Origin of the sequence: Nocardioides pymetrozini, from assembly GCF_046058985.1 — a bacterium.
Lineage (GTDB): Bacteria > Actinomycetota > Actinomycetes > Propionibacteriales > Nocardioidaceae > Nocardioides.
This window is the reverse complement of record NZ_CP175556.1, coordinates 2,622,898-2,677,401: the sequence shown is the minus strand read 5'-3', so window position 1 is coordinate 2,677,401 and position 54,504 is coordinate 2,622,898. Positions and strand designations below refer to the sequence as shown.

At 72.4% G+C, this 54,504-nt stretch carries 51 protein-coding genes and 1 other RNA gene (1 of these 52 only partly in view); 38 read left to right on the top strand and 14 right to left on the bottom strand.

Annotated elements, in window-relative coordinates; translation table 11 throughout:
• Window positions 1–1,054, bottom strand: partial view of a flavin-containing monooxygenase gene (locus ACJ5H2_RS13040; protein WP_408895834.1) — the 5' portion only. It extends 470 nt beyond the left edge of the window; 1,054 of the gene's 1,524 nt are visible here — the first part of the coding sequence; it begins with the start codon at window positions 1,052–1,054; its stop codon lies beyond the left edge, outside the window.
• Between the two features lie 207 nt (window positions 1,055–1,261).
• Between ACJ5H2_RS13040 and ACJ5H2_RS13035 the strand changes: the two genes are divergently transcribed.
• Genes ACJ5H2_RS13035 through ACJ5H2_RS13005 form a run of 7 tightly spaced genes read left to right on the top strand, consistent with a single transcriptional unit; the run spans window position 1,262 to window position 8,993 of the window.
• Entirely contained in the window at window positions 1,262–1,918 is a 657-nt protein-coding gene (locus ACJ5H2_RS13035) for a hypothetical protein (protein WP_408895833.1), read from the top strand.
• Window positions 1,911–3,269 (top strand): glutamine synthetase family protein, encoded by a 1,359-nt coding sequence (locus tag ACJ5H2_RS13030; RefSeq protein WP_408895832.1) that lies wholly within the window; start codon window positions 1,911–1,913, stop codon window positions 3,267–3,269. Before ACJ5H2_RS13035 ends, ACJ5H2_RS13030 begins: the two co-directional genes overlap by 8 nt.
• The gene (locus tag ACJ5H2_RS13025; RefSeq protein WP_408895831.1) at window positions 3,269–4,030 is read left to right on the top strand and encodes a gamma-glutamyl-gamma-aminobutyrate hydrolase family protein; all 762 of its coding nucleotides are present in this window, start codon (window positions 3,269–3,271) and stop codon (window positions 4,028–4,030) included. Before ACJ5H2_RS13030 ends, ACJ5H2_RS13025 begins: the two co-directional genes overlap by 1 nt.
• Complete coding sequence (locus tag ACJ5H2_RS13020; protein ID WP_408895830.1) at window positions 4,027–5,649, top strand: class I adenylate-forming enzyme family protein; 1,623 nt, start codon at window positions 4,027–4,029, stop codon at window positions 5,647–5,649. The genes ACJ5H2_RS13025 and ACJ5H2_RS13020 overlap by 4 nt, the downstream gene beginning before the upstream one ends.
• Window positions 5,646–6,431: an enoyl-CoA hydratase/isomerase family protein gene (locus ACJ5H2_RS13015; protein ID WP_408895829.1), complete on the top strand. Its 786-nt coding sequence runs from the start codon at window positions 5,646–5,648 to the stop codon at window positions 6,429–6,431. The genes ACJ5H2_RS13020 and ACJ5H2_RS13015 overlap by 4 nt, the downstream gene beginning before the upstream one ends.
• Window positions 6,428–7,525, top strand: a complete 1,098-nt coding sequence (locus ACJ5H2_RS13010) for a Zn-dependent alcohol dehydrogenase (RefSeq protein WP_408895828.1) — start codon at window positions 6,428–6,430, stop codon at window positions 7,523–7,525. Before ACJ5H2_RS13015 ends, ACJ5H2_RS13010 begins: the two co-directional genes overlap by 4 nt.
• A 13-nt stretch (window positions 7,526–7,538) precedes the next feature.
• Window positions 7,539–8,993, top strand: coding sequence for an aldehyde dehydrogenase family protein (locus tag ACJ5H2_RS13005; protein WP_408895827.1), 1,455 nt, complete (start codon window positions 7,539–7,541; stop codon window positions 8,991–8,993).
• Window positions 8,994–9,031: 38 nt separating this feature from the next.
• On the opposite strand, the gene ACJ5H2_RS13000 is transcribed toward ACJ5H2_RS13005, so the two are convergent.
• Complete coding sequence (locus ACJ5H2_RS13000) at window positions 9,032–9,667, bottom strand: TetR/AcrR family transcriptional regulator (RefSeq protein WP_408895826.1); 636 nt, start codon at window positions 9,665–9,667, stop codon at window positions 9,032–9,034.
• A 182-nt stretch (window positions 9,668–9,849) separates the two neighbouring features.
• On the opposite strand from ACJ5H2_RS13000, the gene ACJ5H2_RS12995 reads away from it, so the two are divergent.
• Genes ACJ5H2_RS12995 through ACJ5H2_RS12985 form a run of 3 tightly spaced genes read left to right on the top strand, consistent with a single transcriptional unit; the run spans window position 9,850 to window position 13,467 of the window.
• Entirely contained in the window at window positions 9,850–11,319 is a 1,470-nt protein-coding gene (locus ACJ5H2_RS12995) for an MFS transporter (protein ID WP_408895825.1), read from the top strand.
• Between the two features lie 37 nt (window positions 11,320–11,356).
• The gene (locus ACJ5H2_RS12990; protein ID WP_408895824.1) at window positions 11,357–12,115 is read left to right on the top strand and encodes a hypothetical protein; all 759 of its coding nucleotides are present in this window, start codon (window positions 11,357–11,359) and stop codon (window positions 12,113–12,115) included.
• Window positions 12,112–13,467 carry an NAD(P)/FAD-dependent oxidoreductase gene (locus tag ACJ5H2_RS12985; RefSeq protein WP_408895823.1) on the top strand — a complete coding sequence of 452 codons (1,356 nt, stop codon included), beginning with the start codon at window positions 12,112–12,114 and terminating at the stop codon, window positions 13,465–13,467. The genes ACJ5H2_RS12990 and ACJ5H2_RS12985 overlap by 4 nt, the downstream gene beginning before the upstream one ends.
• Here the strand turns inward: ACJ5H2_RS12985 and ACJ5H2_RS12980 are convergent.
• Complete coding sequence (locus ACJ5H2_RS12980; protein WP_408895822.1) at window positions 13,453–14,085, bottom strand: TetR/AcrR family transcriptional regulator; 633 nt, start codon at window positions 14,083–14,085, stop codon at window positions 13,453–13,455. The genes ACJ5H2_RS12985 and ACJ5H2_RS12980 overlap by 15 nt on opposite strands.
• Before the next feature lie 107 nt (window positions 14,086–14,192).
• Here ACJ5H2_RS12980 and ACJ5H2_RS12975 point away from each other — a divergent pair, with 107 nt between their 5' ends.
• From ACJ5H2_RS12975 to ACJ5H2_RS12920, 12 genes are all read left to right on the top strand, one after another.
• Complete coding sequence (locus ACJ5H2_RS12975; RefSeq protein WP_408895821.1) at window positions 14,193–15,851, top strand: helix-turn-helix domain-containing protein; 1,659 nt, start codon at window positions 14,193–14,195, stop codon at window positions 15,849–15,851.
• Between the two features lie 145 nt (window positions 15,852–15,996).
• Window positions 15,997–16,671: a fumarylacetoacetate hydrolase family protein gene (locus ACJ5H2_RS12970; RefSeq protein ID WP_408895820.1), complete on the top strand. Its 675-nt coding sequence runs from the start codon at window positions 15,997–15,999 to the stop codon at window positions 16,669–16,671.
• A gap of 31 nt (window positions 16,672–16,702) precedes the next feature.
• Window positions 16,703–17,503 carry a cyclase family protein gene (locus tag ACJ5H2_RS12965; protein WP_408895819.1) on the top strand — a complete coding sequence of 267 codons (801 nt, stop codon included), beginning with the start codon at window positions 16,703–16,705 and terminating at the stop codon, window positions 17,501–17,503.
• 26 nt (window positions 17,504–17,529) lie between these two features.
• The gene (locus ACJ5H2_RS12960; protein WP_408895818.1) at window positions 17,530–18,417 is read left to right on the top strand and encodes an ABC transporter substrate-binding protein; all 888 of its coding nucleotides are present in this window, start codon (window positions 17,530–17,532) and stop codon (window positions 18,415–18,417) included.
• A complete protein-coding gene (locus tag ACJ5H2_RS12955; RefSeq protein WP_408895817.1) occupies window positions 18,378–19,289 on the top strand; it encodes a branched-chain amino acid ABC transporter permease in 912 nt (303 codons plus the stop codon). Before ACJ5H2_RS12960 ends, ACJ5H2_RS12955 begins: the two co-directional genes overlap by 40 nt.
• Window positions 19,286–20,278: a branched-chain amino acid ABC transporter permease gene (locus tag ACJ5H2_RS12950; RefSeq protein ID WP_408895816.1), complete on the top strand. Its 993-nt coding sequence runs from the start codon at window positions 19,286–19,288 to the stop codon at window positions 20,276–20,278. The genes ACJ5H2_RS12955 and ACJ5H2_RS12950 overlap by 4 nt, the downstream gene beginning before the upstream one ends.
• Window positions 20,275–21,003 carry an ABC transporter ATP-binding protein gene (locus ACJ5H2_RS12945; protein WP_408895815.1) on the top strand — a complete coding sequence of 243 codons (729 nt, stop codon included), beginning with the start codon at window positions 20,275–20,277 and terminating at the stop codon, window positions 21,001–21,003. The genes ACJ5H2_RS12950 and ACJ5H2_RS12945 overlap by 4 nt, the downstream gene beginning before the upstream one ends.
• Complete coding sequence (locus ACJ5H2_RS12940; RefSeq protein ID WP_408895814.1) at window positions 20,996–21,703, top strand: ABC transporter ATP-binding protein; 708 nt, start codon at window positions 20,996–20,998, stop codon at window positions 21,701–21,703. Before ACJ5H2_RS12945 ends, ACJ5H2_RS12940 begins: the two co-directional genes overlap by 8 nt.
• Window positions 21,700–22,266 (top strand): hypothetical protein, encoded by a 567-nt coding sequence (locus ACJ5H2_RS12935; RefSeq protein ID WP_408895813.1) that lies wholly within the window; start codon window positions 21,700–21,702, stop codon window positions 22,264–22,266. The genes ACJ5H2_RS12940 and ACJ5H2_RS12935 overlap by 4 nt, the downstream gene beginning before the upstream one ends.
• Entirely contained in the window at window positions 22,263–23,816 is a 1,554-nt protein-coding gene (locus tag ACJ5H2_RS12930; protein ID WP_408895812.1) for a class I adenylate-forming enzyme family protein, read from the top strand. Before ACJ5H2_RS12935 ends, ACJ5H2_RS12930 begins: the two co-directional genes overlap by 4 nt.
• Window positions 23,813–24,733, top strand: coding sequence for a fumarylacetoacetate hydrolase family protein (locus ACJ5H2_RS12925; protein WP_408895811.1), 921 nt, complete (start codon window positions 23,813–23,815; stop codon window positions 24,731–24,733). The genes ACJ5H2_RS12930 and ACJ5H2_RS12925 overlap by 4 nt, the downstream gene beginning before the upstream one ends.
• A gap of 2 nt (window positions 24,734–24,735) precedes the next feature.
• Window positions 24,736–25,896 (top strand): thiolase domain-containing protein, encoded by a 1,161-nt coding sequence (locus ACJ5H2_RS12920; protein WP_408895810.1) that lies wholly within the window; start codon window positions 24,736–24,738, stop codon window positions 25,894–25,896.
• 35 nt (window positions 25,897–25,931) lie between these two features.
• On the opposite strand, the gene rnpB is transcribed toward ACJ5H2_RS12920, so the two are convergent.
• An RNA gene (gene rnpB, locus ACJ5H2_RS12915) (RNase P RNA component class A) lies at window positions 25,932–26,304 on the bottom strand.
• A 52-nt stretch (window positions 26,305–26,356) separates the two neighbouring features.
• Here rnpB and ACJ5H2_RS12910 point away from each other — a divergent pair.
• Genes ACJ5H2_RS12910 through ACJ5H2_RS12900 form a run of 3 tightly spaced genes read left to right on the top strand, consistent with a single transcriptional unit; the run spans window position 26,357 to window position 27,353 of the window.
• Window positions 26,357–26,803, top strand: coding sequence for a tetratricopeptide repeat protein (locus ACJ5H2_RS12910; protein ID WP_408895809.1), 447 nt, complete (start codon window positions 26,357–26,359; stop codon window positions 26,801–26,803).
• A 39-nt stretch (window positions 26,804–26,842) separates the two neighbouring features.
• Entirely contained in the window at window positions 26,843–27,037 is a 195-nt protein-coding gene (locus tag ACJ5H2_RS12905; RefSeq protein ID WP_408895808.1) for a hypothetical protein, read from the top strand.
• Between the two features lie 4 nt (window positions 27,038–27,041).
• The gene (locus ACJ5H2_RS12900) at window positions 27,042–27,353 is read left to right on the top strand and encodes a hypothetical protein (protein WP_408895807.1); all 312 of its coding nucleotides are present in this window, start codon (window positions 27,042–27,044) and stop codon (window positions 27,351–27,353) included.
• Between the two features lie 28 nt (window positions 27,354–27,381).
• Here ACJ5H2_RS12900 and ACJ5H2_RS12895 read toward each other — a convergent pair whose 3' ends face one another.
• Window positions 27,382–28,641 (bottom strand): NADH:flavin oxidoreductase/NADH oxidase family protein, encoded by a 1,260-nt coding sequence (locus tag ACJ5H2_RS12895; RefSeq protein ID WP_408895806.1) that lies wholly within the window; start codon window positions 28,639–28,641, stop codon window positions 27,382–27,384.
• Window positions 28,642–28,723: 82 nt separating this feature from the next.
• Here ACJ5H2_RS12895 and ACJ5H2_RS12890 point away from each other — a divergent pair, with 82 nt between their 5' ends.
• The 3 genes from ACJ5H2_RS12890 to ACJ5H2_RS12880 all read left to right on the top strand — a co-directional run bounded on the left by ACJ5H2_RS12890 (window position 28,724) and on the right by ACJ5H2_RS12880 (window position 31,594).
• Window positions 28,724–29,353, top strand: a complete 630-nt coding sequence (locus ACJ5H2_RS12890) for a TetR/AcrR family transcriptional regulator (protein ID WP_408895805.1) — start codon at window positions 28,724–28,726, stop codon at window positions 29,351–29,353.
• Between the two features lie 31 nt (window positions 29,354–29,384).
• Entirely contained in the window at window positions 29,385–29,963 is a 579-nt protein-coding gene (locus tag ACJ5H2_RS12885) for an HhH-GPD-type base excision DNA repair protein (protein WP_408895804.1), read from the top strand.
• 134 nt (window positions 29,964–30,097) lie between these two features.
• A complete protein-coding gene (locus tag ACJ5H2_RS12880; RefSeq protein WP_408895803.1) occupies window positions 30,098–31,594 on the top strand; it encodes an RNA polymerase sigma factor in 1,497 nt (498 codons plus the stop codon).
• 93 nt (window positions 31,595–31,687) lie between these two features.
• On the opposite strand, the gene ACJ5H2_RS12875 is transcribed toward ACJ5H2_RS12880, so the two are convergent.
• A complete protein-coding gene (locus ACJ5H2_RS12875; protein WP_408895802.1) occupies window positions 31,688–31,909 on the bottom strand; it encodes a hypothetical protein in 222 nt (73 codons plus the stop codon).
• 293 nt (window positions 31,910–32,202) lie between these two features.
• Between ACJ5H2_RS12875 and ACJ5H2_RS12870 the strand changes: the two genes are divergently transcribed.
• Window positions 32,203–34,317, top strand: a complete 2,115-nt coding sequence (locus tag ACJ5H2_RS12870; protein WP_408895801.1) for a type IIA DNA topoisomerase subunit B — start codon at window positions 32,203–32,205, stop codon at window positions 34,315–34,317.
• Between the two features lie 10 nt (window positions 34,318–34,327).
• Entirely contained in the window at window positions 34,328–34,699 is a 372-nt protein-coding gene (locus tag ACJ5H2_RS12865; protein WP_408895800.1) for a hypothetical protein, read from the top strand.
• A 148-nt stretch (window positions 34,700–34,847) separates the two neighbouring features.
• Here the strand turns inward: ACJ5H2_RS12865 and ACJ5H2_RS12860 are convergent, their stop codons facing one another.
• From ACJ5H2_RS12860 to ACJ5H2_RS12845, 4 genes are read right to left on the bottom strand one after another with little or no spacing between them, the layout of a single operon-like run.
• On the bottom strand, window positions 34,848–35,342 hold the full coding sequence (locus ACJ5H2_RS12860; RefSeq protein WP_408895799.1) for a beta-class carbonic anhydrase: 495 nt from the start codon (window positions 35,340–35,342) through the stop codon (window positions 34,848–34,850).
• Window positions 35,343–35,352: 10 nt separating this feature from the next.
• Window positions 35,353–37,071: an MFS transporter gene (locus ACJ5H2_RS12855; RefSeq protein ID WP_408895798.1), complete on the bottom strand. Its 1,719-nt coding sequence runs from the start codon at window positions 37,069–37,071 to the stop codon at window positions 35,353–35,355.
• The gene (locus ACJ5H2_RS12850; protein ID WP_408895797.1) at window positions 37,068–37,784 is read right to left on the bottom strand and encodes an LppX_LprAFG lipoprotein; all 717 of its coding nucleotides are present in this window, start codon (window positions 37,782–37,784) and stop codon (window positions 37,068–37,070) included. Before ACJ5H2_RS12850 ends, ACJ5H2_RS12855 begins: the two co-directional genes overlap by 4 nt.
• Window positions 37,785–37,788: 4 nt before the next feature.
• A complete protein-coding gene (locus tag ACJ5H2_RS12845; RefSeq protein WP_408895796.1) occupies window positions 37,789–40,260 on the bottom strand; it encodes a DNA topoisomerase (ATP-hydrolyzing) subunit A in 2,472 nt (823 codons plus the stop codon).
• Between the two features lie 103 nt (window positions 40,261–40,363).
• Between ACJ5H2_RS12845 and ACJ5H2_RS12840 the strand changes: the two genes are divergently transcribed.
• Genes ACJ5H2_RS12840 through ACJ5H2_RS12825 form a run of 4 tightly spaced genes read left to right on the top strand, consistent with a single transcriptional unit; the run spans window position 40,364 to window position 45,645 of the window.
• Window positions 40,364–43,087, top strand: coding sequence for a GNAT family N-acetyltransferase (locus tag ACJ5H2_RS12840; RefSeq protein ID WP_408895795.1), 2,724 nt, complete (start codon window positions 40,364–40,366; stop codon window positions 43,085–43,087).
• A gap of 42 nt (window positions 43,088–43,129) precedes the next feature.
• Entirely contained in the window at window positions 43,130–43,699 is a 570-nt protein-coding gene (locus ACJ5H2_RS12835; RefSeq protein WP_408895794.1) for a DUF5998 family protein, read from the top strand.
• The gene (locus tag ACJ5H2_RS12830) at window positions 43,692–44,843 is read left to right on the top strand and encodes an alkaline phosphatase family protein (protein WP_408895793.1); all 1,152 of its coding nucleotides are present in this window, start codon (window positions 43,692–43,694) and stop codon (window positions 44,841–44,843) included. Before ACJ5H2_RS12835 ends, ACJ5H2_RS12830 begins: the two co-directional genes overlap by 8 nt.
• A gap of 34 nt (window positions 44,844–44,877) precedes the next feature.
• The gene (locus ACJ5H2_RS12825; protein WP_408895792.1) at window positions 44,878–45,645 is read left to right on the top strand and encodes a hypothetical protein; all 768 of its coding nucleotides are present in this window, start codon (window positions 44,878–44,880) and stop codon (window positions 45,643–45,645) included.
• On the opposite strand, the gene ACJ5H2_RS12820 is transcribed toward ACJ5H2_RS12825, so the two are convergent.
• On the bottom strand, window positions 45,646–46,326 hold the full coding sequence (locus ACJ5H2_RS12820) for a thymidine kinase (RefSeq protein ID WP_408895791.1): 681 nt from the start codon (window positions 46,324–46,326) through the stop codon (window positions 45,646–45,648).
• Between the two features lie 129 nt (window positions 46,327–46,455).
• On the opposite strand from ACJ5H2_RS12820, the gene ACJ5H2_RS12815 reads away from it, so the two are divergent.
• From ACJ5H2_RS12815 to ACJ5H2_RS12805, 3 genes are read left to right on the top strand one after another with little or no spacing between them, the layout of a single operon-like run.
• The gene (locus ACJ5H2_RS12815) at window positions 46,456–47,799 is read left to right on the top strand and encodes a hypothetical protein (protein ID WP_408895790.1); all 1,344 of its coding nucleotides are present in this window, start codon (window positions 46,456–46,458) and stop codon (window positions 47,797–47,799) included.
• Window positions 47,766–48,110: a hypothetical protein gene (locus ACJ5H2_RS12810; RefSeq protein WP_408895789.1), complete on the top strand. Its 345-nt coding sequence runs from the start codon at window positions 47,766–47,768 to the stop codon at window positions 48,108–48,110. The genes ACJ5H2_RS12815 and ACJ5H2_RS12810 overlap by 34 nt, the downstream gene beginning before the upstream one ends.
• The gene (locus ACJ5H2_RS12805; RefSeq protein WP_408895788.1) at window positions 48,070–49,692 is read left to right on the top strand and encodes a M3 family metallopeptidase; all 1,623 of its coding nucleotides are present in this window, start codon (window positions 48,070–48,072) and stop codon (window positions 49,690–49,692) included. Before ACJ5H2_RS12810 ends, ACJ5H2_RS12805 begins: the two co-directional genes overlap by 41 nt.
• A 1-nt stretch (window position 49,693) precedes the next feature.
• On the opposite strand, the gene ACJ5H2_RS12800 is transcribed toward ACJ5H2_RS12805, so the two are convergent.
• From ACJ5H2_RS12800 to ACJ5H2_RS12790, 3 genes are all read right to left on the bottom strand, one after another.
• The gene (locus ACJ5H2_RS12800; RefSeq protein WP_408895787.1) at window positions 49,694–50,863 is read right to left on the bottom strand and encodes a PQQ-dependent sugar dehydrogenase; all 1,170 of its coding nucleotides are present in this window, start codon (window positions 50,861–50,863) and stop codon (window positions 49,694–49,696) included.
• Window positions 50,864–50,914: 51 nt separating this feature from the next.
• Window positions 50,915–51,802, bottom strand: coding sequence for a 3-methyl-2-oxobutanoate hydroxymethyltransferase (panB, locus tag ACJ5H2_RS12795; RefSeq protein WP_408895786.1), 888 nt, complete (start codon window positions 51,800–51,802; stop codon window positions 50,915–50,917).
• A gap of 107 nt (window positions 51,803–51,909) precedes the next feature.
• Window positions 51,910–52,368, bottom strand: a complete 459-nt coding sequence (locus ACJ5H2_RS12790; RefSeq protein WP_408895785.1) for a VOC family protein — start codon at window positions 52,366–52,368, stop codon at window positions 51,910–51,912.
• 66 nt (window positions 52,369–52,434) lie between these two features.
• Here ACJ5H2_RS12790 and ACJ5H2_RS12785 point away from each other — a divergent pair, with 66 nt between their 5' ends.
• On the top strand, window positions 52,435–54,486 hold the full coding sequence (locus tag ACJ5H2_RS12785; protein WP_408895784.1) for an NAD(+) synthase: 2,052 nt from the start codon (window positions 52,435–52,437) through the stop codon (window positions 54,484–54,486).
• Window positions 54,487–54,504: the final 18 nt, after the last annotated feature.

The following is a 54,504-nucleotide window of genomic DNA, read 5'->3' as shown; positions in this document are numbered from 1 at the left end:
TGACGATGACGTCGGCCTCGAGCGTCCTCCCGGACTTCAGGAGGATGCCCTCCGCGGTGAACCGCTCGATCTCGTCGGTCACCACGTCGGCGTTGCCCTCCCGGATCGCCTCGAAGAAGTCACCGTCGGGCGTGGCGCACAGGCGCTGGTCCCACGGGCTGTACGGCGGCGCGAAGTGGGTGTCGACGTCGAAGCCGGCCGGCAGCTCCTTCGCGGTCATGCTGCGCAGGAGCTTGCGTCCGAAGGTGGGGAACCTGACGAGCACCGTGACGATGAGGTGGTCGCGCCAGATGTTCTTGATCCGGGTGAGGCGGTAGCCGAGCCTCGTGCCGAAAACCTTCAGCAGGAGCTGGGCGATCGTGTCCACCCGGGGCATCGATGCGACATAGCTGGGCGTGCGCTGGAGCATGGTCACGTGGGCCGCGGCCCCCTCGCCGGTCAGCATCGCGGGCAGCATCGTGACGGCGGTCGCACCGCTGCCGACGATGACCACGTGCTTGCCGCTGTGGTCGTAGTCCCGGGGCCAGTGCTGCGGGTGGAGGATGTCGCCCCGGAAGTCCTCGCGACCCGCGAAGTGGGGCTCGAAGCCCTCGTCGTACCTGTAGTAGCCGGTGCCGCTGAAGACGAAGCCGGCCCTGACCGTCTTGTGGGTCTCGGTGCCATCCTCGTCGGTCACCGTCACGCGCAGGGTCCACTGCGCCTCCTCGCTGGACCAGTCGGCGGCGGTGACGCGGTGGCGCAGGCGCAGGATCCTGTCCAGACCGAACTCGGCGACCGTCTCCTCCATGTAGCCGCGGATGAGGTCGCCGCCCGCGATCGCCTCCTCGTGCAGCCACGGCTTGAACTCGTAGCCGTAGGTGTGGACCGAGTCGTCGGACCGGATGCCCGGGTAGCGGAACAGGTCCCAGGTGCCACCGATCGCGTCGCGCCCCTCGAGGAGCAGGAGCTTCTTGTCCGGGAAGTCGTCCATCAGGTACTTCGCGGCACCGATGCCGGAGAGTCCGGCGCCGATGACGACGATGTCCGCGGTCTCGGTGGTCGTCTCGTGCTTCATCGCTGCGCCCTTCAAAGTTAGTCAGTTGATTAGGTCTGATGACCAAGTGTGTGGCAGGGATCACCCGCCGTCAAGGGGCGAGCCCGCCGCGATCTCTGGTGAACGGATCCGGGCAGGTGGTTGACAAGGAGTGATCCACGTCCCACCATCATGGTCAAACGTTCGAGTCATATGACTAAGAACGCGCACCAGCCCGGAGGACGAGGAATGACCGAGAGCACGACGATCGAGGCGCCACCGCCGCAGCGCAGGGCGACGACACGGGTCGGCGTCGAGGAGGACGGGACCCCGCTGGTCCGTCTCGTCGGGCGCACCCTGCGCGACGCGACGACCGCCGCCGGGCCCGACCCCCTGGCCGGACTCTCGGGCAGGGTCGGCATCCGGTCCCATGACACCCCGCAGGCCGTGACCGTCGCCCTCGGTGCGGGACTCGTGGAGGTGACCAGCGGGATCCTCGCCGAGCCCGACGCGAGCGTGGTGGTCGACCTGCACGCGCGCTTCGCACCGACCCAGGAGCCGGTCGGCGACGCCGAGCTGGCGGCCGCCCTGCTGGACGCGCTCCGCCTGCCGCTGCCTGCCTGGCGAGAGGCGGCGGCACACTTCTGGTCGGTCACCCGTGCGGTCCCGGGCATCCCGGACGTCCTCGTGGTCGAGGCCTTCGGACCGGACGGTCCCGAGCACGGTCGCTTCGGTGAGGGAACGACGACCTATGGGATCGCCGGGCCGGCCGACCTGCTCGCCGGGGTCTTCTGCGGCGCCGACGACCTCCTCGCCTCCCTGGCCGCCGGCGTGCAGGTCCGCGGCACCCTCGCGCAGCTGTCGGTGATGACGGCCGCCTCGTGGAAGGTTCGCCTCGATGTCTGAGCTCACCCTGCCCGCGCCCACGGCGCACCGGAAGGCCGTGCGCCTCGAGGCGACCAACCACGAGGGAAGCCTGCTGGGCAAGAACGTCTCACCGGCGAAGTTCGAGGCGGGCAAGGAGTCCGGCTTCGCCTTCGCCGACATCCTGTTCGCGATCGACCTCAGCAACGAGATCGTGCTCGGCGACGCCTTCCCCGACTGGCGCGGCAACCTCTACGACATCCAGATGGTCCCGGACCTCGCGACCCTCGTCGAGTGGAGGCCCGGCCTGGACGCGGTGATCGGCGACTACTGGCTCCAGGACGGCACGCCCGTCCCGATCTGCCCGCGCAACCTGGTCAAGCGACTGGTGGCGCGCCTGGCCGACCTGGGCTACGACGTCACGGTCGCCGTCGAGATCGAGGCGACCCTGTTCGAGGAGTCCGTCCAGGAGGCCCGGGCGCGCGACTACCAGGACCTGACGCCCCTCGGTGGCAGCACCGGGGCGACGTACCATCTCGCGCGGTCGAGCGACTGGGTCGCCTACATGGAGGCGGTGGTGGACCGGCTCGACCGGGTCGGCATCGCGTGGGAGGCGTGGACCGACGAGGCCGCGCCGGGCCAGACCGAGCTCAACCTCGCGCCCACCGACCCGGTGCGCCTCGGCGACGGCTGGGCCCGGGCCCGGCAGGTGATGCGCGAGGTGGCCCACGACCAGGGCCACACGGTCTCGTTCATGGCCAAGCCCACGGCCGGGTTCGGTCAGGGTGCCCACATCAACATCTCGCTCCAGCGCGACGGGGTGAACGAGTTCTACGCCGAGGACGGCCCCTCCGAGCCGATGCGGCACGCGGTCGGCGGGCTGCTCGCCACGATGGAGGGCAACACGTCCATCGCGCTGCCCCAGATCACGTCCTACCGCCGTCTGGTCGACCTGACCGGTCCGCCGACCACGGTCAGCTGGGGCGTCAACAACAAGACCGCGGCAGTCCGGGCGCTCACCGGTCACCCGAGGTACTCCCGGCTGGAGTACCGCCTGCCCGGCGCCGACGTGAACCCCTATCTGGCCCTCGCGGGCGTGCTCGCCGGCGTGCTCGCCGGCGTCGAGCGCCGGATCGAGCCGCCGGAGCAGGTCACGGAGATGGCGTGGTGCCTGCCCGAGAGCTGCGGCCTGCGGCGGATCCCCGACACCATGTCCAAGGCCGGGGCCGCGCTGGACGCTGACCCGCTGCTGCGCGCCTATCTCGGCGACGAGTTCGTCGACTTCTGGGTGGCCTCGCGCCGGTGGGAGTGGATGGAGTTCCACACCAAGGGCGGCGACCCGTTCGCCGAGCTCTCCGCATGGGAGTCCCGACGCTACTTCGAGTTCCCGTGATGAGGCCGCTGATCGGCATCACCGGACGCCGCTTCCGGCTCTCCCTCATCGAGGGCTCCGACGAGAGGTACGGCGACCGGTGCATCGACACGTCGATGTCCGACTTCGCGACGAGGATCGCCGACGCCGGCGGGCTCCCCGTCCAGCTGACCTACGACACCGACCCGGATGCCGTGTGCGCGTGGCTGGCCGGCGTCGTCATCACGGGCGGCCAGGACATGCATCCGGCCTGCTGGGGCGGGGACACCGCCGTCGTCCGCGGCGTCGACCCGCGCACCGACCCGATGGTCCACGACCGCGAGCGCGACGAGTACGAGGTGGCCGTCGTCCGAGCCGCGCTCGACCGGGGGATCCCGGTGCTGGGCGTGTGCCGGGGCCTGCAGGTGCTCAACGTGGCCCTGGGCGGCACCCTCGTCGCCGACCTTCCTGCGGGACCCGTGAGCCATCTGTCCGAGGAGTGTGCGCCGACCGACGGGACCGTCGACCATCTCGTCGCCTTCGAGCCCGGCTCGATCGCGGCCGGGCTGTTCGACGGTGACGTCGTCACGAACTCCTGGCACCACCAGGCCGTCGACCGCTGCGGCGTCGGCGTCGTGGTGACCGGCCGGACGAGCGACGGCGTCGTCGAGGCGATCGAGGTGCCCGGGCACCCGGTCCTCGGCGTGCAGTGGCATCCCGAGTGGATGAAGAGCTCCGATCCCACGCTGAGCTGGGTCGTCCGCGAGGCGGTCCGCTTTCTCGACCTGAGGACCGACCAGTGACCACGCATCAGGCGCGCCCGACCCCTCAGCCCGTCGTCCCCGCCGAGCGGATGGGCGAGGAGCCCTCCGTCCCGACCCTCACGGGCCTGCTGGCGCAGCGTGCCGCGGACGCGGGGGAGCGAGAGTTCCTCCGCTTCGGAGAGTGGTCCTGGTCGTTCGCGGAGATCGACGCGTGGACCTCACGGCTGGCGCACCGGATGATCGCGGTCGACGGTGTGCGGCCCGGCGACCGGGTGGCGATCATGCTGCCGAACGTCGTGCACTGGCCCGTGGTGTGGCTGGCCGCCCTCAAGGCGGGGGCGGTCGCCGTACCGGTCAACTGCGGCTACCAGCGCGGCGACCTCGACTTCGTGCTGCGCGACTCCGGCGCGCGGGTCGTGTTCACCGACGCAGAGCGCGCTGGCCTGGTGACCGAGGTGGTGGCGGGGGAGTCGGAGCTCGCCGGCGTCGCGGTGGTCGACGTGGCAGACGACGGCTCCGAGCGCTTCCCCGACTCCGCCCCGCCGATCCCGGCCGAGGTGGGCACGCTCGCCAACCTGCAGTACACCTCGGGCACCACGGGCTTTCCGAAGGCCTGCATGCTCACGCACGGCTACTGGGTCCGACTGGGCTGGATCTGCGCCGCCGTCGCCGGCCTCGGCGCGGACGACGTGCTCCTGACCGCCCAGCCCTTCTCCTACATGGACCCGCAGTGGAACACCGCGCTCGCGCTGACCGTGGGCGCGCCGCTGGTCGTGCTGCCGCGCTTCTCCGCGTCGACCTTCATGGCCGACGTGCGACGCAGCCGCGCGACCTTCTTCTACGTGCTCGGCTCCATGCCGACCCTCCTCTTCAAGCAGCCGCCGTCGCCGGACGACCGCGACAACGACCTCCGCGCGGTGTTCTGCTCCGGCATCCCGGTCGCGCTCCACGCCCAGCTCGAGGAGCGGTGGGGCGCGCCGTGGCGGGAGGTCTACGGCATGACCGAGTCCGGGATCGACCTGTTCAGCCCGTTCGACGACACCGCGGCGGTGGGCAGCGGCAGCCTCGGTCGGCCGGTGGCGACCAAGCAGGTCCGGGTCGTCGACCCCGCCGACCCCTGCGTCGACGCCGCCCCCGGCGAGCCGGGCGAGCTCGTCGTCTCCGGCGTCCCGATGATGGGCGGCTACTGGAACCGGCCCGACGCCACCGCGGCCACGCTGCGCGACGGCTGGCTGCACACCGGCGATCTCGTCGTACGCCGCCCCGACGGCGGCGTCCAGCTCGTCGGCCGGATCAAGGACATGGTCCGCCGCGGCGGCGAGAACGTCGCCTGCGCCGAGGTCGAGGCCGCCCTCGAGCGGGACGACCGGGTCGTCGCGGCGGCCGTCGTCGCCGTACCGGACGAGGTGCTCGGCGAGGAGGTGAAGGCCTTCGTCCAGCTCCGGGACGGGGTCCCCGCCGACCGGGCCACCGCCCAGCAGGTCCTCGACGGTGCCGGCGCGCGGCTGGCGCGCTTCAAGGTGCCTCGCTACGTCGAGTTCGTCGCCGACCTCCCCCGCACCCCCTCCGAGCGCGTCTCCAAGCCCGCCCTCAAGGCCCGCGCGGCGGAGCAGCCCGGGACCACCCACGACTTCGCCCGACCGAGGAGCCGAGCATGACCGCCCCCACCACTCCTGCAACCCAGCACATCGCCGTCGACGTCGTCCGCGACGTCGCCGTGCTCACCCTCGACCGGCCCGAGAAGCTCAACGCGCTCACCGTCGCCATGCGCCGACGCCTCGCCGCGCTCGTGCGGGAGTTCGGCACCGGCCGGCGCGTGCGGGGGATCGTGCTCACCGGCCGTGGGCGCGCCTTCTCCGCCGGCGAGGACCTGACGCAGGCACCGACGACCGAGGCGGAGGTCCACGAGGCCTTCGAGAGCTTCCACGACGTGACCCGCGCCGTCCTGGAGACGCGCGTCCCGGTCATCGCCGCGGTCAACGGGCTGGCGGTCGGCGGCGCCTCCGAGATCACCCTGTGCTGCGACGCACGGGTCGGCACGGAGGCCACCGAGTACTTCCAGCCGGAGAACGCCCGCGGCCTCACCATCTCCAACGCCACGAGCCTCCTCCTGCGCCGGCTGGTCGGGAACCACGCCCTGCGCATGGTCATCGGGTCCGAGCGGATCGGGTCCGCCGAGGCGCTGCGCATCGGCCTGCTGGACGAGGTCGTCGAGCCCGGCGCGCTCGTGGAGCGAGCCGTCGACACGGTCCGCGCCTGGACGCCCCAGGGCGGCACGACCGCCCTCCACCTCGCGCTGCTGCGGCCCCGGACCGCCGAGGTCGAGGCCGCCTTCGAGCGCGAGGACCGCGCTGCCCACGAGGCCTGGACGAGCGGGCTGCTCACCGCCGGCGTCGCCGGCTTCTGGAACACCAAGCAGACCGAGGAGACCACCGCATGATCACCACCCGAGCCGCCGTCCTCACTGCGGTGAACGAGCCCCTGGAGCTGACCGACATCCGGGTGGACGACCCGGAGCCGCACGAGGTGCGGGTCGCGGTCACCCACGTCGGCCTGTGCCACAGCGACCTGCACTACATGACCGGCACCGTGCCCACCGAGGTCCCGGTCGTGGTCGGTCACGAGGTGGCCGGAGTCGTCGAGTCGGTCGGCTCCGCGGTCACCTCCCTGCACCCCGGCGACCGCGTCACCGGCGCCCTCACCCCGCCGTGCGGCGGCTGCGTGAACTGCGACGCCGGGCACTCCACCCAGTGCCTGCGCCTCGACGAGGTACGCCGCCGCCAGCGGCCGGCCTTCCAGACCGTCGACGGCCGGCCGATCGAGCGTCTCGCCGCGATCGGCGCGTTCTCGCAGCACATCCTCCTGCGGGAGAGCGCGCTGGTGCGGCTGCCCGACGACGTACCCCTCCAGGTCGGGTGCCTGCTGTCGTGCTGCATCGTCACCGGCGTCGGAGCGGTCTTCCGCGGCGCCGAGGTGCGCCCCGGCAGCACCGTCGCCGTGATCGGCTGTGGGGGTGTCGGCTCCGCCATCATCCAGGGCGCGCGGCTCGCCGGTGCCTCGGCGATCGTTGCCATCGACCTCGACGAGGACCGGCTCAAGGCCGCCCGCGCGTACGGCGCCACCCACGTCGTCAACGGCGGCGACGGCGACACCGTGGCCGAGGTCCGGCGACTGCTCGGCGACGGCGTCGACTACGCCTTCGAGGCGGTGGGCTCGGCCCACACCGCGCAGACCGCCCTGGCCCTCGTCCGGGCGACCGGCACCGCCTGCCTCGTCGGCATCGCGCCGATGGGCACCGAGCTCACCGTGCCGGCCCTGGACTTCTTCTTCCAGGAGAAGCGGCTCATCGGCTCCTACATGGGCTCGGGCCAGGCCCGCGAGGACATCGCCCAGTTCGCGCGCCTCTACCAGCAGGGCCGGCTGCTGCTCGACGAGATGGTGACCCGCGTCGTGCCCTTCGCCGAGATCAACGAGGGCTTCGAGGCCATGAAGTCCGGTGACGTCACGCGCATCGTCGTCGACCTGCGCTCCTGAGAGGAGACCCACCATGAACGACAGCACCATCCCCCAGCCGAGGAACTACATCGCCGACGAGTGGTGCGAGGGGACGACGGGCGACGCCTGGAACCTCGACCCGAACACCGGCGAGCCGATCCACCGCACCGTGAGCACGGCTCCCGACGACGTCGAGCGCGCCCTCCACCACGCCGAGCAGTGCTACGACGTCGGCCGCTGGGACGAGGCGGCGCGCGAGGAGCGGGCGGCGGTCCTCGACCGCGTCGCCGACCTGCTGGACAGGCGTGCGGAGGTCATCGCACGCACCGACGCCCTCACCAGCGGTACGCCGATCGGCGTCACCCGCCTCGTCGCCGCCTTCCTTCCGCACCGGATCCGCGCCACGGCGGAGGACCTGCGCCGGATCCCGCGGGTGACGGCCCTCGAGGCAGGCGGCCGCGACGTCCGCCTGCACAAGGTCCCGTGGGGCCCGGCCGCGATCCTCACTCCCTGGAACGGGCCGAGCTTCATCCCCGCCGCCAAGGTCGTCAGCGCCGTCGCTGCCGGGTGCCCGGTGATCCTCAAGCCCTCCGAGCATGCGCCCGGCAGCGCCCAGGTGGTCGTCGAGTGCTTCGTCGAGGCCGGGCTGCCGGCCGGCGCTCTGCAGCTCGTGCACGGCGCGGGTGACGTCGGGGCCCGGCTGAGCGGGGACCCGCGCGTCAAGATCGTGTCGTTCACGGGTGGTCCCGGCGCGGGCCGGGCGATCGCCCGCGCCGCCGCCGAGGACTTCAAGGTGCTCCAGCTCGAGCTCGGCGGCAACAACCCCGTCGTCGTACTCGACGACGCGGACGTGGACGTCACCGCCGACGGCATCCTCGACGGGATGACGAAGCTCAACGGTCAGTGGTGCGAGGGGCCGGGCAAGGTGCTCGCTCCGCCGGCCCTGGTCGCGCCCCTCGTCGAGGCGCTGACGGAGCGGATCTCCAAGCTCGTGGTCGGCCACTCGCTCGACGAGGACGCGCAGGTCGGCCCGATCTCCAACCGGCCGCACCTCGAGACGCTGCGCGCCCGCGTCGAGGGGCTCCGCGACCTCGGTGCCGAGATCCACCAGCCCGCGCGGCTGCCCGAGCTCGCCGGCTGGTTCCTCTCGCCCACCGTCGCCGTGGGCGCCGACCCGACCCGCGCCACGGCCGAGCTGTTCGGGCCCGTGGTCTCCGTGCACGCCGTGGACTCGGCCGAGGAGGCCCTCCGGGTCGCCAACGCGAGCCCCTCGGGTCTCGACGCCTACGTCTTCGGCACGGACACCGACCGCGCGATCGAGGTCGGGGCGCGCATCGTGGCCGGCGAGGTGCGGGTCAACGGGGCGAAGGTGGCCGACCTCGGCGACGACTCCGCCCAGAGCTTCTGGGGTCCCGCGGGCATCGGTGGCCACGGCCCGGCGGAGTCGGTGCGGGTCTTCTGCGGCGACCGTGTCGTCGGGGTCGACTCGCCGGACCTGCCCCTCTGAGCAGCGTCGGGGGAGCGCGCCCGGGCCGCGACCGGCGCTCAGGCCCTGGTCGCGCGCCTGCGCCGCGCCGGCTTGGCGCCGGCGGCGGCGAGCCGAGCCGCGAGCCAGGTGTCGAGCACGGAGCAGTTGATCTCCATCTGCGCCCGCGCGACCGTGGCGTCGCCGTAGGTGAGCCAGTTGACGGCGAAGCCGTCGGCCAGCGTGGCGAGCACGTAGGCGACCTCGTCGATGACCTCGGGCGCCACCGGATCCGCTGCAGCGGCCTCGGTGAGCGCCTTGCGCAGGGCGTCGAACGCCTGGTCGTAGACGGCGATGCCGCGGGCCCCGTGCTGCCGGCGGGCCCAGCTGACGAGCTCGAACGTCGCGGCGGTGAAGCTGGGCGAGTCGAGATAGCACTCCATGACGCCCCGCAGGATCGCCTGGCTGGCCTCCGGCAGGGTGGTGTGCGGGTCGCTGCCCTCGATCACCTCGCGGTACCTGCCCGTGACGAACTCGTAGACGTCCGCGAACAGGTCCTCCTTCGAGTCGTAGCAGTAGTGGAGCATGGCCACGTTCGCCTGGGCCTGCTCGGCGATCCGGCGCGTGGTGGCGCCGTCGATCCCGTTGCCGGCGATGACCTCGACGGCGGCGTCGATGAAGTCGCGACGTCGCTGTGCGACCGGGATCCGTGCCATCGGGGCCTCCAGGTGGGTGGGCGCCGCGAAGTTGGGCGCTTGTCTAAGTCATTGCCGAGCGTAGCAGCCGGACCGCGAGCAAGAACTTGGTCAAACAACTTGGTCATACATCTTGATCGAATGACTAAGTTCGGCCTAGCGTATGAGCCGGATCACATCGCCCGCCCGATCGGAGACCACGCATGACCCAGACCCACGAGGCGCCCGGAAGCGGCCGCCGTACGCCGGCAGCGCGGCAGTCGGGCAGAGGGACGCTCGTCGGCATCGGCGCACTGCTCGTCGTGCTGACCAACGCGGTGATCTTCATCCTCCCGCCGCTGCTGCCGGTCATCCAGGCGCAGTACGGGCTGGCCACCGTCGCCGAGACGACCTGGCTCTACACGGTCCTCACCCTCGGCGGTGGTGCGGGCTTCATCCTCCTGCCCCGTCTCGCCGACCTCCACGGCGACCGGTTCGCGAACGTCGCTGCGGCCGCCTTCCTCACGGTCGGGGCGTTGGTCCCGGCCGTCGGCGACTCCTACCCGACGCTGCTGGTCGGCTGCTCGCTGATGGGCTTCGGCGGGGCGGCTCAGGTGCTGCCCCTCGGCTTCCTGCGCCGCGGCCTGGGGGAGGGCGGCATCGCGGTCGCGGTCGGCGTCCTGGTCATCGGCACCGGGGTCGGCATCGTCGCCGGGATGGTCGGCGGGGGGCTGATCGTCCAGAGCCTGTCGCTGCAGAGCTTCTTCGTGGTCCTCACCGTGATCGGTGCGGTGACCACGCTCGCGTCGTACCTGCTGATCCCGAACGCGCCGCCCGCCGAGCGGGGCGGCCGCATGGGCGTCGTCGGCACCGTGTGGATGATCGGCTGGGTCGCGGCGATCCTCCTGACGCTGACCCAGGGCCTGGTGTGGGGCAACGCGGCCCTGGTCCCTCTGGCGCTCGGCGTCGTCGGCGGCATCGCCTGGATCCGGGTCGAGCGCAGGTCGTCGACGGCGGTCTTCGACGTCGCGCTGATGAAGGCCCCTCTCGTCACGGCCTCGTGCGTGTGCATCGCGCTCTTCGCCGCCGTGAACTCCGCCTTCCTGCTCCTCGTCAGCACCTACGCGCAGATCATCCCCGAGGCGCTGCGCCCGGTCGATGCCTACGGCCTCGGCCTCAGCGCCCTCGAGACCGGCTGGCTCATGCTGCCGTTCGCGGTGACCTTCGTCGTGGGCGGGGCCGTCGTGGACCGCCCCGTCAACAACGGGCGCGTGGTGCCGGTGTTCGTGGCCGGTGCGGTCGTCAGCGCCGCCGGGCTGGCCTGGCTCGCCCTCGCCCACGACCGGCCGTGGCACTACCTCGTCGGTGCCGCCGTCATCGGCCTCGGCTGCAGCATCGGCTACGCGGCGGGCTTCACGCTGGTGCAGCTCGCCGTGCCCGAGGAGAAGGCGGGGATGGCGACCGGGGTCGCCGGCACCTTCCTGGCGGTCGGCTTCGCCTTCGGCACGGCACTCGTCAGCGCCGACCTCAGCGCCTCGCTCGTCCCGGTCCCCGGCACCACGCTCGAGGTCGCCGCCGAGAGCCTGTACGGCGTCGGCTACTGGCTCGCCGGCGCGCTCGCCCTCGCCGTGGTGCTGACCGTCCTGGTGTCGACCGCCCGCACCCGTCGTCGTACCGGCGGGGTCGCGGCCTGACCGGCCGACCCGACCCCCTCACCCCAAGGAGAGAGACATGAAGGAAGACATCTACGGCCTGACCTTCCTGGTCGCCGACATCGTCATGATCGTGTGCGGCTACTGGGCCGGTTGGCGTCTCCTCAAGCGCCACCGCAACTACCTGCTCGGCATCGAGTGGTTCATCGTCGCGACCTCCGGCGTGAACTTCCTGGTCTGGGCGCTGCGCTTTGCCGACGACCCCGAGGGCGGTCAGGAGAGCGGGCAGTACGCCTTCGCCTTCTTCCTCGACGCGTTCTCGCGCTCGGTCGGGATCACCCTGCTCCTGGTCGTCGGGCTGATGGCGGTGACGCACCGGTACAAGGCGAGCCTCGCGGTCGAGATCGGCATCTTCGCCCTGGCGATCGCATGCGGTCTCTTCCTGGCTCAGCCGAAGTACCGCGCCCACGTGGACGACAACGGGGAGTTCGTCCTCCACCAGGGCCCGGCCACGTTCTACCTGGTGGTGAACCTGCTGACGCTGGCCTTCCTCCTGTACGTCGTGAAGCGGCTGTGGGAGATCGGAGCCACCCGCGTCGCCGTCGCGACCCTGGCGGTGAGCCTCGCCGGGACCGCCATCGCGCTGACCTACGACTTCTTCCCGCTGCCCGACTCGGTGGACCCGCTCGAGGACCGTGCCCTCTTCTACACCTTCGCGCTCACCGTGTGGGGCCTGCAGCTGCTGGTCTACCTCTTCGCCTACCGCGCCCTCGACGCCCACAACGTCGCCACGGGTGCCGCACCGGCCGGCGAGCACCGCAAGGCGGTGCGGGCATGAGGACCGACCGCGTCGAGTACCTCTCCTTCACGGGCTGGGTCGAGCCGCCCAGCGACGTCCGGCCTCCGCCGGACGGTGACATCGACTGCCGGGTCGCCGTCGTCGGTGGCGGCATCAGCGGGATGTCCACCGCCCTGCGCCTGGCGCAGCGCGGCCAGGACGTGGTCCTGCTCGAGGCGGAGTTCTGCGGGCACGGCGCGAGCTCCCGCAACGCTGGTCAGCTGGCCGGCGCCCCCGGCGGTGACCTCCAGCTCCTCAACCTGCTCTCGCGCCGGAAGATGCCGGGCATGATGCGCCTGGCCGAGAACGCCGCGCGCCACGTGGAGGAGTTCATCGCCAAGCACGACATCGACTGCGAGTACGAGGCGACCGGCAACGCCTTCGCCGCGGTCTCGCGCGGGCAGATGGGCCGGGTGCGGCGGGTGGCGAGGATCGTCACCCGCGCCGGCGGTCACGTCGAGGTCGGCACCGCCGCCGAGCTCGGCATCCCGCGCGGCTTCGTCGGCGGCATGCGCGAGGTCGTGGGCGGCCGGATGAATCCCGGCAGGTTCAGCCTCGGCATGCGCCGGGTGCTGCTCGACTCGGCCGCGCGCGTCTTCGAGCGGACGAAGGTCACCGACATCGTGCGCGAGGGAGGGCAGGTCGTCATCGCGACCCCGCACGGACGGGTGCGGGCCGACCGGGTCGTGCTCGCGACCAACGCCTACGCCGGCGAGTGGGGCATCACGCCGCGGAACCTGTCGGTCCCGATCTACGTGGTCGAGGTGGAGACCGAGCCGATCGACCCCGCGCGGCTCGCCGCGCTGGGCTGGACGAGCGGGATGGGGCTGGTGACCCAGCACGCGATCATGGAGAACTACCGGCTCACGCCACGCAACACCATCGTCTTCGGCGTACGACGGCTCGAGCGCGGCAGGTCCTACCCGCTGCCGGAGCGGACGCCCGACCCCGCGCTGGTGGAGGAGCTGGCCGGTGCCTTCGCCACGCGGTTCCCGTCCCTGGCCGACGTCGCGGTCGAGCGCGCCTGGGGTGGGTGGATCGCGATCACCTCGTCCTGGCTTCCCGTCGCCGGACGGATCGGCGAGGAGGTCCTCTACTCGATCGCCTGCAATGGGCACGGCCTCGCCCAGGCGCCGTACGTCGGGACGCTCATCGCCGACGCGATCGTCGACGGCGAGCGCCACCCGGACCTGCAGACGCTGTGGCACGACCAGCCGCGCTTCCCCCGTCCGATGATGATGGGCCGGGCCGGGCTGCGGGCCATCTGGGCGGTCGACCGCTTCAACGACCGGGTGAACGGCAGCCGCCGCAACGCACGGCGCGGTGCCGCCAGCGGGTCAGGTGCGTGCTGACGAAGGACTGAGCGCGGCCCCGTCGAGGACCAGGTCGACGAGATCGCCGAGACGCTCGCGCAGGTCGAACGGCGGCCGTCCCGGGCCGATCCATGCCCGGAGGATCGCGAAGTAGCCCGTCGCGATCGTCATGCCCACGAGCGACGGCTCGACGCCGGGACGGAGCTCGGCGCGCCGCCGTCGTAGGACGCTCGTGAACTCGTGGGAGAGCGGGTGGTCGTCGAGCAGGTCCAGGGCGACGACGGCGGCTCCGATGAGCGCGGTGGTCTCGCGCCGTGAGGCACCGCTGATGGCCGCGAGCTCCTGCATGATGGCCGAGAGCTCGTCGCGCAGCGAGCCCGCGGCGACCGTCGGGGGGAGGGCGTGGAACGCGCGCGCCCGGCGACGGGCCGACCACTCGTCGAGGAACGCGGACTTGCGCGCGAAGTAGTTGAAGACCGACGTCCGCGCGACGTCGGCGCGCGAGGCGATGTCGTCCATCGTGGTCGCCTCGTAGCCCTGCTCGACGAAGAGCTCGACCGCCGCGTCGAACACCCGGTCGCGACGCTGGCCACGACGACGGGCGCGCGCGGTCTCCCGGGAGCTGTCCTCTCCGAGGTCTGCCCGGTTCGCGGTCATCGCTTCTCGCTTCCTTGGTGACAGACAGGGCGGTCGCAGCGTACGCTGCCAGAACTTGAACTCGGGTACAAACTTGGATGTGGATGTAACTGAGGGGGCCGGGTGCCGTGACCCTGCAAGCACAGCCGTTGCCGGTGCTGTCGTCGGAGCAGTACCTGCGGCGGCTGCTCGCCGCCAAGGACGTGACCCAGGCGCTGCAGATCGCCGCGGACCACGTGGCGCAGGCGCTGGCGTGCCCGGTCGCGTGGGCCGGTCTGGTCGAGGGCGACTACCTCGTCATGGGTGCACATCACGGGGTCGAGTCCACCGAGATGGCGGCGGCCTGGCGGCTCAAGATCGGCGAGGGCATCGGCGGACGGGTCGCCCTCGAGGGCCGGCCGCAGATGAGCCGCGACTACCGGCACGACTCGCGGCGCGTGCCGTTGCTGAAGCGCCTGATCGACAACGAGGGGATCCAGGCGACCCTCATCGTGCCGATCCTCCTCGCCGAGCACACGCTGGGAGTCCTGTACGCCGCCCACCGGCACCCCTACCCGTGGACCGAGGCGGAGCAGGAGGCGCTGGAGCAGATCGCGCACGACCTCGGCGTCCGGCTGCGCCAGCTCGACGTCGACGGACGCCGCCAGCGGCTCGCCGACCTGGCGGAGCGTCGTTCCGACCGCGCGCGGCGCAACACCGAGGCGGGGGCCCGGCTCGCCGGCAGTCTCGCCCACCAGGCCGATCCGGGCGCGGCGCTGGACCTGCTGGCCCACGAGGTGGGCGGACGGGTGGAGCTGCGCCAGTCCGACGGCACGCTGATCCGTGCCTCGGGCGAGCTCGGTGAGGGCAACCCGCGCGTCGTCGGGCGGACCGTGCTGCACGACTGCGACGACCTCACCGTGGTCGTCGTCCACACGCGCGAGCCCGACGAGCACGCGCGGGCGTTCATCGACCTGTGCATCGGGCTGTTCCGGCTCCAGCTCCTGCGGGTGAGCGAGCGGGAGCGGACCACGCAACGACTCCAGGGCGGTCTGTTCGACGACCTGCTCGGGGGCAGGGTGCACGACCCGGACTCCTTCCGGGAGCGGATGGCCCTGATGGGCGTCAGCGTCCAGCCGGGCGCACAGGTCGTGGTCGCCGGCCTGCGCGACCATCCCGACGACCTCGTCCGCCCCGAGCGGCTGGAGCGCCTGCTCCGCAGCGCCGTGCCCGGCGTCGTCACCGTACGCCGGGCGAACCGGCTGGTCGCGATCGTCGGGCCGTCGGGCCGTCCCGGCCGAGAGGTGCGCGACCAGCTCAGCTCCCTCGTGGCTCGCGCCGAGGGCTCCTGGATCGCGGGGCTGGGTCGCGGCTGTGCCGAGCTGATCGACTACTCGACGTCGTACGACGAGGCACGGGCCGCCTGCGAGCTGATGATCCGCGGCGACGTCGAGGGTCCCGTGGTGACGGCGCACGAGCTCGGGATCCTCGGCATGGCCAGCCTGCCCCCGGCTCACCTGCGCACCACCGTGCGCGACGTCCTCGGGCCGCTGATCGACCTGGATGCGCAGCGGGGTACCGACTTCCTCCCGACCCTGCGGGCCTATCTCGCCCACGACCGGCACCTGCCCGACACCGCGGCGGCGCTGCACATCCACTACAACACCGTGCGCAACCGGATCGCGCGGATCGAGACGACGTTGGGCGTCGACATGCGCGACGTCGACGATCGCTTCCGGCTCGAGACCGCGCTGCGGATGCATGCGCTCAGCGAGGCGCTGGGCCACCCCGGCCTCGACCTGCGGTAGCCGTCTCCGGCCGGTCGCGGGGGGCTGTCACGGCGTGACAGCCGCCAGGCCGGTTTCTGTCGGGCGGCGCTCTAGGTGACGGCCATCACATCGCGTGAGGGTGGTCGCACCCCACCGGACGACCCGCGGAAGGAGGCCCGGTCACATGAGGCTCGCGAGCTTCGCCGCGAACGGCGCGACCCACGTCGGTGTCGTGGACGGCTCCTCGGTCGTCAGCCTCGGTCTGGCCTCCGCGGGCGACCCCCGGTTCCGCACGATGCGGCACCTGGTGGGTGCGGGAGCCGCCGCGCTGGCCGAGGCCCGTGAGCTCGCCGAGTCCCATCCCGCGCACGCGGCGTACGACGTCGACGACGTGACCCTCCTCGCGCCGCTGCCCGACCCGCCGCGGGTCCACGGGCGACCTGCGGGAACGAGGTTCGCGACCGGCCCCGGCGAGCTGGTCAGCCCGGCGCCCGACGGCGGCCTCGCGATCGGGCTCGTCGCCGTGGTCGACGTCGACGCCGGGCTCTTCGGCGCCACCATCCTCGCGGGCGCCCAGGGCCCGGTCCTGGTGACTGACGACGAGCTTCGCCTGCTCGGTCCGGACCTCCCGGTCGAGATCCGGGTCAACGGCGCCACCCGGTGCCGGACCGCCTTCCCTCAGGCCGTCGCCGGGCTCGAGCGCCGCGTCGAGGCGACGGGGCCCCACCGGGCCGGCTCGCTCGTCGTGCTCGACCTCCCGCTCCTCACGGCGTCCGACACCCGGCCTCTTCGCGACGGCGACGAGGTCCAGGTCGAGGTCGCCGGTCTCGGACTCCTCCGCAACCGCATCCAGCTGTAGACCGAACCGCCCCTCATCGAAAGGCAGCACCATGACCCGGCTCATCGACCTCTCCCGGACCCTCGACCCCGCCAACCGCGACCTGGTCCCCGAGGCCTACAAGGCGCTCGAGACCGTGCTGGCGCCCAAGATCGAGTACCTCCACCCCAGCGACCGCGGCCGCGACCGGATGGTCGAGATCTTCGGCTGCGAGGGCCACGAGCTGCCCAACGGCGAGGGCTGGGGCGAGGACTGGCTGACCGAGATGAACACGCACTGCGGCACCCACGTCGACGCGCCGTTGCACAGCGGCAGCCTCATCGAGGGCAAGAAGGCCCGCACCATCAGCGACATCGACCTGGCCGAGCTCTACCGCCCCGGCATGGTCCTCGACGTCCGCGAGTGGGCGAGGCCGGGTGAGGCGATCCCCGTCGAGGCCCTCGAGAAGGCCATCGCCGCGACCGGCCGGGAGGTGCAGCAGGGCGACGCGCTGCTGCTGCGCACCGGCCAGGAGCGCTACACGCCCGCCGACGCGGAGTTCTTCAACTACCCGGGGATGAGCGGAGACGGCACCCGCTACCTGACCGGGCTCGGCGCCACGATCCTCGGGACGGACGCGATGGCCTGGGACCGCCCGTTCCCCGTGATGAAGGCGGCCTACGAGGCCTCCGGGGACCCGAAGGAGCTCTGGGACGGCCACTTCGCCATCGCCGACAAGGAGGCCTTCATCATCCAGCAGCTCGACAACCTCACGGCCCTGCCCGTGACCGGGTTCACCGTCGGGTTCTTCCCGATCAAGCTCCCCAAGACCAGCGCGTCGCCCTGCCGGGTCGTCGCCTTCCTCGACAACTGACGCACCACCGAGACCAGGAGACCCCGATGTTCACCATGACGAGGAAGCCCACGGCCCGCGGCATCGCCGTGAGCGCCTGCGCCGCGTTGCTGCTGTCCGCCTGCGGCGGCGTGGTCAAGGACGACGACACGTCGAGCGACCCGGTCGCCGACCTGCCCGACGCCGAGATCGTCTCGCCGATCGCCGGGATGGAGTGCGCGACCGATGCCGAGCCCACCGGCGACCCCATCGTCGTCGGCGGCTCACTGAGCCTCACCGGCCCTCTCGCGCCGACGGCGACCCTGCACAACGCCGTCGCGGACCTGGTCGTCGACTGGGTCAACGACTGCGGTGGGGTCGATGGCCGGCCCCTGGAGTGGAAGGTCCTCGACGACCAGTCGACGCCCGGCACGGTGACGTCCAACTACGAGCGGCTGATCGGCGACCAGGTCGACTTCGTCATGGGGCCGTACGGCGGTGCGGCGGCGTTGGCCGGAGCCGGCCCCGTCACCCGCGCCGGGTACGCCTATCCGACGGCCACCAACGGAGCCCCGGACAAGCTGATCGGCGAGAACCACTTCCCTTCCTGGCAGATCGGCGGTGGCGTCGACGACCCCTCCGCGATGTTCGACGCCGGCGCCGAGACCTTCGTCGAGGCCCTGAAGTCGAGTGGCAGCACGCCGGAGTCGGTCTTCTTCGCCACCGCGAAGTTCCCGACGACCCTCAGCTACACCGCGGCCGCCAAGCCGGCGCTGGAGGCGGCCCAAGCGGGTGCTGGTGTGGCCCGAGGACGTCGCCGGCGCCGAGATCGACTACCAGCCCTGACCCACCGGCCTCGTGACGGTGTCCCCGAGCCCCGGCTCGGGGACACCCCGCGCCTGATCTGGAGATCGTCATGTCCGTCTCTTCGCTCGCGCTGGCCCAGACGCTGCTGAACGGTGCCCTCCTCGGGTGTCTGTTCGGGAGCATCGCGCTGGGCCTCAGCGTGAAGTGGGGCCACCTGGGAGTGGCCGACTTCTTCCACCTGTCCCTCACCCTGTTGGGCGCCTACGTGACCTACAGCCTGGTCTCCGAGCAGCTCTGGGACCCCTTCTTGACCCTCGTCGTGACGGTTCCCGTCTTCTTCGTCATCGGCGTCGGCGTCCAGTGGATCCTGCTGGCGCTCCAGGCCGAGGCGTTCACCTCGCTGCTCATCACCTTCGCGCTCTTCATCGTCACCGAGAGCGCGGTCTCGATGGTCTGGAGCCCCGACCTGCTCAACCTGCGCCCGATGCTGGCCGACGGCTTCACCACCAGCCTGCGCCTCCCGGAGCCCCTGCCCCAGCTGGCGGTCCAGCCGGTCGACCTGCTGGCGCTGGTCTGTGCGCTGGTGATGGTCGGCGTGTCCGCCTTCGCGCTGGGGCGCACCCGGTCGGGGCGGGCCGTCCAGGCGATGCGCCAGGACGGCGAGATCGCCCAGACGCTGGGTGTCCGTGTCGTACCCCTGACCCTGGCGGTCTCGGGGCTGGCCGCCTCGACGGCGGCGGTGGCCGGCATGGTGGTCGCCCTGCGCATGCCCCTGAGCCCGTCGCTCCCGCTGCAGTGGATCGGGGTGGTCGTGGTCGCCACGATGCTCGGCGGCCTCGGCCGACCCGTCGGCGCGCTGGTCGCCGCCATCGCGGTGATGATGATCCAGAACGCCTGGTCCCTGTGGTTCCCACCGCAGTGGTCCCCGGCGGTCGCCTTCGGCGTCCTCTTCCTCTTCCTCGCGGGCGCCCCCGCCCTCCGCCTCGCCCGTGAGTCGACGACCGCGAGGAGGCTCGCATGAGCGCCCGGGTGGACCGCGCCCTCCTGGCCAACGCCGGCGCGATCGTGGGATGTGCGCTGCTGGCCATCGTCCTGGTGCCCTCGATCGGGTCCGACTACGTGATCGCCTTCGGCTTCCAGTTCGTCACGTGGATCGCCCTCGCCCTCAGCTGGAGCCTGTTCTCCGGCAACTCCGGGTACGCGAGCTTCGGGCACGGCGTCTTCTTCGGCATCGGGACCTACGCGACGGCCGCGCTGCTCCGCCACACCGATGCGCCGTTCGTCGTGGCGCTCGTGGTCGCCGGTCTCTCGGCCGCGGTGCTCGCGGTCGTCGTCGGGCTCGCGGTCTTCTCCTCGCCGCGGTTCGCCGGGGACCTGTTCGGCCTGATCACGCTGGCCATGGCCTTCATCGTGATCACGGTCGTGTCCAATCTCGCCTTCCTCGACGGCGGCACCGGCGTCTTCGTGCGGGAGCAGGCGGTCGGCACGTGGATCGGGTCGTCCACCGGCCATCTGTTCATCGTCGGCACCCTCATCGCCGCGGGGACGGCCCTGGTCGGCCTGGCCGCGGCCGGCTCGCGCTGGGGCGCCGCCCTCCGCTCGATCCGCGACGACGAGGGGGTCGCCGAGTCCCTCGGCGTCCCGACCTACCGGTACAAGGTCTGGACGTTCGCGGCCAGCGCGGGCCTCGCCGGCCTCGCCGGCGCTCCGCACGCGGTCTTCCTCGGATACGTCGAGGTCGGCGCGGTGTTCACGCTGAACATCCCCCTGCTCGTCATCATGATGACCATCCTCGGCGGCATCACCCGCTGGTGGGGACCGCTCGTCGGCGCTGCCTCGGTGGTCGTGGTCCGCGAGCTGCTGCTCGACATCGGCTCGCCCGAGCTGTCGCAGATCATCCTGGGCGCCGTCTTCGTCCTCGTGATCGCGCTGCTGCCCCACGGCATCTCCGGGTCGATCCCCAGCCTGCCGCGCCGCAAGGCGCCCGCCACGGAAGGTGTGCACCGATGAGCCTGCTGCGCTGCACGAGCGTCACGAAGAGGTTCGGTGGCGTCACGGCCCTCGCCGAGGTCGACCTCGAGGTGACCGAGGGCGAGATCGTGGGTCTCGTCGGACCGAACGGATCCGGCAAGACGACCCTGTTGAGCACCATCGCCGGCTCCTTGCCGGTCACCGCCGGCACGATCGAGTTCGCCGGCAGGGACATCACCCGGTCCACCCCGCACCGCCGCGCCCACGCCGGCATCTCGCGGACCTTCCAGGTGCCGAGGCCGCTCGCCTCGTTCACGGTGGAGGAGAACGTCGCCACCGGCTGCATGTTCGGACGGGACTCGATGGGCCGTGCCGCGGCACTCGACCGGGCACGGGAGGTCCTGCACATGGTCGGCCTGGCCGACCATGCGGGAAGCGACGTCGGGAAGCTGACCCTGCATGAGCGGAAGTTCCTCGAGATCGCTCGCGCGGTCGCGCTGGACCCGCAGCTGATCCTGCTCGACGAGGTCCTCGGCGGGCTCAACCCGAGCGAGGCGGCCCTCGGCATGGAGCTGATCGCCTCCCTGCGCGAGCGGGGGATGTCGGTGATCTACATCGAGCACAACGTGCGGGCGGTCTCGACCCTCGCTGACCGGATGTACGTCCTCAACCAGGGCCGCAACCTGGCTGACGGGCCGCCGGCCGACGTGCTCGACGACCCGCGCGTGGTCGAGGCATATCTGGGAGGACCGGTCGATGCTTGAGGTCAAGGACCTGGTGGTCAACTACGGCGAGGCCGCGGCGCTGCGGGGAGTGGACCTGAGCGTCGGCGCGGGCGCGACGGTCTCCCTCATCGGCGCGAACGGCGCCGGCAAGAGCACGCTCGTCAAGGCGCTGATGGGCATGCAGCCGGTGACCTCCGGGACGATCACGCTCGACGGCGAGGACATCACGCGGCGCTCGGCCGCGGACCGGCCGCGGCTCGGCATGGCGATCGTCCCCGAGGGCCGTCGGCTGTTCAAGGAGATGTCGGTCGGGGACAACCTCCGGCTCGGGCTGCACGACGCCGCCGCCCGCAGGCGGGGAGTCAACGGACTGGATCTCGCCTACGACCTGTTCCCCATCCTCCGCAAGCGATCGAGGCAGCTGTGCGGGACCATGTCCGGAGGGGAGCAGCAGATGGTCGCGCTGGGCCGGGCCCTCGTGTCCCGCCCGCGGCTGCTGATCCTCGACGAGCCCTCGCTCGGCCTGGCCCCCATCGTGGTCGCCCAGGTCTTCGAGGTGATCGAGGCGGTGGTGCGGCAGGACGTGACGGTCCTGCTGGCCGAGCAGAACATGCATCGTGCCCTCGCCCTCTCCGACCGCGGCTATGTGCTGGCGGACGGCGCGGTGGTCCTGGAGGGGACCGGCAGTGAGCTGCTCCGGTCCGACCGGGTCCGTACGGCCTACCTGGGGGAGTCGTGAGCGCCGGCGGCGCGCGCCTCGGCCGGGTGCCGTGGACCAGCGCCGGTCCGGTCAGCGCCGAGCAGCGCGCCCTGATCGACACGATCGCCGCGAGGTGGGGCCAAGCGGGGCTCGGGGTGAGCCCCGTCGACGGCGCTGGACGGCTCACCGGGCCGTTCGACCTGATGGCCGCCTCTCCCGCGGTGGGCGCTGCCGTGCTGGCGCTCGCGGGGAGCTTCCGCGACGGGCTGCTCACGCCGGCCGAGCGGGAGGTCGCCATCCTCGTCGTCGCCGACCTCGAGGACAGCCCCTACATGCGGGCGGGGCACGAGCCGCTGCTCCGCTCGACAGGGGTCGACGCGGCTGCGACGACGGGTCCGTGCGCGGTGGTCCGCGAGGTCGCCCTCGAGCTGTGTCGCACCGGGGACCTCGCCGACGGGACCTTCCGGCGCGCCGTCGACGAGCTGGGCTGGCCCCGGCTCCAGGAGGTCGTGTGGCTCGTCGGCCACTACCGCTCCCTCGCTACCGCGCAGCGGGTCGCCCGGATCCCCGACCCCACGGCGCAGGAAGGGGGGACGCGATGACCACGGTGCCCACGGCGGCGGGGGACCTCGTGCTCCGCGACCTCCTCGGACCGGCCCTCGCGCGCCACGCGGGGCGCCCGGCCCTCGTCGCCCACGGACGGACCTGGACGTACGCCGAGCTCGACCGCGCCGCGCGCTCCCTGGCGGCTCGGCTGCAGGCCGAGGGGGTGGGGCCGGGCTCCGCGGTGGCCCTGGTCCTCCCGAACGGGGCCGAGTACGTCATCGCGGACCTGGCCATCGCCCTCCTCGGCGCGGCCAAGGTCCCGCTCAACCTGATGCTCTCCGACGACGAGCAGGCCTACATGCTGACCGACTCCCGGGCAGTGGTGTGCGTCGTGACCCACGACCGTCTGGCCTCGGTCGAGCTCGCTCGCGAGCGCGGTGCCGATCCGCGCGCGATCGTGGTGGGCGGCCCCGACGACGGATGGGCCCCGGCACTCGCCGGCCCGCCCCTCGCGGAGCTGCCGGCCGTGCCGCCCGACGCGCGAGCACTGATCATGTACACCGGCGGCACCACCGGTCTCCCGAAGGGCGTCGTGCACCAGCAGCGCGGCCTCGCGATGAACCTGGTCTCCCATCTCGTCGAGATGGAGCTGACCGCCGAGGACGTCCTGCTCCTCACCTCCCCGCTGCCCCACAGCGCCGGATTCCTCCTGCAGGCCGCCCTCGCGAAGGGCGCGCGCACCCTGGTCGAGGAGAGGTTCGACGCCGAGCAAGTCGTCGACCGGATCGAGCACGACGACGTCAGCTACCTGTTCCTGGTGCCGACCATGATCTACCGCCTGCTCGACGCGGTCGCCGCGCGGGGGAGCCTCGACGCCAGCTCGTTGCGCACCATCCTCTACGGCGCGGCGCCGATCACGCCCGACCGGCTCGAGCAGGGCCTGGCCCTCCTCGGTCCCGTCTTCGTGCAGCTCTACGCGCAGTCGGAGGCGCCGAACTTCCTCACCCGGCTGCGTCGCGACGACCACCGCGCCGGCCCGACCGGTGCCGCACGCCTGACCAGCTGCGGCCAGTCGGTGCTGATGGCCGAGGTCCGCGTGGTCCGGGAGGACGGGACCCGCTGCGACCCGGGCGAGGTCGGCGAGGTGACGGCTCGGTCGCCGTACACGATGCAGGGCTATCTCGACCGCCCCGTGGAGACCGCCGAGGCGCTGCGCGACGGTTGGCTGCACACCGGCGACCTCGGCTTCCTGACCGCGGACGGCTACCTCCACCTGGTCGACCGCAAGAAGGACATGATCATCACCGGCGGCCTCAACGTGTACTCCAGCGAGGTGGAGCAGGTGCTCGCCCGACTGGACGAGGTGGAGAGCGTCGCCGTGGCCGGGGTCCCGCATCCCGACTGGGGCGAGGCGGTGGTCGCGTTCGTCGTCCCCGCCGGCCCCGGCGTCACCCCGGAGGCGATCCTCGCCGCGGCCCGCGACGAGCTCACGACGTACAAGCGACCCAAGGACGTGGTCCTGGTCGACACGCTGCCGACGACGGCCGTCGGCAAGGTGGACAAGAAGGCCCTGCGGGCCCGGATGAGAAACGGAGACGCCACATGAAGTTCGCGACCTACACGGACGGCTCGGGCCGAGCACACGCCGCGGTCCTCCAGGACGACCTGCTGTACGCCGTCCCGGCAGCGACGAGCGTCAAGGACCTGATCGGAGACGGCCTCGACGGTCTGCTCGCGCGGGGCCGGGCCGCGCTGGACGGCTCCGACCCGGTGCCTCTCGGCTCGGTGCGTCTCGAGGCGCCGCTCCGGCCGCCGTCGATGCGGGACTCCATGTGCTTCCACGAGCACATCGCCAACTGCATGGGCAGCGTCGACCCGCTGCACCACAAGTTCCCGGCGTTCTACCTCTCCAACCACGCGGCGGTGCTGGGGCCCAGCGACGAGGCCCCGATCTCGCCGGGATGCGAGGCGTTCGACTACGAGCTCGAGGTGGCGGCCGTGATCGGCCGTCCCGGATCCAACATCCGCCCGCAGGACGCCCGCGACCACATCGTCGGCTACACGACCTACATCGACTGGAGCGCTCGGGACCTCCAGTTCGAGGAGATGGAGGTGCGGCTCGGCCCCGCCAAGGGGAAGGACGGCGCGACCACCCTGGGCCCGGTGCTGGTCTCCGCCGACGAGCTCGAGCCGCTGCGCTCCGGCAAGGGCTTCGACGTCGCGATGTCGGTCGCGATCGACGGTACGCCGATCAGCACCGGCAACTGGTCGACGATCGACTGGTCCTTCGACGACGTCGTCGCCTACACCTCGCGCGGCACCCACCTGGCGACCGGTGACGTGCTCGGCTCGGGAACCGTCGGCAAGGGCTGCCTCTTCGAGCAGCGCGCCCTCGACCCGGAGGGATTCCGCGGCTGGCTGCGGGAGGGCGAGGTCGTCACCTTCGAGGTCGACCGGATCGGGCGGATGGACATCCGCGTGGGCGCTCCGCTGCCGCGCCACGCACTGAGCTCGGGACACTGAGCATGCGACCGCACCTCCTCGGGTGGAGCCACACCGCGTTCGGCAAGCAGCCCGACGCGACCTTGGAGTCGCTGGTCGTCGAGGCCGGGCGGGCCGCGCTCGCCGACGCCGAGGTCGCTCCCGACCAGGTCGACCTCGTCGTCGTCGGTCACTTCAACTCGGGGATGCACCCGCTCGGGTTCCCGTCCTCGCTCCCGATGCTGATCGACGACGGGCTCTTCGGCGTCCCCGCCCTGCGGACCGAGAACGCCTGCGCCTCGGGCTCGGCCGCGGTCCACACCGGCCTCGCCCACCTGCTCGCCGGGCGGGCACGCACGGTGCTGGTGGTCGGTGCGGAGAAGATGACCGGCGTCCCGGCCGCGACGGTCGGCGCCGCCCTGCTGGGCGCGGACTACGACCTGGCGGGTGCTGCGTCCAGTACGGGCTTCGCGGGGCTGTTCGCGGAGGTCGCGCTGGAGTACGAGCGCCGTCACGGTCCGGTGGGCGACACCCTCGCCGCGATCGCGGCGAAGAGCCATCGGCTCGGCGCGGCCAACCCGTTCGCGCACCTGCGCAAGGACCTCTCCGAGGAGTTCTGCGCCACGGCCTCGGCGGCCAACCCGATGGTCGCCGCGCCGTTGCGTCGTACCGACTGCTCGCCGGTCTCCGACGGCGCCGCCGCCCTGGTCCTCGGGCTCGAGCCCACCTCGTCCCGGCATGCGGCGGTACGCGTGGCGGGCTGGGGGTCCGCCAACGACCACCTCCCGCGGGAGCGACGTGACCCCTTGGCCTTCGCCGCGACGGAGCTCGCGTGGCACCGGGCCATGAAGGACGCCGGCGTCAGCACGAGCGAGCTCGACCTCGTCGAGCTGCACGACTGCTTCACGATCGCAGAGCTCCAGATGTACGAGGTCCTCGGCCTCGCGCCGCGGGGGGAGGGCTGGCGGGCCCTGGCCGACGGCGTCGTCCTCCCGGGCGGCGCGCTGCCGGTGAACCCGTCAGGCGGGCTGAAGTCCAAGGGCCACCCGGTCGGGGCGACCGGCGTCTCGCAGCACGTCTCGGTCGCGATGCAGCTGACCGGGACCTTCCCCGGGGTGCAGGTCGAGGGGGCGCGCCTCGGTGCCGTCCACAACATGGGCGGGCTCGCCGTCGCCAACCACGTCACCGTCCTCGCCGCCGACTGACCCCGACGCTCGGGCGCCGGTGGGCGGTGCCGTGGGGGACGGGCTGGTCTGTAAGCCGGGTTCTGTCCCTCGTCGCCGAGGGGGCGACCATCCATCTAGGGCTGCCGTTGCCGACAGCCTCCAGCGACCTACCCGCACACTCGGACGAGCCGCCCTCGAACGTGTGCTGTCTGGTCTTGCTCCGGGTGGGGTTTGCCGAGCTGCGCCGGTCGCCCGGCGCACTGGTGGGCTCTTGCCCCACCGTTTCACCCTTACCTCCGGCGAGCCGGAGGCGGTCTGTTCTCTGTGGCACTGTCCCGCGGGTCACCCCGGGTGGGTGTTACCCACCACCCTGCTCTGCGGAGCCCGGACTTTCCTCGGGACCCGACGCCTCGCGGCGATGGGTCACGCGGTCGCCCGACCAGCCCGTCCGTGCCTCACTGTAGGGAATGCCCGTGCCCCAGGGACAGTTGAAGGCCTCATGAGCGAGACGCCCGAGATCCGGATCCTCCCCCCGATGGCCCCGATCGCCCCGTTCGTCGGGTTGGGGCCGGGCGCGAGTGCACGGCACGAGACGGCGTACCGCACCGCCCACGACCTGCTCGTCCGCCGCGCGCCGCGCGAGGCGCTCGAGGTCCTCGAGCCCGCGCTCGAGGAGGAGCCGGGCAACCGCGGGCTGCGGTCGCTGCGGGCGTGGGCCTTCCTGATGCGGGCCCAGCTGCAGAAGGCGACCGACGAGCTGGTCGGCCTCGTCGCCGACGACCCGGCCGACGCGTGGAGCCGGCACGCCCTGGGGCGCGCGCTGGAGCGCCAGTCGAGGTACGACGACGCGCTCCCGCACCTGCGCCTGGCGGCGGCGATGAGCGGCGACCCCGAGCACGAGTACGACGTGCTGCGGGTCGAGCGGCTGGCGGGCCGGCTGGAGTAGTCCCGACTGGAGTAGTCCCGGCTGGAGTAGGTTCGGACCATGTCCGCGGACAACGAGTACTGGTTCTGCCTGAAGCACCACGCCGTCGAGGGCGTCGAGGGCTGCCCCAACAAGGACCGGCTCGGTCCGTACCCCACGCAGGCAGAGGCCGCCCGGGCGCTGGAGAAGGCGGCCGAGCGCACGGAGGCGTGGGACGAGGACCCGGCCTGGAACGACGACGTCGAGAGCCCCTAGTCCCGTGGCCTTCACCCGTCGCCGCCGGGTCCGCCCGGTGGCGATCGACCCTGCCACCGGGCGCCGGATCTCGCCGTGGCCGTTCGTCGGCCTGGTGCTGCTCGTCTCCTCGTTCTTCCTCTACGCGGCCTCCGGGTTGCTCGCGCCCGCCTGGGCGGTCGCGGTCCTGCTGCTGACCTGGCTGGCGATGTTCGTGCTGTGCTTCGTGTGGTGGAGCCGGCACCCGAGATGGACGGTGGCGCTCGGGATCGTCTCGTTCGTGTGGTGGTGGGTGGCCGTCACCGCCGGGGGGATCCTCCTGGACTGGACCGCCTGAGCGCCGGCCGCGCGCCTTGTGGTGCGGTTCAGCCGCGCTGGGCGCGGAAGGCGCCGGGACCGTTGCGCAGCCCGAGCCACAGCGCCGCCTCGGCCCACGAGCGACCCGGGTCGGGCTCCTTGCCGGCCCCCAGCCGGTGCAGCTGGTCGGTGTGCCAGGACAGGTCGAGCGCGCCGTCGAGCTGCTTGAGGTTCGCGACCTTGCCCAGCACGGGGCGCAGGCCGGCCTTGACCGTGCTGCTCGGCAGCGTGGCGAGGCCGTCGTGCAGGATCGCCCGCGGGGCCTCGGGGAGCAGGCAGGCCGGGCGGCCCAGGCCCACGATGTCGCAGTCGCCCGAGGCGACGGCGGACTCCATCGCGGCGGTCGAGCGGAAGCCACCGGTGACCGCGATCGGGACGTCGCCGGCGAGATCGCGCACCGACGCGGCGTACTCGAGGAAGTAGGCCTCCCGCGCGGCGGTCGAGGGCCGCATCGTGCCCATCATCGCCGGAGCCTCGTAGGAGCCGCCGCTGACCTCGATCATGTCGATGCCCTCGGCGACGAGGGCCCGCACGACCTCGCGGGACTCCTCCTCGGTGAACCCGCCGCGCTGGAAGTCGGCGGAGTTGAGCTTGATGCCGACCGCGAAGGTCCGCGACGTGGTGGCGCGGATCGCCCGGAGCACCTCGAGGACGAACCGGCGGCGTCGTTCGGGGTCGCCGCCCCACGCGTCGTCGCGCCGGTTGGTGCGGGGGGAGAGGAACTGGGTGACGAGGTAGCCGTGCGCGCCGTGGATCTGCACGCCCGCGAAGCCTGCGCGCTCCGCGACCGACGCCGCGGTGGCGTACCGGTCGACGATCTCGCGGATCTCGGCGTCCTCGAGCGCTCGCGGCCGCACCGCGCCCGGCACCTTCGCCTGGACGGCGCTCGGCGCGACGGGCCGGTGGCGCCCGACGAGCGCGTTGGCCTGGCGGCCCGGGTGGTTGACCTGCATCCACAGCGGGGTGCCACCGTCCTGGAAGCCGGCCGCCCAGGCCGTGAGCCGGTCGAGGTGCCGGTCATCCTCGATCACGACGTTGCCGGGCTCGCCGAGGTGGCGCCGGTCGACCATGACGTTGCCCGTCACGACGAGGCCGTAGCCGCCGCGGGCCCAGCGGCCGTAGAGCCGCGCGAGCCGCTTCGAGGGCCCGCCGTCGCGGTCGCCGAGCGACTCGCTGAGCGCCGACTTCATCAGCCGGTTGGCCAGCCGCTGGCCGTTGGCCAGGGCGATGGGGGAGCCGAGGTGGGCGGTGTCGCGGTCGTCCGTCATCCCGCGACGGTAGTTCCCAGTCAGGCGACTTGACAAGTCATCTGACTTGCAAAGGCGGGGAGACCTGCGCCACGATCGCTGCATGACCGGCGCCACCAGCGGGACCACGAGGGGAGCCCGGAGCGGGCGCCGCCAGGCCGACCGCCGCGCCGAGACGACCGAGCGGCTCCTCGACGCGACCATCGAGTGCCTGGCCGAGGACGGCTACGTCGCCACCACGACCCGTCGCGTCGCCGAGCGCGCCGGCGTCAGCCAGGGCGCCCAGCAGCACTACTTCCCGACCAAGGCCGCGCTGGTCGACGCCGCGATGACCCGGCTGGTGGACCAGCTGCTCGCCGACGCGGCCACGCGGGGGCTCGACGTCGGCACGGAGCGGGAGCGCGCGGCCGCACTGCTGGACCTGATCTGGGAGGTCCACCACCTCCCCGTCACGCCGGCCGTCCTCGAGCTCTTCAACGTCGCCCGCACCGAGCCGGCCATGGCGGCGCGGGTCGCCGAGATCGTCTGCAGCGGCATGAGCGAGATCCTCGCCATCGCCACCACCACCCTGCCGTCGTACGCCGCACGCGAGGGCTTTGCCGAGTTCGTCCAGATCGCCATGGCCACCGTGCGCGGGACGGTCCTGGTCGCCGCCATCCCCGGCGCCGCGAGCGCGCACCCCTCCTGGCCGGCCCTGCGGGCCCATCTCCTCGAGAGCCTCGAGCGGCTCTGAGCGGGCGCGCGCGGTGCGGCAGGATGTCCCCATGGCGATCCACATCACCGATGACCCCGCGGCGGACGAGCTCCTGACGACCAACCCGTTCGCGCTGCTGGTCGGGATGATGCTCGACCAGCAGTACCCGATGGAGCACGCCTTCCTGGGACCCCAGAAGGTCGTCAGCCGCTTCGGCAGCTTCGACCCCGCCGCGATCGCGGCGGCGGACCCCGAGGAGTTCGCGGCGCTGTGCTCGACCACGCCGGCCATCCACCGCTTTCCCGGCTCGATGGCCGCGCGGCTCCAGGAGCTGGCCCGCATCGTCGTCGACCAGTACGACGGTCGGGCCGAGCGGATCTGGACCGAGGCGGCGGACGGCAAGGACCTGCTCAAGCGGGTCCAGGCGCTGCCGGGGTTCGGGGCGCAGAAGGCCAAGATCTTCGTGGCCCTGGTGGCCAAGCAGCTCGACGTCCGGCCCGCCGGCTGGGAGAAGGCGGCCGGTGACTACGCGCTCGACGGCTACCGGTCGGTGGCCGACGTGGTCGACCCGGTGTCGCTGCAGAAGGTCCGCGACTACAAGAAGGCGAAGAAGGCCGCGGCCGCCACGACCCCCGTGACGGCCACCTGAACGGAAGCTGAGCCGCCGCTGAACCGACACTGAGCCCCGATGCGCGAGCGGCTGGGGGTGCCGTGGCAGAATGACGGCAGCGGTCTTGACGCCTCCGGTCTTTGCCGCGCCCAAGAATCGTCAGCATTCGAGAGGTGTTCGTGTCCTCGAACCATCGTTCGGTCCCGCCCGCACTGCTCAGTCACCCGTCGATCGCCGCGCTGATCGAGCGAGCCGCGCCGGTCGGCCGTGTCGCAGCGGAGGACCTCCGTCAGGCCTTCGCCGCCGCTGAGGTCGCTCCGGCCCAGCTCAAGGGCCTGATGGCCCACCTGTCGGGCCTCGGCATCTCCGTCGAGCTCGGCGCCCCGGCCGAGCAGCGCGCCGTCGCGGCAGCTGCCCGCAAGACGTCCGCGGCCACCGCGACGACGGCCAAGAAGGCCGCGCCCGCGAAGCCGGCCGCGAAGAAGGCCGCGCCCACCGCCTCGGCCAAGCCCGCCGCGAAGCCGGCGGCCAAGGCCGCCGCCGAGGGCGAGGTCCCCGCGGTCGACCTCGGCAGCGTCGAGGTCGAGGCGCCCGTCGTGGGCCCCGACGGCAAGAAGATCCTGCCGGACATCCCCGACGACCAGTTCGAGAAGGACGTCGCCGCGGACCCGACGATCAAGGAGGACGAGAAGAACGCCTCGTTCATCGTCTCCTCGGCCGACGAGACCGACGAGCCGGCCCAGCAGGTCATGGTCGCCGGCGCCACCGCCGACCCGGTCAAGGACTATCTCAAGCAGATCGGCAAGGTCCCGCTCCTCAACGCGGAGATGGAGGTCGAGCTCGCCAAGCGGATCGAGGCCGGGCTCTTCTCCGAGGAGAAGCTGGCCAAGGGCGGCAAGATCAGCCCGAAGCTGCTCGAGGAGCTCGAGTGGATCGCCGAGGACGGCCGCCGCGCGAAGAACCACCTGCTCGAGGCCAACCTGCGCCTCGTGGTCTCGCTGGCGAAGCGCTACACCGGTCGCGGCATGCTGTTCCTGGACCTGATCCAGGAGGGCAACCTGGGCCTGATCCGTGCGGTCGAGAAGTTCGACTACACCAAGGGCTACAAGTTCTCGACCTATGCGACGTGGTGGATCCGCCAGGCGATCACCCGCGCCATGGCCGACCAGGCCCGCACCATCCGCATCCCGGTGCACATGGTCGAGGTCATCAACAAGCTCGCCCGCGTCCAGCGGCAGATGCTCCAGGACCTGGGCCGCGAGCCCACCCCGGAGGAGCTGGCCAAGGAGCTCGACATGACGCCCGAGAAGGTGGTCGAGGTCCAGAAGTACGGCCGCGAGCCGATCTCGCTGCACACCCCGCTGGGTGAGGACGGCGACTCCGAGTTCGGCGACCTGATCGAGGACTCCGAGGCGATCGTCCCGGCCGACGCGGTCAGCTTCACCCTCCTGCAGGAGCAGCTGCACGCGGTGCTCGACACGCTCTCCGAGCGTGAGGCGGGCGTGGTGTCGATGCGCTTCGGCCTGACCGACGGCCAGCCCAAGACGCTGGACGAGATCGGCAAGGTCTACGGCGTGACCCGCGAGCGGATCCGCCAGATCGAGTCGAAGACCATGTCGAAGCTGCGGCACCCGTCGCGCTCGCAGGTCCTGCGCGACTACCTCGACTGAGCCGGGCCCGCAGAAGGCCGAAAAGCACCGCGCCCCGAGAGTCTCGGGGCGCGGTGCTGCTGGTCGGGGGCGGTCGGTCTCGGCCGCCGCCCGTCAGTCGACGGCGGGGGTCGGTTTGCTGGTGAGCTTGTGGGTCTCGTCGTGGACGTTCACCGCGACATCCTTGAGCGCATCTCCGTGCTCGCGGGCGTGGTGGGCGCAGAAGAGAAGCTCTCCGCCCGAGGCGAGCTCTACGCGGAGGTAGGCCTGGGCACCACAACGGTCGCAGCGGTCCTCCGCGGTGAGCGGGGCGCTGGGAGCAACAGCAGTTGTCATCTCGGGCCTCTCTTTCGTGCGAGCGCCACCCATGGCGGGTGACGTCCGGATCAACGTAGCGACTGGACCAAAGATTCCCGTCTCCGTGTGGTCCATTCCACTTCTGCCTTGCTGCCTGTCTGTCCGACCATCCAAGCATCCGCCCGACGGTCGTACCGGCATTTTCCGTCGCCCGAAACGAGGTTGTGACCATCCGATCGTCCTGATCGGGTGGCCCGTCCGGGCTCTGCCATCCTCCTCCCGTCGCCAGGCCGTGTCCCTGTGCCCCGCCCCGGCGTGTCGCGGGTAGATTCATGTCCTTGGAAGTACCCGTGATCCACCGTAAGGAGCCGGTCATCGCCGACAACACCTACAACGCAGCCCACCTCCTGGTCCTCGAGGGCCTCGAAGCGGTGCGGAAGCGTCCCGGGATGTACATCGGCTCCACCGACACCCGGGGCCTGATGCACTGCCTCTGGGAGATCATCGACAACGGCGTCGACGAGGCCCTCGGCGGCTTCGCCCGCCGGGTCGAGGTGATCCTGCACGCCGACGACTCCGTCGAGGTGTACGACGACGGGCGCGGCATCCCGACCGACAAGGAGCCCAAGACCGGGCTGCCCGGTGTCGAGGTCGTCGCGACCAAGCTGCACGCCGGCGGCAAGTTCGGCGGCGGCTCGTACGTCGCCACCGGAGGCCTGCACGGCGTCGGCCTCTCCGTCGTCAACGCCCTGTCGAGCCGGATGGACATCGACGTCGACCGCTCCCCGGCCAGCCAGGGGATGAGCTTCCAGCGCGGCGTTCCGGGCGTCTTCGACGGCGAGGGACCCCAGGCGCCGTTCACCCCGCGGTCCGGGCTGACCCGCAAGGGCGGCCGGGTCGCCAAGGGGAGGTCCGGCACCCGGATCCGGTTCTGGCCCGACCGCCAGATCTTCACCAAGGACGCCGAGTTCGTCCTGGAGGGCCTGATCGGCCGCGCCCGGCAGACCTCGTTCATCGTGCCTGGGCTCGAGCTGGTCATCAGCGACCAGCGGGCCGCGGACCGCGCGGAGTGGACCGAGGAGAAGTTCCGTCACGACGGCGGCATCGGGGAGTTCTGCGACTATCTCTCGACCGGGGAGCCGGTCACCGAGGTGCTCCGGCTGCAGGGCAGCGACGTGTTCACCGAGACCGTCCCGCTTCTGGACGACAAGGGCCACATGACGCCGCAGGACGTCGAGCGCGAGCTGACCGTGGACGTCGCGGTGCGCTGGGGGAGCGGCTACGACACCGAGCTGCGCTCCTTCGTCAACGTCATCGCCACGCCCAAGGGCGGCACGCACGTCTCCGGCTTCGAGGCCGCACTCACCAAGACCTTCAACGACGCCATGCGTGCCTCGAAGGCGCTCAAGGTCAACGACGACGACGTCATCAAGGACGACATCATCGAGGGCATGACCGCCGTGGTCACGGTCCGCCTCGCCGAGCCGCAGTTCGAGGGGCAGACCAAGGAGATCCTCGGCACGCCGGCCGCGCGCACCGTCGTACGCAAGGTGGTCGCCAAGGAGCTCAAGGAGTTCCTGACCTCGACCAAGCGGGCCGAGAAGGCGCAGGCCAAGCTCCTCATGGAGAAGGTCGCGGCCGCCTCGAAGACCCGGATCGCGGCCCGCCAGCACAAGGAGATCCAGCGGCGGAAGAACGCGCTGGAGTCCTCGACGCTGCCGGCCAAGCTGGCCGACTGCCGCTCCGGCGACAACGAGCGGACCGAGCTGTTCATCGTCGAGGGAGACTCGGCGCTCGGCACGGCGAAGCTGGCCCGCAACGCGGAGTTCCAGGCGCTGCTGCCCATCCGAGGGAAGATCCTCAACGTCCAGAAGGCGTCGGTCGGCGACATGCTCAAGAACGCCGAGTGCGCCTCGATCATCCAGGTCGTCGGCGCCGGCTCGGGGCGCACCTTCGACCTCGACGCCCGCCGCTACGGCCGGGTCATCTTCATGGCCGACGCCGACTCCGACGGCGCCCACATCCGGACGCTGCTCGCGACGCTGTTCTTCAAGTACATGCCCGACCTGGTCAAGGCCGGACGCGTGTACTCGGCCGTCCCGCCGCTGCACCGGATCGAGATCTCGAACCCGAAGAAGGGCCAGGAGAAGTACGTCTACACGTACTCCGACGACGAGCTGCAGCGCAAGCTGGCGGAGCTGAAGAAGAAGAACGTCCGCTGGAAGGACCCGGTCCAGCGCTACAAGGGCCTCGGCGAGATGGATGCCGACCAGCTCGCGGAGACCACGATGGACCCGCGCCGTCGTACCCTGCGCCGGCTGACGGTCGACGAGCTCGAGGTGGCCTCGGAGGTGTTCGAGCTGCTCATGGGCAGCGACGTCGCGCCGCGCAAGGAGTTCATCATCCAGGGCGCCTACGAGGTCGACATGGAGGCGCTCGACGCGTGAGGCTGAGCCCATGAGCGCCGCCGACCGCACCGCCGTCGTCAGGCTGCTCAAGTCCCGCGGCGCCAAGGCCCGCCGCGGTCACCTGCGGATCCCCGTCGGCGACCTGTTCTGGTACGTCGACGTGCTCGCCGACGGCGCTGGCCCGAGTGCGCCGCTGCGGCTCGAGGTCGGCTGCTGGACCGCAGCGCTGCCGCCCGAGCCCGACGGCGGGGCTGTCGACTGCCCGCTGCTGATGGACGTCCCGCTCGGCGGCGACCCGGCCGGCGCCACGGCGGCGCTCCTCGACCGGGTCACCGCGATCGGCGACCTCGCCACGCTGGGCAGCAGGCTCGGCGAGCTGCCCGGGGCGTTGGTCGACCAGCGGCTGCGGGTGCTGCTGTAGGCGGGGTGCGGGGGTTGCGGCGGGGGTCGGATTCACCACGGGATGTAGGTGAACCCGCGCTTCCCATGCGGAGTTCCGCTACAGGAGCGCGCATTCGGCTACATCCCGTGGTGAATCCGCCCTCCTGCGCGCCCCGCCGCCCGAGCGCTCAGACCTCCTGGCTGAGCAGCCCGGTGTCGACGTCGTAGATGAACCCGCCGACCTTGACGGTGTCCGGGATGAGCGGGTGCGAGGTCACCTTGCGGACGTCCTCGGCGAGGGCCGCCTTCTGGTCGGCGATCACGTGGAACGCGTGCCAGGTGACGTCCTGTCCGGTGGCGGCGCCGATCTTCTCGTGGATCTCCGCCTCGCTGTTGGAGGCCATCGCGCAGCGGGTGTGCGGGATGACCAGGATCCGGTCGACGTTGAGCAGGTGGGCACCGAGGACGAGGGCCTCGAGCGCGGCCTCGGTGACGCGGCCACCGGGGTTGCGGAAGATCTTGGCGTCGCCGTAGTCGAGGCCGAGCATCCGCAACGGGTCGATGCGGGAGTCCATGCAGGTCACGATGGCGACGCCCGCGTGGGCCTTGCCGTCGAATCCTCCCTGGTCGAATGTCTCCGCGTAGTCGCGGTTCGCCTTCAGCAGATCGTCGAAGTCACCCATGGCTCCCAGGTTATCCGCCGGCGCGGAGCACCTCCGCGGTGTCCACGTCCCGGGTCGGAGAGCGTGAGAGGAGGGCCACCGCGAGGACGGCCGCCGCCAGGGCGGCGACGGCCGCGCCGCGGAACACGGCCTGCTCCTGGACGATGCCGAGCTCGGTGATGCCGAGGCTTGGGTCGGCCGCCTGGGCGGCGTACAGGCGGCGCAGGCCGATGGTGGTGAGGGCGGAGATGCCGACGAGCATCCCGATCATCCGGGCCACCACGACGAGCGCGCTGGCGAGGCCGTGGGTGTCGTCGTCGGTGGTCGCCAGGATCGCGGCGTTGACCGGCGCCAGCGCCAGCCCGAAGCCGAAGCCGCCGACGACCAGGGGGACGCTCGAGGCGAGGCTCTCGAGGCTGTGGGCGTCCCACCGGCCCATCGCCAGGAAGGACCCGCTGGCGGCGAGCATGCCGACGGCCGTGAGGGCGCCGGCGTTGGCGTGCCGCAGCAGCCAGCCGCCCACGACCGCGCCGACGGGCAGCGCGGCCAGGAAGCGCAGGAGGACGAGCGCCGCGCCCAGCTGCGAGTCCTGCTCGGTCGTGGTGCGCGCGAAGAGAGGGATGTCCACGAGCGCGGCGATCAGGGCCCAGCCGACGAGGAAGCTCACGAGGAGCGCGCCCCAGGCCGGCACCGGCCGCAGCGTCCCGCGCGGCACGATGGGCGCCTCGGCCCGGCGCAGGTGCGCCATCAGCAGTACGACGGCGAGCACCGAGCCGGTCAGGAACCAGGGCCCCTGCGGAGAGAACACCGCGACCTCCGGGTCCGCGGTCGCGAAGGCGAGGACCACGCCGCCGAGCGCCACGGCGAGCAGGCTCGCGCCGAGCAGGTCGGCGGCGAAGAGGTGCCCCAGCCAGCCGCGCAGGTCGACCAGCGCCCGCGGCCGCAGCCAACACCAGGCCACGAGCAGGACGAACGCCACCACCGTGGCGACTCCGACCGGCGTCACCCAGCGACTGCCGCCGTCGACGTACGGGATGAACAGCCGGCCCCAGGTGAGGTCGCGCTGCAGGGCGCCCGGCTGGACGAAGGTGAGCAGGCCGGCGGCCAGGGTCGTGAGGAGCAGGAGGATGCCGACCACGTCGGGGAGGCGGAGTCTTCCTCGCGCCTCGGTCGCCGGGCGGCGGGCCGCGAGGTGGACGGCGGCCGCGAGCAGCGCACCGACGGCCAGGTTGATCGCGAAGATGCCCCGCCAGGAGGTGAACGAGAGGACGAGCGCGCCGAAGAGCGGACCGAGGACACTGCCGAACTCCTGGACCGCCGAGACGATCCCGAGCGGGAGCCCGCGGCGCTCGACGGGGTAGAGCGCTGCGACCAGGGACATCGTCGCGGGGACCAGGCCGCCGCCTCCCACGCCCTGCAGGAAGCGGCCGGCGACCATGCTCGGCAGGTCGTAGGAGACCGCGGTGACCAGCGAGCCGGCGGAGAACAGCACGAGCGACATGGCCAGCACCGGGACCTGGCCGCGCAGGTCGGCGATGCGGCCGATCAGCGGCAGCATCGCGACGTACCCGAGTAGGAAGCCGGACACGATCGGGGCGGCCCGTTGGAGCTCGTCGACCGGGATGCCGGCCCCGGCCATCATGTCGGGGAGCGCGAGGACGACCACGTAGGTGTCGACGGCCGCGAACGCGACGGCGACGGTGCAGAACCCCAGCAGCAGCCGGTCGGCCGCGCTCATCTCACGGCTCACCGCGGCGCCGAGATGTCCTTCTCCACGTCGTACTCGCTGACGTCGATCGTGTAGGTGACCGGCTCGGAGTCGGGGAAGAAGGTGCCGGTCAGCCGCGCGGTGCGCAGGTAGCCGTCGTCGTCGAGACGGTAGGTCGCCTCGAACGCGTCGCCCTCGGCACAGGGCAGGATCGCGCGGATCGAGTCCCCGGTGGCCGTGCCGGCGTAGGTGTGGAAGATCTCCTTGTTGTCCGTGCCGCCGCGCTCGGACTCGCCGGCCTCGACGTCCGTGCTCCCGGTGAGCACGGAGGACACGCCGCTGGCCGGGTCGAGCAGCCGCGCCGGGTCCGGCGCGCACAGCTCCTCCGGCTGGTACTCGTCGGTCCAGCCGAGGACCGGGGCCTCGATCCACAGCGTGCCGTCGACCGACACCACGTCGATCGAGCTCGCCTCGAAGCCGCTCACCCGCCCGTTCACGGTGCCCTCGAACGCCGGCGGGTCGGCGATGATCGTCCCCGTCGCGGCCGAGAGGTAGTCGGTGCCCGGGTCGTCGTCGGTGGAGAGCGAGACCTCGATGCCGCTGGTGCCGTCCAGCAGCTCCTTGGCCTTCGCCCCGGCCTCGGACCAGGGAGTCGCCTGGGACGACCCGCCGTCGTCGCCGGAGCAGGCGGTCAGCCCGACGGAGGTGACGAGAGCGGTGAGCAGGCCGGCGGCGACACGGGTCGAGGTCGTCATGCGCTCACCCTGACACACCGAGGGTCACCACGAGCGGACCCGCCGCGGCCGCCAGCGCCTGGCTCGCCGGCGTACCGGAGCCGTCGCGCCGGCCGGTGGCGTCCGGGAGATCGACCGGCGCGCCGCTCGCCGCGGCGGCCCGGGCGGGAGCGGGGCCGGCCCAGGCGAAGACGAGGGTGTCCTCGCCCTTGAGGAAGCGGTGGCAGCGCACGCCGCCGGTGGCGCGCCCCTTGGCGGGGTACTCCCAGAAGTCGGTCACCTTGACCGAGCCCGGCTCCGTGCCCGGCAGCGCCGTCGACGACCCGGATGACGTCACCAGGACCACGCCGCCGGGGGCGTTGAGGTCGAGCACGCCGAACCACACCACGCGCTCGCCGTCGGCGACCCGGACGCCGGCCATTCCGCCGCCGGACCGGCCCTGGGGGCGCACCGCGTCGGCGGGATAGTGAAGCAGCTGGGCGTCGGAGGTCACGAAGCAGAGCTCCTCCTGGCCGGTGCGCAGCTCGACCGCGCCGACCACCTCGTCGCCCTCCTTGAGGCTGATCACGTCCCACTCGTCGCGGCCGATGACCTCCGGGTTGACCCGCTTCACCACGCCCTGGCGGGTGCCGAGGGCCAGGCCCGGACCCTCGGTGGTGAGCGCGGTCAACGCCAGCGCGCGCTCGCCGACGCCGAGCTCGAGCACCTCGGACAGCGGCAGCCCACCTTGGAGGTTGGGCTCGTTGGCCGACGGCGGGATTGCCGGCAGATCCAGGACGGCGAGGCGGAGGAGCCGGCCGGCCGAGGTGATGACGCCGATGTCGGCGCGGGCCGTGGTGCGCACCGCCGAGACGACGACGTCGTGGTTGGCGCGACCCCCGCCGGTGCCGATCTCGTCGGCGTTGCTGGTCCGGGCCAGCAGGCCGGTCGACGACAGCAGCGCGAAGCACGGGTCGTCGGCGACCTCCAGCGGCGTGGCCGCCGCGACGGCGGTGGTGCCGGCCGACTCGAGCAGGACGGTACGCCGCGGCGTGCCGAACGTCTTGGCGACGTCGGCGAGCTCGGAGGACACGACCTTCTTGAGCAGGGTCTCGTCGCCGAGGATGGCGTCGAGCTCCTCGATCTCGCGGCGCAGCTGGTCCTGCTCCTTCTCCAGCTCGATCCGGGAGAACCGGGTGAGCCGGCGCAGCTGCATCTCGAGGATGTACTCCGCCTGGATCTGGGAGAGCTCGAAGACGGTCATCAGCCGCTCGCGGGCGGCGGCCGAGTCGTCGCTGGTGCGGATCACCTGGATGACCTCGTCGATGTCGAGCAGCGCCAGGAGGAGGCCCTCGACGAGGTGGAGGCGGTCGGCCCTCTTGCCGCGGCGGAACGCCGAACGGCGGCGGACGACCTCGTAGCGGTGCTCGAGGAAGACCTCCAGCATCTCCTTCAGGCCCATCGTGCGGGGCTGGCCGTCGACCAGGGCGACGTTGTTGATGCCGAAGGAGTCCTCGAGCGGGGTCAGCTTGTAGAGCTGCTCGAGGAGCGCCTCGGGGACGAAGCCGTTCTTGACCTCGATGACCAGGCGCAGCCCGTTCTCGCGGTCGGTGAGGTCCTTGATGTCGGCGATGCCCTGCAGCTTCTTGGACTGCACGAGCACCTTGATCCGCTCGACGACCTTCTCGGTGCCGACGCCGTAGGGGAGCTCGGTGACCACGATGCCCTTGCGCCGGCCGATCGTCTCGACCCGGGCCGTCGCGCGCATCTTGAACACGCCGCGACCGGTCAGGTAGGCGTCGCGGATCCCGTCGAGACCCACGATCTTGCCGCCGGTCGGCAGGTCGGGGCCGGGGATGAAGCGCATCAGGCCGTCGATGTCGGTCTTCGGGTGCTGGATCAGGTGGCGCAGCGCCTGGACCACCTCGACCAGGTTGTGCGGCGCCATGTTGGTCGCCATGCCGACGGCGATGCCCGTCGTGCCGTTGACGACCAGGTTGGGGATCGCCGAGGGGAGCACGGTCGGCTCGTACTCGCGGCTGTCGTAGTTGGGCTTGAAGTCGACGGTGTCCTCGTCGATCGACTCGGTCATCGCCAGGGCGGGCGGCGCCATCCGGCACTCGGTGTAGCGCATGGCGGCCGGCGGGTCGTCGGGCGAGCCGAAGTTGCCGTGCCCGTCGATGAAGGGCAGCCGCAGGGACCACGACTGGGCGGTCCGGACCAGTGCGTCGTAGATCGCGCCGTCGCCGTGCGGGTGCAGCCGACCCATGACCTCGCCCACGACGCGCGCGGACTTCACGTGACCCCGGTCGGGCCGCAGGCTCATGTCGTTCATCGTGTAGAGGATCCGCCGCTGCACCGGCTTCAGCCCGTCGCGCGCGTCGGGCAGCGCGCGGGAGTAGATGACGGAGTAGGCGTACTCCAGGAAGGACGACTGCATCTCGTCGCGGATGTCGGTGTCGAGGATGTGCTCCTCGAAGTCCTCCGGAAGGGGGTCCTGCTTGCTGCGCCGTGCCATGGAGGACATTCTTCCGGGTCCCCCCGCCGGAACGGGGGAGGAGGTCCGGTCTGTCCTCCGATCAGAGGGGCGGAGGCTGGGCCCGGACCGATAGATTTCTCCCGTGACGCCCGGCGACCCGACCCCCACCGACGAGATCGAGGCGCCGCCCGCGCACTGGGAGGGCGACGTCCTGCTCCGGGACGGTCGTACGGCGCACATCCGGCCGATCCGTCCCGAGGACGACGAGCTCCTCGTCGAGTTCTACGCGCGGGTCTCCGACGAGTCCAAGTACTACCGCTTCTTCTCGCCGATGCCGGTGCTCTCCGAGCGCGACGTGCGCCGCTTCACCCATGTCGACCACCGCGACCGGGTCGCCCTCGTCCTGATCCTCCAGGAGCGGATGATCGCCGTCGGCCGCTACGACGTCGTGGGGGACAACGAGGCCGAGGTCGCCTTCCTCGTCGAGGACGAGCACCAGGGCCGCGGCATCGCCCAGCTGCTGCTCGAGCATCTCGCCCAGGCCGGCCGCGAGCGCGGTGTCGACCGGTTCACCGCCGAGGTGCTGCCCGACAACTCCCGGATGATCCAGACCTTCCGCGACGCGGGCTACCGGGTGGTCAGCGGCTACCACGACGGGGTCATCACCCTGGAGTTCCCGATCGACCCCACCGACACCGCGATCGGGGTCATGCGCGACCGGGAGCATGCCGCCGAGGCGGCGTCCATCCACCGCTTCTTCCACCCGCGCTCGGTCGCGATCATCGGCGCCAGCCGGCGCCAGGACACGATCGGCCAGGTGCTGGTGCGCAACCTGGTCAACGGCGACTTCACCGGCCGCGTCTACGTCGTGAACCCGAGCGCCCCCGCGGTGTCGGGCATCCCGGCCTACAAGAACGTCAACGAGATCCCCGACGACGTCGACGTCGCGATCGTGGCCGTGCCGGCCGACGCGGTCACCGACGTCGTGCTCGACTGCGCCAACAAGGGCGTGCACGGCCTGATCGTCATCTCCTCGGGCTTCGCCGAGACCGGCGAGGAGGGCCGCAAGCGGCAGCGCCACCTGGCCGGCCTGTGCCGGTCCTACGGCCTGCGCCTGATCGGCCCCAACTGCCTAGGCGTGCTCAACACCGACCCGGTGGTGCAGGTCAACGCCTCACTGTCGTCGGTCATGCCGGCCCGCGGACGTGCCGGGTTCTTCTGCCAGTCCGGCGCCCTCGGCTCGGCGATCCTGGAGAAGGTCAAGAACCGCGGACTCGGCATCTCCACCTTCGTCAGCGCCGGCAACCGCGCCGACGTCTCCGGCAACGACCTCCTGCAGTACTGGGAGGAGGACGACTCCACCGAGGTCGTCATGATGTACCTGGAGTCGATCGGAAACCCGCGCAAGTTCTCCCGGATCGCCCGTCGCGTCTCCGCCCGCAAGCCGATCGTCGCCGTCCGGTCGGGCCGCACGACGCAGGGCGTGCCGATGGGCCACGCCGTCCGCCGCATCGGCGCGCCGCAGGCCGCGGTCGACGCGATGTTCCGGCAGGCCGGCGTGATCCAGGTCGACACCCTCGACGACATGTTCGACGTCGCCCAGCTGCTCGCGCACCAGCCGCTGCCGCGGGGGCGGCGGGTCGCCATCGTGGGCAACTCCGACGCCCTCGGCCTGCTCGCCGCCGACGCCGCCTCCGCCGTGGGACTGGTCGTCAACCGCTCCGTCGCGCTCGGCGCCGACGCCACCGCCGAGGACTTCGAGGACGCCCTCGACGACGCCATCGACGACCCGGACGTCGACTCGGTCATCGCCGTCTACATCCCGCCGCTCGACGTGTCGGGCGAGGAGGTCGCCAACGTCCTCGCGGCCGTGGGCGAGCAGTCGGACAAGCCCCTCGTCTCCTCCTTCCTCGGCGCCGAGGGCATCCCCGAGCTGCTGCGGGTGCCGGACGTGACCGGCTCCTCGGCGGGACGCGGCTCGGTGCCGTCGTACCCCGCGGTGGAGGCGGCGGTGCGGGCTCTCGCCCGGGTCGTCGAGTACGCCGTGTGGCTGCACACCCCGGACGGCCCGGCCGCCGACGCCACCGACGTCGACCCGCGCAGCGCGCGGCGGCTCGTCGAGCGGATCCTCGCCGACCCCGACGTGGCGGGCACGGACCGGGAGGTCGAGCTCGACCAGGACCAGGTGGCCTCGCTGCTGCGCGCCTACGGGATCGAGCTGTGGCCCTCGGAGCCGGTCGCCGACGTCGAGGCCGCCGTCGCCGCCGGCGAGCGGCTCGGCTGGGACGTCGTGCTGAAGTCCACCCTCGCCTCGGTGCGCGAGCGCCCGGACCAGATCCACGTGTGGCGCAACATCCCCAACGCCCACGAGATGAGGGAGGCGTGGGACTACCTCGCCGGCCTCATCGACCCGGCCGTGGGGCGGTTCGTCGTGCAGCGCAACGCCCCGACCGGCGTACCCATCGCGGTGCGCTCCTTCGAGGACCCGCTCTTCGGCCCCGTGGTGTCCTTCGGCATCTCCGGCCCGGTGATCGAGCTGCTCGGGGACTGGGCCTACCGGATCCCGCCGCTGGGCGTGCGGGACGTGGCGGCCATGGTGCGCGAGGTGAAGAGCTCCCCGCTGCTGTTCGGGTACCGGGGCGCCGACCCGGTGGACGTCGCCGCGATCGAGGACCTGATCACCCGCGTCGCCGCCCTCCAGAACGACCTCCCGCAGGTCAGCGCGCTCGAGCTGTCGCTGGTACTCGCCGGGGTCGACTCGGCGTCGGTGCTCACCGCCTCCGTCCGGGTCGCGGCGGTCAAGGACCCGCGCCCCGACTCCCTGGTCCGCCGGATGCCCGACCTGGTCACCACGATTCCCGAGTAGGTGCCGCCCGGGCCGGCTGCGGGGGCGTGCGAGGATGCGCGCATGAGTGACCGGGACCGGACCAGCGAGCTCGCTGCCGCGATCGACCGCACCGGCTACTACCCCGAGGTCGTCGCCGACGCGGTGCGGGGTGCGGTGGCCGGCGAGCCCGTGGTGTCGTTCTACGTCCACCACGAGCCGACCTTCGAGCGCGACGAGGTGCGTCGTCACCAGACGGTGATCGTGCTGACGCCCTCGCGGCTGATCCTGGCCCACACCGACGAGCACGCGGGCGACGACCTGCTGCCCGAGCCGTACACGTCGACCTCGACCGAGGCGGTCAACCTCCGCTCCGTGGCCTCCGTGGTGGTCACCCGGATGACGACGAACCCGACCTCCGGCCCGCGCCCGCCGGCCGAGGCCGTCCTCACCATCGGCTGGGGCGCGGTCAACCGGGTCGACCTCGAGCCGGCCGCCTGCAACGACCCCCAGTGCGAGGCCGACCACGGGTACACCGGCACGCTCTCCTCCGACGACTTCTCGCTGCGGGTGTCGGCCGCCGCCGACGGGACCGACGCCGTCGGCGGGCTCCTGTCCTTCGCGGCGTCGCTGTCGTCGCTGACGCGTGGCTGACGTGCTCAGCGACCGGGGCGCCGCCTTCTGCGAGCCGGCGTACGGCGTGCGCTCGCTCGGCGACGTCGTCCCGGCCGTCGCGCACGCCCTCGGCAGCCCGCTGGGCCCGGCCCCGTCCGGCCTGGTCCTGCCCGCCGCGTCGTCGTACGTCGTCTTCCTGATCGACGGCCTCGGCGCGCGGCTGCTGGAGCGCTACGCCCACACGGCGCCGTACCTCTCCTCGCTGTTGGAGACCTCCCCGCCCGCGACGGCGAGCGTCCCGTCGACCACCTCGACCTCGCTGACGTCCCTCGGCACCGGCCTGATGCCGGGCACGCACGGCCTGGTCGGCTTCACGACGCGGATCCCGGGCACGAGTGAGCTGCTCAACGCCCTGCTCTGGGACGGCGACGTCGACCCGCTGGAGTGGCAGCCGCACCCGACGGCCTTCGGGTCGCTGCAGGCCGCTGGGGTGCGGGTGACCGTCGTCAACAAGCGGGAGTTCCAGGGCAGCGGCCTGACGGTCGCGGCCCACCGGGGCGCGGACTACGTCGGCGTGGATCGGGTGGGTGAGCGGATCGCCGCGGTGGTCGCGGCCTCCGCGCCGGCCGCCCGGCAGCCGGCGCTGACCTACGTCTACGACGGCGACCTCGACTGGACCGGCCACCGGTGGGGCGTCGCGTCCAGCCAGTGGCTCCAGCAGCTGGCCATGATCGACCACGAGGCCGAGCAGCTCCGCGAGGCGCTGCCCGCCGACCGGCGGCTCGTCGTCATCGCCGACCACGGCATGGTCGACGTGCCCTCGGAGTCGCGCATCGACGTGTCCGAGGACGACGACCTCCGCTCCGGGGTCGCGCTGCTGGGCGGCGAGGCGCGCTTCCGCCATCTCTACTGCACCGGCGGCGCGGTGCCCGACGTCCTCGCCGCGTGGCGCGAGCGGCTGGGGGCGCGAGCCGACGTGATGACCCGGGCCGAGGCGATCGGCCGCGGCTGGTTCGGCCCGGTCGACCCCGCCGTGCTGCCGCGCATCGGCGACGTCGTCGTGGCCTGTCGCGGCGACTTCGCCGTCCTCTCGACGGAGGTCTTCCCCTACGAGTCGCGGCTGATCGGCATGCACGGCTCGCTCACCGCGGACGAGATGCTGATCCCGGTGCTCGTCGACTGAGCCGACCGTCCGCGCTGGGCGTATCCTCCCGGCCATGAAGCTCTCTCGGGCCCTCGCGGTGCTCTGCGCCGCCGCACTCGCTCCGCTCGCCCTGGTCGTGCCGAGCGCGCAGGCTGACCTGCGCTACGCCGGTGAGATCACCGACGCCGACCCGCTGGTCGCCGACCACCTGCCCGACCCGGCGGATCGGTGCGACCCGGTGAACGGCACGTACGCCGCCCGCCGGACCGACACGGTGAGCTTCGTGTCCACCACGGACGGCCCGCGGCGGATCCTCGTGCGGACGGCGTCGAGTCTCATCCTGTGGGTCTACGTCAACGGCACCTGCGTCGGTGGCGACCGCTACCCGGACGACCTCGCCGAGGACGCCGCGGGCGTGATCGACCTCGACGGCGTCCCGATCGCCCGTGGAGCGACGGTGCAGGTCAGGATCGCCAGCAACACGGTGCCGGCACCGTGGACCCTCGAGATCCTCCAGCCCGGCACGGCCAACGCAGCCGCCTCCGGCAGGGCGACGCGCTATGTCGTCCTCCCCGAGCAGGTCACGTGCGCCAACGCCACCGCGCGGGCCACCTTCACGAAGAAGGCGCGCAAGGCCGCGAGGAAGGGCGCCATCAGCACCGTGATCTTCAAGGCCGGTGGCGCCAAGGTCGCCAAGGTCAAGACGCGCAAGGTGCGCAAGGCCGTCAGGAAGGGCGTCCTGCTCGAGCGGATCCCCGCCGGCGCCACCTCGATCGACGTCGTCGTCAAGCTGAAGAGCGGCAAGAAGCGCAAGGCGAGCAGGCCCTACAGCGCCTGCTGATCAGAGGAACGGCAGCGGCTCGGGGGAGAGGCTCACGGCCCTCGCCCGGGCCGCTGTCATGCCACGGCGGTGGTGCTGGCGGCAGAGGACCTCGTAGGCGACGTCCGCCTCGTCGACCTCCGGCTCGTCCGGCTCGGGCGGGTGCTCGGCGGGGTCGACGTCCCCGACGACGATCACCTCGCCCTCGGTGACCATCACCCCGTTCTCGGTGCGGGCGTTGTGGGTGGCGCGCTTGCCGCACCAGCACAGCGCCTCGACCTGGAGCACCTCGGTGCGGTCGGCGAGCTCGACCAGGCGGGCCGAGCCGGGGAAGAGCCGGGTGCGGAAGTCGGTGAGGATGCCGAAGCAGAAGACGTCGATCTGGAGCTCGTCGACGATCTTGGCGAGCTGGTCGATCTGCTCGGCGGTGTAGAACTGCGCCTCGTCGCAGATGAGATAGTCGATCCGCGCGCCGCGGGTGAGCTCGTCCACGACGAAGCGCCAGAAGTCGAGCTCCGGCTGGACCTCGTGGGCGTCGGCGACCAGGCCGAGCCGGGAGGAGACCATCGCGGCGCCCGCACGGTCGTGCGAGGTGAACAGGCGGCCGATCCGACCGCGGGCCGCGTGGTTGTGGTTGGTCTGCAGTGCGAGGGTCGACTTGCCGGCGTCCATCGTCCCCGTTCGGAAGATCAGCTCGGCCACCGACGCATCCTCTCACCCCTGCTGGGTGACCTCGCGGTGACACCTGGGGAAAGATCTCGCGATTCCCCTGCGGGACCGGGCCTTCCGGCGAACACTGGGGAGTCCAAGAGCGAGGAAGCAGGTGGACCCATGGGGGGCGGCAGTCGATCTGCCGGGCAGCTTGTCCGGCGGATCATCACCATCGTCTCGGTGCTGGCGGCGGTCGCCGTGGTGCTGACCACGACGGGAGCGCTCGGCGAGCGCACGCCCGCGCAGCGCGACGCGCCCCGGGCCGGGGTGACCGCCGGACAGGACGAGCCCGTTCCGCCCGCGGCTTCCGACCTCCCCGCGGGTGAGCCCGCCGCCGTGGCGCCGGCCGAGAGCGTCCCCGTGGTCGTCCGCACCACCGCGACCCGGAGCAGGTACGCCGACCGGCTGGCCGACGCCCCCGACGGCGCGCTGGTTGCCTACCAGCGGGCGGCGACGGTCATCAACACCGCGGCCCCCTGCAACCTCGACTGGATGGTGCTGGCCGCGCTGGGACGCCTCGCCTCGAACCACGGCCAGGGCGCCGACGGCAGCCATCGGATCAGCACGGCCGGCAAGGTGAGGCCCGCCCTGGTCGGCCGGCCGCTCAACGGGAAGGCCGGGCGCAGCCGGCTCTCCGACACCGACGCCGGCGATCTCGACGCCAACCCCCGCTGGGACGCGCCGGTCGGCCCGATGGGCCTGCTGCCCGAGACCTGGGCGCGCGTGGCCGTCGATGCCGACGGGGACGCCGCCCGCAATGTCCAGGACCTCGACGACGCGACCCTGGGCGCGGCCGTGCTGCTGTGCTCCAGCGGCAAGGACCTCTCCCGCCCCAAGGCCCTGCGCAGGGCGTTGCGCGCCTACGACGCGAGCCCCCGCTTCGCGCGGACCGTCCGCCGCCTCGTCGCCGCGTACCGCGCCGAGGAGGCCGTGACGGCGGTGCTCGGAACCGGGCCGGCCACGCTGCCGCTCGACCTGCCGCCCCTGTGCGGCTGCACCGGTGTCGAGGAGGCCCTCGCCCGGACGGCGAGCTTCACCGCGCCTCCGCCCCCGCCCGGCGCGCCCGCCCCGGGCACGCAGCCGGACGCGCCGACGCCCACCCCGACCCCGACGAACCCGCCCGCGCCGGAGCCGCAGCCTGAGCCGCAGCCTGAGCCGACGCCGGAGCCCACCCCCGAGCCCACGCCGCAGCCGCAGCCCGAGCCGACCCCGGAGCCCACGCCCGAGCCCACCCCGGAGCCCACGCCTGAGCCGACGAGCGAGCCGACGAGCGAGCCGGCCAGCGAGCCGACGGCCGCGCCCGCGAGCGAGCCGGCGCTGGAGGCTGGACCCACCTCCACGCACTGCTCGGGACCAGCGACCTTCCCCACCGGCTGCCGCGGTTCGCCGACATCGACGACCACGACTACGCCCCCGCGATCGAGGCGGCCATGGCCGAGCAGCTCGCGGCCGTGGCGGCGGTGAGCGCGGACCCGGCGCCGCCGACGTTCGCGAACACCCTCGTCCCGCTCGAGCTCAGCGGCGTGACGCTCGCTCGGGTGCTCCGGGTGTTCTGGAACAAGGCGAGCTCCGATGCGAACCCGGAGATCGACGCCGTCCGCGCGGCCTTCGCGCCGCGTCTCGCCGCGCACGGCGACGCGATCCTGCTGGACCCGGCGCTGTGGGAGCGGCTCCGAGCGGTGCATGCCGACCGGGCCGGCCTGGAGCCGGAGGCGGCGTACCTCGTCGAGCGCTATGTCACCGAGTTCCGCCTCGCGGGCGCGGCACTCGGCTGAGGACGACAAGGCGCGCCTGCGCGCGCTCAACGAGCGGATCTCCAGCCAGGAGACCGCCTTCGAGCTGGCGCTGCAGGCCGACAGCAACGACCTCGCGGTCGTCGTCGAGGACCCCGCCGAGCTCGACGGCCTGACCCCGGGGGAGATCTCCGCCGCTGCGGCAGCCGCCGAGGCGCGCGGCCGGGCCGGCAGCCACCTGCTCACGCTCGTCCTCCCCACGGCCCACCCGCACCTCGCCTCGCTGACCGACCGCGACCTGCGCCGCCGCCTGTCGGAGGCCCAGCGCGGCCGCGGAAGCCGCGGCGGGGCGCACGACACCCGCGCCATCGCGCTCGACATCCTGCGGCTGCGTGCGGAGCGGGCGCGGCTGCTGGGCTTCGACAACCACGCGGCGGTGGTCACCGCGGACAACACCGCCGGTACGCCGAAGGCGGTGCGCTCGCTGCTCGAGCGGCTCGCCGTGCCCGCCGCCCGCAACGCGCGAGCCGAGCAGGACGCCATGTCCGACCTCGCCGGCTTCCCGGTGGAGCCGTGGGACTGGGCCTTCTACGCCGAGCGCCTGCGCAGCGCGAGGTACGACGTCGACCTGGCGGCGCTGCGCCCCTGGTTCGAGGCCGAGAGGGTCCTGCGCGACGGGGTGTTCTTCGCGGCCGGCCGGCTCTACGGCCTCACCTTCGAGGAGCGGCCCGACCTGCCGGGCTACCACCCCGACGTCCGGGTCTTCGAGGTGCGGCGCGACGGCGTCCCGGTCGGCCTGTACCTGCTCGACCTCTACACCCGCGACACCAAGCGCGGCGGGGCCTGGATGAGCAGCTTCGTGACGCGTTGCGACCTGCTCGGCATCGAGACCTCGGTCGTCGTCAACAACCTCAACGTGCCGAAGCCGGCGGCAGGGGAGGCGACCCTGCTCACCTGGGACGAGACCCGCACGCTCTTCCACGAGTTCGGGCATGCGCTGCACGGGCTGCTGGCCCGGGCGACCTACCCGAAGCTCGCGGGCACGGCCGTCTTCCGCGACTTCGTCGAGTACCCCTCGCAGGTCAACGAGATGTGGGTGCTGTGGCCCGAGGTGCTCGCCAGCTACGCCGTCCACCACGAGACCGGCGAGCCGATCCCCGCCGAGGTGGTCGACCGGCTGCGCGCGGCGGAGACGTTCAACGAGGGCTTCGCGACGAGCGAGTACCTCGCTGCGGCCCTGATCGACCTCGCCTGGCACGAGCTCGGGCCCGACGAGGTCCCGACCGACCCGGCCGCCGTCGCGGAGGTCGAGCAGCGCGTCCTGGCCGCGGCGGGCCTGGACAACCCGGCGGTGCCGCCGCGCTACTCGACGCCGTACTTCGCCCACAGCCTCAGCTCCGGCTACGCCTCGGCGTACTACTCCTACATCTGGAGCGAGGTCCTCGACGCGGACACGGTCGCCTGGTTCCGCGACAACGGCGGCCTGACCCGCGCGAACGGCGAGCAGTATCTCCGCCACGTCATCGGCATCGGCGGCACCCGCGACCCGCTGGAGTCCTACGAGGAGTGGCGCGGCCGCCCGGCACCGATCGAGCCGCTGCTGGCCCGCCGCGGACTCGCCTGACTCACGAGGGACGGATCCGCAGCACCCTGTCGCGCCCGTCGCCGTTGTCGGTCGTCACGAGCAGTGCCCCGTCGGGGGTGGCGGTCACGTCGCGGAGCCGGCCGTAGCGGCGCAGCTCGCGCGGGGCGCGGGTCCAGCGGACCCGGCCGCGGTCGTCGAGCTTGACGAACATCAGCCGCTGGCGCTTGAGCACCGCGACGGCCAGGCAGCCGGTGAGGCGGCCCCAGCCCGGGCCGGACACGAAGGCGGCGCCGGACGGCGCGATCGTGGGATGCCCGGAGCGCCAGCGGGCGGCGTACTGCCGGCCGGGGAGGCGCGGGTCGGTCATCGGCCGGGTCTCGTCGTAGCCGGGGCCGGGGTTCCAGCCGTAGTTGCGGCCGCGGCGCAGCAGGTTGATCTCGTCGTCGCGGTCGGTCCCGTGCTCGACGGACCACAGCGTGCCGTCCTCGCGCTGAGCGAGGCCCTGGACGTTGCGGTGGCCGTAGGTCATCAGGTAGCGGCGCTTGCCCCGGCGGTCGGCCCAGGGGTTGCGCGGGTCCGGGCTGCCGGTGAGCCGGTCCAGCCGGAGCACCTTGCCGCCCAGGGAGCGACGGCTCTGCGGCACCCGGGAGCGGGTGGCGTCGCCGGTGCCCACGAGGAGCGCGCCGTCGCGAGCGACGAGGAGGCGGCAGCCGCCGTGGCGCCCCGTCCGGCTGGTCGGGATGCCCGTGACCAACGGGCCGACCAGGGTCGCGGCCGTGAGGCCGGCATCCAGGGTCCAGGCGTTCACCCGGATGTCGCGGCCACCGTCCTCGGCGATCCAGCCCGAGCAGGTGTACACGCGCCGGTTGGCCGCGAACGCGGGGTCGACGGCGAGGCCGAGCAGCCCGGTCTCGCCGAGCTGCCAGACCCGGTCGCTGGGGAAGGCCAGGTCGCGCTGGGTCCGCGTCCCCGGGTCGACGAGGGTGAGCCTGCGGCGGTCGCGCTGGGTGACCAGCAGCTCGCCGGTCGGCAGCACGGCGACCTCCCAGGGGTGGTCGAGCCCGTCGGCGACGACCTCGACGTCGAACGAGGCGGCTCGTGCCGGCGGAGCGGTCAGCGCCGAGGCGACCAGGCTCGCGACGGCGACGGCGACAACGACGACGAGAGGCCGGACCGGAGGCGGGGGCAGGACGGCGGGGCGTGCGCGCATGAAGCGACGGTACGCCGCCCCGCCGTTCTCAGACCTCCCTCGAGCGCGGACTCAGAAGGTGTGCTCGGCGGCGGGGAAGCTGCCGTCCTTGACCTCGGCGTCGAACGCACGGGCGGCGTCGAGCAGCACCGAGCGCAGGTCGGCGTACTGCTTGACGAAGCGGGGCAGCTTGCCGGTGCGGAGACCGAAGGCGTCCTGCCACACGAGGACCTGGCCGTCGCACTGGTTGCCGGCCCCGATGCCGATCGTCGGGATCTCGAGCTTCGCGGTGACCTCGGCCGCCACGTCGCCGGGCACCATCTCCATCACCACGGCGAACGCGCCGGCGTCCTGCACCGCGAGCGCGTCGCGCAGGATCCGCTCGGCCGCGTCGCCGCGGCCCTGGACCCGGTAGCCGCCCAGCGCATGCTCGGACTGGGGGGTGAAGCCGATGTGCGCCATCACGGGGATGCCGCCGCGGGTCATCCGCTCGATCTGAGGAGTCATCTCGACCCCGCCCTCGAGCTTCACGCAGTGGGCGCCGCCCTCCTTCATGAACCGGACGGCGGTCAGGTAGCCCTGCTCGGGCGAGGCCTGGTAGCTGCCGAACGGGAGGTCGCCCACCACGAGGGCGCGCGACACCGAGCGGCTCACCGCCCGGGTGAGGGGGATCAGCTCGTCGACCGTGACGGGCAGCGACGTGGCGTTGCCGAGCACGTTGTTGGACGCGCTGTCGCCGACCAGGAGGACCTCGACGCCCGCCTCGTCGAAGATCTGCGCGGTCAGCTGGTCGTAGCTGGTGAGCATCGAGAAGCGCTCGCCGCGCTGCTTGAGCTCGCGCAGGTGGTGGGTGCGGATCCGCTTGATCGATCCGGAGGGGGCCGGTCCGGAGGGGGCGGGTCCGGAGGGTGCCGGGGCGCCGCCGTACGGCGCCGTCTCTTCGGGGGTGCTGCTGCTCATCGTCGAGCTCCGTTCGGTGGTGACTCGCGGCCCTCTCGGGTCCACGTTCGGTGACGGGCATTGACGAGGCTAGACCCGTACGTCGCCCCCGCGCGCTGTGTGCTCGGTCACCCGCGGCCCACCGATGCGGCGGCGGCCTCGAGCTCGGCCACGACGATCCGCCGCATCCCCAGCATCGCTCGGGTGACCGCCTGAGACCGCGCCGGATCCGGGTCGGCGACCAGCTCGTAGAGCCGTGCCGGCACGATCTGCCAGGACAGCCCGAAGCGGTCCTTGAGCCAGCCGCAGACCGACTCCTCGCCCCCATCCACCAGCGAGTCCCAGTAGTAGTCGACCTCGGACTGGTCCTCACACGAGATCGCGAACGACACCGCCTCGCTGAACGGCAGCGCGGGACCGCCGTTGATCCCGCGGAAGGTGAGCCCGTCGAGGGTGAACTCGCCGACCCCGGCCCCCAGGTGCCCGATGGAGGAGTTCGGGAAGATCGCGGTGTAGAAGCGGGCCGCCTCCTCCAGGTCGTCGTCGAACCACAGGCAGGGCTGGATGTGGCTGCGCAGGATGCTCATGCGGTGCTGACCCGCGCGGCCGCGCCGACTCATCGCTGGGTCATCACCGGTCCCTAGACTCGGCCCGTGGACTTCTACTCGGCCTATGCCCACGGCTTCGCCCGGGTCGCGGCGGTCACCCTCCCGCTCGCCATCGCCGACCCCGCGACCAACGCCGCCCGGACGCTCGAGCAGGCGCGCGCCCTGCACGAGGACGGGGTGGCGGTCGCCGTCTTCCCCGAGCTCGGCCTCACCGGGTACGCCGTCGACGACCTCTTCCTGCAGGACACCCTGCTCGACGCGGTCGCCGAGGCGATCCTCGACCTGACCGTCGCCTCGGCCGAGCTCCGGCCGGTGCTCGTGGTCGGCGCGCCCCTGCGCCTGCGCAACCGGGTCTACAACTGCGCGGTCGTCATCCAGGGGGGTCGGGTGCTCGGCGTCGCCCCCAAGGCCTATCTCCCCACCTACCGCGAGTTCTACGAGGCTCGATGGTTCGCGGCGGGTGCCAGCGAGCGCGGCGGGACGCTCGAGCTCAACGGCGAGCAGGTGCCCTTCGGCACGGACCTGCTGTTCGAGGCGAGCGACGTGCGCGGCCTGGTCCTCCACGTCGAGGTCTGCGAGGACATGTGGGTCCCGATCCCGCCGAGCGCCGAGGCCGCCCTGGCCGGGGCGAGCGTGCTCGCCAACCTCTCCGGCAGCCCGATCACCATCGGCCGGGCCGAGGACCGGCACCTGCTCGCCCGCAGTGCCAGCTTCCGGTGCAACGCCGCCTACGTGTACGCCGCCGCCGGCCAGGGCGAGTCGACCACCGACCTGTCCTGGGACGGCCAGACGATGGTCTACGAGCTCGGGGACCTGCTGGGGGAGTCCGAGCGCTTCCCCGACGGCCCCCGCGCCACGGTCGTCGACGTGGACCTCGACCGGATCCGGCAGGAGCGGATGCGCCAGGGCACCTTCGACGACAACCGGCTGGGCGCCGGCGTCGAGGAGTTCACCACCGTGACCTTCGAGCTCGAGCCGCCGGAGGGCGACATCGGCCTGCGCCGCAAGGTGGACCGCTATCCCTTCGTCCCCGACGACCCGGCCCGGCTCGCCCAGGACTGCTACGAGGCCTACAACATCCAGGTCTCGGGCCTGGAGCAGCGGCTGGCCGCGATCGGGCAGCCGAAGGTCGTGATCGGCGTCAGCGGCGGGCTCGACTCGACCCACGCGCTGATCGTGGCCGCGAAGGCGATGGACCGGCTGGGTCGCCCGCGCAGCGACATCCACGCGTTCACCATGCCGGGCTTCGCCACCGGGGACACCACGAAGTCGTACGCGACCCGGCTCTCCCAGGCGCTCGGCTGCACCTTCGAGGAGCTCGACATCAGGCCGGCCGCGCGCACCATGCTCGAGGGGCTGGGGCACCCGTTCGCGGACGGGGAGCCCGTCTACGACATCACCTTCGAGAACGTCCAGGCGGGCCTGCGCACCGACTACCTGTTCCGGCTCGCGAACCACCGCGGGGGCATCGTGCTCGGCACGGGCGACCTCTCCGAGCTCGCGCTCGGCTGGTGCACCTACGGCGTCGGTGACCAGATGTCGCACTACACGGTCAACGCCGGCGTGCCGAAGACGCTCATCCAGCACCTCATCCGCTGGGTGATCGACAGCAGCCAGCTCCACGGCGGCAGCTACGACGACGCGGCCGACCAGGTGCTCCGGGAGATCCTCGAGCAGGAGATCACCCCGGAGCTGATCCCCACGGAGGAGGGCAAGAAGCCCCAGGCGACTGAGGACTCGGTCGGGCCTTACGCGCTGCAGGACTTCACCCTGTACCACGTGATCCGGCGCGGCTACCGGCCCAGCAAGATCGCCTTCCTCGCCTGGCACGCCTGGCGGGACGCGGAGGTGGGCGACTGGCCGGCGGGCCTGCCGGAGGAACGGCGGGCGTCGTACGACCTGGCCACCATCCGCTCGTGGCTCGAGGTCTTCGTCCGGCGCTTCTTCAGTAGCCAGTTCAAGCGCTCGGCGCTGCCCAACGGCCCCAAGGTCAGCGCCGGCGGCACGATGTCGCCGCGCGGCGACTGGCGGATGCCGTCGGACGCCAGCCCGGCCGCGTGGCTGGCCGAGCTGGCGGCCGACGTCCCCCCGTCCTGACCGCCGGCGGCCGGCCGA

Excerpts from the sequence above, each read along its gene's own strand:
- ACJ5H2_RS13035 (WP_408895833.1), top strand. The coding sequence starts at position 1,262 with ATGACCGAGAGCACGACGATCGAGGCGCCACCGCCGCAGCGCAGGGCG.
- ACJ5H2_RS13030 (WP_408895832.1), top strand. The coding sequence starts at position 1,911 with ATGTCTGAGCTCACCCTGCCCGCGCCCACGGCGCACCGGAAGGCCGTG.
- ACJ5H2_RS13025 (WP_408895831.1), top strand. The coding sequence starts at position 3,269 with ATGAGGCCGCTGATCGGCATCACCGGACGCCGCTTCCGGCTCTCCCTC.
- ACJ5H2_RS13015 (WP_408895829.1), top strand. The coding sequence starts at position 5,646 with ATGACCGCCCCCACCACTCCTGCAACCCAGCACATCGCCGTCGACGTC.
- ACJ5H2_RS13010 (WP_408895828.1), top strand. The coding sequence starts at position 6,428 with ATGATCACCACCCGAGCCGCCGTCCTCACTGCGGTGAACGAGCCCCTG.
- ACJ5H2_RS13005 (WP_408895827.1), top strand. The coding sequence starts at position 7,539 with ATGAACGACAGCACCATCCCCCAGCCGAGGAACTACATCGCCGACGAG.
- ACJ5H2_RS13000 (WP_408895826.1), bottom strand. The coding sequence starts at position 9,667 with ATGGCACGGATCCCGGTCGCACAGCGACGTCGCGACTTCATCGACGCC.
- ACJ5H2_RS12995 (WP_408895825.1), top strand. The coding sequence starts at position 9,850 with ATGACCCAGACCCACGAGGCGCCCGGAAGCGGCCGCCGTACGCCGGCA.
- ACJ5H2_RS12990 (WP_408895824.1), top strand. The coding sequence starts at position 11,357 with ATGAAGGAAGACATCTACGGCCTGACCTTCCTGGTCGCCGACATCGTC.
- ACJ5H2_RS12985 (WP_408895823.1), top strand. The coding sequence starts at position 12,112 with ATGAGGACCGACCGCGTCGAGTACCTCTCCTTCACGGGCTGGGTCGAG.
- ACJ5H2_RS12980 (WP_408895822.1), bottom strand. The coding sequence starts at position 14,085 with ATGACCGCGAACCGGGCAGACCTCGGAGAGGACAGCTCCCGGGAGACC.
- ACJ5H2_RS12970 (WP_408895820.1), top strand. The coding sequence starts at position 15,997 with ATGAGGCTCGCGAGCTTCGCCGCGAACGGCGCGACCCACGTCGGTGTC.
- ACJ5H2_RS12965 (WP_408895819.1), top strand. The coding sequence starts at position 16,703 with ATGACCCGGCTCATCGACCTCTCCCGGACCCTCGACCCCGCCAACCGC.
- ACJ5H2_RS12960 (WP_408895818.1), top strand. The coding sequence starts at position 17,530 with ATGTTCACCATGACGAGGAAGCCCACGGCCCGCGGCATCGCCGTGAGC.
- ACJ5H2_RS12955 (WP_408895817.1), top strand. The coding sequence starts at position 18,378 with ATGTCCGTCTCTTCGCTCGCGCTGGCCCAGACGCTGCTGAACGGTGCC.
- ACJ5H2_RS12950 (WP_408895816.1), top strand. The coding sequence starts at position 19,286 with ATGAGCGCCCGGGTGGACCGCGCCCTCCTGGCCAACGCCGGCGCGATC.
- ACJ5H2_RS12945 (WP_408895815.1), top strand. The coding sequence starts at position 20,275 with ATGAGCCTGCTGCGCTGCACGAGCGTCACGAAGAGGTTCGGTGGCGTC.
- ACJ5H2_RS12940 (WP_408895814.1), top strand. The coding sequence starts at position 20,996 with ATGCTTGAGGTCAAGGACCTGGTGGTCAACTACGGCGAGGCCGCGGCG.
- ACJ5H2_RS12930 (WP_408895812.1), top strand. The coding sequence starts at position 22,263 with ATGACCACGGTGCCCACGGCGGCGGGGGACCTCGTGCTCCGCGACCTC.
- ACJ5H2_RS12925 (WP_408895811.1), top strand. The coding sequence starts at position 23,813 with ATGAAGTTCGCGACCTACACGGACGGCTCGGGCCGAGCACACGCCGCG.
- ACJ5H2_RS12920 (WP_408895810.1), top strand. The coding sequence starts at position 24,736 with ATGCGACCGCACCTCCTCGGGTGGAGCCACACCGCGTTCGGCAAGCAG.
- ACJ5H2_RS12910 (WP_408895809.1), top strand. The coding sequence starts at position 26,357 with ATGAGCGAGACGCCCGAGATCCGGATCCTCCCCCCGATGGCCCCGATC.
- ACJ5H2_RS12905 (WP_408895808.1), top strand. The coding sequence starts at position 26,843 with ATGTCCGCGGACAACGAGTACTGGTTCTGCCTGAAGCACCACGCCGTC.
- ACJ5H2_RS12895 (WP_408895806.1), bottom strand. The coding sequence starts at position 28,641 with ATGACGGACGACCGCGACACCGCCCACCTCGGCTCCCCCATCGCCCTG.
- ACJ5H2_RS12890 (WP_408895805.1), top strand. The coding sequence starts at position 28,724 with ATGACCGGCGCCACCAGCGGGACCACGAGGGGAGCCCGGAGCGGGCGC.
- ACJ5H2_RS12885 (WP_408895804.1), top strand. The coding sequence starts at position 29,385 with ATGGCGATCCACATCACCGATGACCCCGCGGCGGACGAGCTCCTGACG.
- ACJ5H2_RS12875 (WP_408895802.1), bottom strand. The coding sequence starts at position 31,909 with ATGACAACTGCTGTTGCTCCCAGCGCCCCGCTCACCGCGGAGGACCGC.
- ACJ5H2_RS12870 (WP_408895801.1), top strand. The coding sequence starts at position 32,203 with ATGTCCTTGGAAGTACCCGTGATCCACCGTAAGGAGCCGGTCATCGCC.
- ACJ5H2_RS12865 (WP_408895800.1), top strand. The coding sequence starts at position 34,328 with ATGAGCGCCGCCGACCGCACCGCCGTCGTCAGGCTGCTCAAGTCCCGC.
- ACJ5H2_RS12860 (WP_408895799.1), bottom strand. The coding sequence starts at position 35,342 with ATGGGTGACTTCGACGATCTGCTGAAGGCGAACCGCGACTACGCGGAG.
- ACJ5H2_RS12850 (WP_408895797.1), bottom strand. The coding sequence starts at position 37,784 with ATGACGACCTCGACCCGTGTCGCCGCCGGCCTGCTCACCGCTCTCGTC.
- ACJ5H2_RS12845 (WP_408895796.1), bottom strand. The coding sequence starts at position 40,260 with ATGGCACGGCGCAGCAAGCAGGACCCCCTTCCGGAGGACTTCGAGGAG.
- ACJ5H2_RS12835 (WP_408895794.1), top strand. The coding sequence starts at position 43,130 with ATGAGTGACCGGGACCGGACCAGCGAGCTCGCTGCCGCGATCGACCGC.
- ACJ5H2_RS12825 (WP_408895792.1), top strand. The coding sequence starts at position 44,878 with ATGAAGCTCTCTCGGGCCCTCGCGGTGCTCTGCGCCGCCGCACTCGCT.
- ACJ5H2_RS12815 (WP_408895790.1), top strand. The coding sequence starts at position 46,456 with ATGGGGGGCGGCAGTCGATCTGCCGGGCAGCTTGTCCGGCGGATCATC.
- ACJ5H2_RS12810 (WP_408895789.1), top strand. The coding sequence starts at position 47,766 with ATGGCCGAGCAGCTCGCGGCCGTGGCGGCGGTGAGCGCGGACCCGGCG.
- ACJ5H2_RS12805 (WP_408895788.1), top strand. The coding sequence starts at position 48,070 with ATGTCACCGAGTTCCGCCTCGCGGGCGCGGCACTCGGCTGAGGACGAC.
- ACJ5H2_RS12800 (WP_408895787.1), bottom strand. The coding sequence starts at position 50,863 with ATGCGCGCACGCCCCGCCGTCCTGCCCCCGCCTCCGGTCCGGCCTCTC.
- panB (WP_408895786.1), bottom strand. The coding sequence starts at position 51,802 with ATGAGCAGCAGCACCCCCGAAGAGACGGCGCCGTACGGCGGCGCCCCG.
- ACJ5H2_RS12790 (WP_408895785.1), bottom strand. The coding sequence starts at position 52,368 with ATGAGCATCCTGCGCAGCCACATCCAGCCCTGCCTGTGGTTCGACGAC.